Origin of the sequence: Anaeromassilibacillus sp. An250 (assembly GCF_002159845.1) — a bacterium.
GTDB classification, from domain to species: Bacteria; Bacillota; Clostridia; order Oscillospirales; family Acutalibacteraceae; genus Anaeromassilibacillus; species Anaeromassilibacillus stercoravium.
Map to the genome: position 1 here is coordinate 1 of NZ_NFJK01000002.1, position 57338 is coordinate 57338.

At 55.7% G+C, this 57338-nt stretch carries 53 protein-coding genes (1 of these 53 running past the window's edge); 35 read left to right on the forward strand and 18 right to left on the reverse strand.

What is annotated here, in order from left to right:
• Positions 1 to 203 (reverse strand): ATP-binding cassette domain-containing protein (locus B5F54_RS01665; protein ID WP_140400304.1); only part of this gene is annotated, 203 nt, incomplete at its 3' end.
• 372 nt (positions 204 to 575) lie between these two features.
• Here B5F54_RS01665 and B5F54_RS01670 point away from each other — a divergent pair.
• Positions 576 to 1007, forward strand: a complete 432-nt coding sequence (locus B5F54_RS01670; RefSeq protein WP_087229616.1) for a MarR family winged helix-turn-helix transcriptional regulator — start codon at positions 576 to 578, stop codon at positions 1005 to 1007.
• 133 nt (positions 1008 to 1140) lie between these two features.
• Here the strand turns inward: B5F54_RS01670 and B5F54_RS01675 are convergent, their stop codons facing one another.
• Positions 1141 to 1383, reverse strand: coding sequence for a helix-turn-helix domain-containing protein (locus tag B5F54_RS01675; protein ID WP_087229619.1), 243 nt, complete (start codon positions 1381 to 1383; stop codon positions 1141 to 1143).
• A 217-nt stretch (positions 1384 to 1600) separates the two neighbouring features.
• Here B5F54_RS01675 and B5F54_RS01680 point away from each other — a divergent pair, with 217 nt between their 5' ends.
• From B5F54_RS01680 to B5F54_RS01690, 3 genes are all read left to right on the forward strand, one after another.
• Positions 1601 to 5359, forward strand: a complete 3759-nt coding sequence (locus B5F54_RS01680; protein ID WP_087229622.1) for a phosphoribosylformylglycinamidine synthase — start codon at positions 1601 to 1603, stop codon at positions 5357 to 5359.
• Positions 5360 to 5420: 61 nt separating this feature from the next.
• Complete coding sequence (gene alr / locus B5F54_RS01685) at positions 5421 to 6620, forward strand: alanine racemase (protein WP_087229625.1); 1200 nt, start codon at positions 5421 to 5423, stop codon at positions 6618 to 6620.
• Between the two features lie 154 nt (positions 6621 to 6774).
• On the forward strand, positions 6775 to 7113 hold the full coding sequence (locus B5F54_RS01690; RefSeq protein WP_087229628.1) for a GIY-YIG nuclease family protein: 339 nt from the start codon (positions 6775 to 6777) through the stop codon (positions 7111 to 7113).
• A gap of 72 nt (positions 7114 to 7185) precedes the next feature.
• Here B5F54_RS01690 and B5F54_RS01695 read toward each other — a convergent pair whose 3' ends face one another.
• Positions 7186 to 7428 (reverse strand): helix-turn-helix domain-containing protein, encoded by a 243-nt coding sequence (locus B5F54_RS01695; protein ID WP_087229631.1) that lies wholly within the window; start codon positions 7426 to 7428, stop codon positions 7186 to 7188.
• A 127-nt stretch (positions 7429 to 7555) separates the two neighbouring features.
• Between B5F54_RS01695 and B5F54_RS17245 the strand changes: the two genes are divergently transcribed.
• Entirely contained in the window at positions 7556 to 8026 is a 471-nt protein-coding gene (locus tag B5F54_RS17245) for a hypothetical protein (protein ID WP_140400305.1), read from the forward strand.
• Between the two features lie 101 nt (positions 8027 to 8127).
• Here the strand turns inward: B5F54_RS17245 and rbr are convergent, their stop codons facing one another.
• From rbr to B5F54_RS17990, 3 genes are all read right to left on the reverse strand, one after another.
• Entirely contained in the window at positions 8128 to 8670 is a 543-nt protein-coding gene (gene rbr, locus B5F54_RS01705) for a rubrerythrin (RefSeq protein WP_087229637.1), read from the reverse strand.
• A 192-nt stretch (positions 8671 to 8862) separates the two neighbouring features.
• Positions 8863 to 9759: a PHP domain-containing protein gene (locus tag B5F54_RS01710; protein ID WP_087229640.1), complete on the reverse strand. Its 897-nt coding sequence runs from the start codon at positions 9757 to 9759 to the stop codon at positions 8863 to 8865.
• A gap of 183 nt (positions 9760 to 9942) precedes the next feature.
• Positions 9943 to 16065 (reverse strand): glycoside hydrolase family 97 catalytic domain-containing protein, encoded by a 6123-nt coding sequence (locus B5F54_RS17990; protein WP_172749502.1) that lies wholly within the window; start codon positions 16063 to 16065, stop codon positions 9943 to 9945.
• Positions 16066 to 16444: 379 nt separating this feature from the next.
• On the opposite strand from B5F54_RS17990, the gene B5F54_RS01720 reads away from it, so the two are divergent.
• The 20 genes from B5F54_RS01720 to B5F54_RS01815 all read left to right on the forward strand — a co-directional run bounded on the left by B5F54_RS01720 (position 16445) and on the right by B5F54_RS01815 (position 34085).
• Complete coding sequence (locus B5F54_RS01720; RefSeq protein WP_087229647.1) at positions 16445 to 17041, forward strand: hydrolase; 597 nt, start codon at positions 16445 to 16447, stop codon at positions 17039 to 17041.
• 16 nt (positions 17042 to 17057) lie between these two features.
• Positions 17058 to 17747 carry a VanR-ABDEGLN family response regulator transcription factor gene (vanR, locus tag B5F54_RS01725; RefSeq protein ID WP_087229650.1) on the forward strand — a complete coding sequence of 230 codons (690 nt, stop codon included), beginning with the start codon at positions 17058 to 17060 and terminating at the stop codon, positions 17745 to 17747.
• Complete coding sequence (locus tag B5F54_RS01730; RefSeq protein WP_087229653.1) at positions 17737 to 18909, forward strand: sensor histidine kinase; 1173 nt, start codon at positions 17737 to 17739, stop codon at positions 18907 to 18909. The genes vanR and B5F54_RS01730 overlap by 11 nt, the downstream gene beginning before the upstream one ends.
• Positions 18906 to 19958 (forward strand): ABC transporter substrate-binding protein, encoded by a 1053-nt coding sequence (locus B5F54_RS01735; RefSeq protein ID WP_087229656.1) that lies wholly within the window; start codon positions 18906 to 18908, stop codon positions 19956 to 19958. Before B5F54_RS01730 ends, B5F54_RS01735 begins: the two co-directional genes overlap by 4 nt.
• Positions 19927 to 21003, forward strand: a complete 1077-nt coding sequence (locus B5F54_RS01740) for a FecCD family ABC transporter permease (RefSeq protein ID WP_242969610.1) — start codon at positions 19927 to 19929, stop codon at positions 21001 to 21003. Before B5F54_RS01735 ends, B5F54_RS01740 begins: the two co-directional genes overlap by 32 nt.
• Entirely contained in the window at positions 20951 to 21727 is a 777-nt protein-coding gene (locus B5F54_RS01745) for an ABC transporter ATP-binding protein (RefSeq protein ID WP_087229662.1), read from the forward strand. The genes B5F54_RS01740 and B5F54_RS01745 overlap by 53 nt, the downstream gene beginning before the upstream one ends.
• Positions 21728 to 21951: 224 nt before the next feature.
• Entirely contained in the window at positions 21952 to 22329 is a 378-nt protein-coding gene (locus tag B5F54_RS01750) for a GntR family transcriptional regulator (protein WP_087229665.1), read from the forward strand.
• 26 nt (positions 22330 to 22355) lie between these two features.
• Complete coding sequence (locus B5F54_RS01755) at positions 22356 to 22808, forward strand: hypothetical protein (RefSeq protein WP_087229668.1); 453 nt, start codon at positions 22356 to 22358, stop codon at positions 22806 to 22808.
• Positions 22809 to 22877: 69 nt separating this feature from the next.
• A complete protein-coding gene (locus B5F54_RS01760) occupies positions 22878 to 23576 on the forward strand; it encodes an ABC transporter ATP-binding protein (protein WP_087229671.1) in 699 nt (232 codons plus the stop codon).
• Entirely contained in the window at positions 23570 to 24379 is an 810-nt protein-coding gene (locus B5F54_RS01765; RefSeq protein ID WP_087229674.1) for a hypothetical protein, read from the forward strand. The genes B5F54_RS01760 and B5F54_RS01765 overlap by 7 nt, the downstream gene beginning before the upstream one ends.
• Before the next feature lie 50 nt (positions 24380 to 24429).
• On the forward strand, positions 24430 to 25185 hold the full coding sequence (locus B5F54_RS01770; protein ID WP_087229678.1) for a CPBP family intramembrane glutamic endopeptidase: 756 nt from the start codon (positions 24430 to 24432) through the stop codon (positions 25183 to 25185).
• A 66-nt stretch (positions 25186 to 25251) separates the two neighbouring features.
• Entirely contained in the window at positions 25252 to 25752 is a 501-nt protein-coding gene (locus B5F54_RS17250) for a hypothetical protein (protein ID WP_140400306.1), read from the forward strand.
• 220 nt (positions 25753 to 25972) lie between these two features.
• Positions 25973 to 26221 (forward strand): (2Fe-2S) ferredoxin domain-containing protein, encoded by a 249-nt coding sequence (locus B5F54_RS01780; RefSeq protein ID WP_085531558.1) that lies wholly within the window; start codon positions 25973 to 25975, stop codon positions 26219 to 26221.
• A gap of 57 nt (positions 26222 to 26278) precedes the next feature.
• The gene (locus B5F54_RS01785) at positions 26279 to 27985 is read left to right on the forward strand and encodes a [Fe-Fe] hydrogenase large subunit C-terminal domain-containing protein (protein ID WP_087229686.1); all 1707 of its coding nucleotides are present in this window, start codon (positions 26279 to 26281) and stop codon (positions 27983 to 27985) included.
• A gap of 41 nt (positions 27986 to 28026) precedes the next feature.
• The gene (locus B5F54_RS01790; protein WP_087229689.1) at positions 28027 to 29205 is read left to right on the forward strand and encodes a SpoIIE family protein phosphatase; all 1179 of its coding nucleotides are present in this window, start codon (positions 28027 to 28029) and stop codon (positions 29203 to 29205) included.
• A gap of 284 nt (positions 29206 to 29489) precedes the next feature.
• The gene (locus tag B5F54_RS01795; RefSeq protein WP_087229692.1) at positions 29490 to 30941 is read left to right on the forward strand and encodes a 4Fe-4S dicluster domain-containing protein; all 1452 of its coding nucleotides are present in this window, start codon (positions 29490 to 29492) and stop codon (positions 30939 to 30941) included.
• Between the two features lie 169 nt (positions 30942 to 31110).
• On the forward strand, positions 31111 to 32070 hold the full coding sequence (locus tag B5F54_RS01800) for an ABC transporter ATP-binding protein (RefSeq protein ID WP_087229695.1): 960 nt from the start codon (positions 31111 to 31113) through the stop codon (positions 32068 to 32070).
• Positions 32054 to 32860, forward strand: a complete 807-nt coding sequence (locus tag B5F54_RS01805) for an ABC transporter permease (RefSeq protein WP_172749504.1) — start codon at positions 32054 to 32056, stop codon at positions 32858 to 32860. The genes B5F54_RS01800 and B5F54_RS01805 overlap by 17 nt, the downstream gene beginning before the upstream one ends.
• Positions 32861 to 32970: 110 nt before the next feature.
• Positions 32971 to 33801 carry a PHP domain-containing protein gene (locus tag B5F54_RS01810; RefSeq protein ID WP_087229701.1) on the forward strand — a complete coding sequence of 277 codons (831 nt, stop codon included), beginning with the start codon at positions 32971 to 32973 and terminating at the stop codon, positions 33799 to 33801.
• A 26-nt stretch (positions 33802 to 33827) separates the two neighbouring features.
• Entirely contained in the window at positions 33828 to 34085 is a 258-nt protein-coding gene (locus B5F54_RS01815; protein WP_087229703.1) for a TIGR03905 family TSCPD domain-containing protein, read from the forward strand.
• Between the two features lie 64 nt (positions 34086 to 34149).
• Here the strand turns inward: B5F54_RS01815 and B5F54_RS17475 are convergent, their stop codons facing one another.
• A complete protein-coding gene (locus tag B5F54_RS17475) occupies positions 34150 to 34308 on the reverse strand; it encodes a hypothetical protein (protein ID WP_172749505.1) in 159 nt (52 codons plus the stop codon).
• A gap of 197 nt (positions 34309 to 34505) precedes the next feature.
• Between B5F54_RS17475 and B5F54_RS01820 the strand changes: the two genes are divergently transcribed.
• The 3 genes from B5F54_RS01820 to B5F54_RS01830 all read left to right on the forward strand — a co-directional run bounded on the left by B5F54_RS01820 (position 34506) and on the right by B5F54_RS01830 (position 36618).
• On the forward strand, positions 34506 to 34874 hold the full coding sequence (locus B5F54_RS01820; protein ID WP_087229705.1) for a UvrB/UvrC motif-containing protein: 369 nt from the start codon (positions 34506 to 34508) through the stop codon (positions 34872 to 34874).
• Positions 34867 to 35889, forward strand: coding sequence for a hypothetical protein (locus B5F54_RS01825; protein WP_087229708.1), 1023 nt, complete (start codon positions 34867 to 34869; stop codon positions 35887 to 35889). Before B5F54_RS01820 ends, B5F54_RS01825 begins: the two co-directional genes overlap by 8 nt.
• 81 nt (positions 35890 to 35970) lie before the next feature.
• A complete protein-coding gene (locus tag B5F54_RS01830; RefSeq protein WP_087229711.1) occupies positions 35971 to 36618 on the forward strand; it encodes a hypothetical protein in 648 nt (215 codons plus the stop codon).
• A 153-nt stretch (positions 36619 to 36771) separates the two neighbouring features.
• On the opposite strand, the gene trpS is transcribed toward B5F54_RS01830, so the two are convergent.
• On the reverse strand, positions 36772 to 37779 hold the full coding sequence (gene trpS / locus B5F54_RS01835; RefSeq protein ID WP_087229714.1) for a tryptophan--tRNA ligase: 1008 nt from the start codon (positions 37777 to 37779) through the stop codon (positions 36772 to 36774).
• 14 nt (positions 37780 to 37793) lie between these two features.
• A complete protein-coding gene (locus B5F54_RS01840; protein ID WP_087229717.1) occupies positions 37794 to 38984 on the reverse strand; it encodes an aminotransferase-like domain-containing protein in 1191 nt (396 codons plus the stop codon).
• Between the two features lie 349 nt (positions 38985 to 39333).
• Between B5F54_RS01840 and B5F54_RS01845 the strand changes: the two genes are divergently transcribed.
• Positions 39334 to 41745, forward strand: coding sequence for a SpoIIE family protein phosphatase (locus B5F54_RS01845; RefSeq protein WP_242969611.1), 2412 nt, complete (start codon positions 39334 to 39336; stop codon positions 41743 to 41745).
• 75 nt (positions 41746 to 41820) lie between these two features.
• Here the strand turns inward: B5F54_RS01845 and B5F54_RS01850 are convergent, their stop codons facing one another.
• From B5F54_RS01850 to B5F54_RS01870, 5 genes are all read right to left on the reverse strand, one after another.
• Positions 41821 to 42156 carry an LPS biosynthesis protein gene (locus B5F54_RS01850; RefSeq protein ID WP_087229720.1) on the reverse strand — a complete coding sequence of 112 codons (336 nt, stop codon included), beginning with the start codon at positions 42154 to 42156 and terminating at the stop codon, positions 41821 to 41823.
• Between the two features lie 145 nt (positions 42157 to 42301).
• Positions 42302 to 42961 carry a TatD family nuclease-associated radical SAM protein gene (locus B5F54_RS01855; protein WP_087229722.1) on the reverse strand — a complete coding sequence of 220 codons (660 nt, stop codon included), beginning with the start codon at positions 42959 to 42961 and terminating at the stop codon, positions 42302 to 42304.
• Positions 42958 to 43746 (reverse strand): TatD family hydrolase, encoded by a 789-nt coding sequence (locus B5F54_RS01860; protein ID WP_087229725.1) that lies wholly within the window; start codon positions 43744 to 43746, stop codon positions 42958 to 42960. Before B5F54_RS01860 ends, B5F54_RS01855 begins: the two co-directional genes overlap by 4 nt.
• A gap of 15 nt (positions 43747 to 43761) precedes the next feature.
• Complete coding sequence (gene metG / locus B5F54_RS01865; RefSeq protein WP_087229728.1) at positions 43762 to 45693, reverse strand: methionine--tRNA ligase; 1932 nt, start codon at positions 45691 to 45693, stop codon at positions 43762 to 43764.
• Positions 45694 to 45953: 260 nt separating this feature from the next.
• A complete protein-coding gene (locus tag B5F54_RS01870; RefSeq protein WP_087229731.1) occupies positions 45954 to 47090 on the reverse strand; it encodes an LCP family protein in 1137 nt (378 codons plus the stop codon).
• 420 nt (positions 47091 to 47510) lie between these two features.
• Between B5F54_RS01870 and B5F54_RS01875 the strand changes: the two genes are divergently transcribed.
• Both B5F54_RS01875 and B5F54_RS01880 read left to right on the forward strand, forming a co-directional pair.
• Entirely contained in the window at positions 47511 to 47735 is a 225-nt protein-coding gene (locus B5F54_RS01875; protein ID WP_087229734.1) for a heavy-metal-associated domain-containing protein, read from the forward strand.
• Positions 47736 to 47992: 257 nt separating this feature from the next.
• Positions 47993 to 49006, forward strand: a complete 1014-nt coding sequence (locus tag B5F54_RS01880) for a hypothetical protein (protein WP_087229737.1) — start codon at positions 47993 to 47995, stop codon at positions 49004 to 49006.
• 230 nt (positions 49007 to 49236) lie between these two features.
• Here the strand turns inward: B5F54_RS01880 and eutH are convergent, their stop codons facing one another.
• The 3 genes from eutH to B5F54_RS01895 all read right to left on the reverse strand — a co-directional run bounded on the left by eutH (position 49237) and on the right by B5F54_RS01895 (position 52709).
• Positions 49237 to 50349, reverse strand: coding sequence for an ethanolamine utilization protein EutH (gene eutH, locus B5F54_RS01885; RefSeq protein WP_087229739.1), 1113 nt, complete (start codon positions 50347 to 50349; stop codon positions 49237 to 49239).
• 4 nt (positions 50350 to 50353) lie between these two features.
• Entirely contained in the window at positions 50354 to 52144 is a 1791-nt protein-coding gene (locus B5F54_RS01890; protein WP_087229742.1) for an aminopeptidase P family N-terminal domain-containing protein, read from the reverse strand.
• A gap of 226 nt (positions 52145 to 52370) precedes the next feature.
• The gene (locus B5F54_RS01895) at positions 52371 to 52709 is read right to left on the reverse strand and encodes a hypothetical protein (protein WP_087229745.1); all 339 of its coding nucleotides are present in this window, start codon (positions 52707 to 52709) and stop codon (positions 52371 to 52373) included.
• A gap of 153 nt (positions 52710 to 52862) precedes the next feature.
• Between B5F54_RS01895 and B5F54_RS01900 the strand changes: the two genes are divergently transcribed.
• The 3 genes from B5F54_RS01900 to B5F54_RS01910 all read left to right on the forward strand — a co-directional run bounded on the left by B5F54_RS01900 (position 52863) and on the right by B5F54_RS01910 (position 54490).
• Positions 52863 to 53066 (forward strand): YlcI/YnfO family protein, encoded by a 204-nt coding sequence (locus tag B5F54_RS01900; protein ID WP_087229748.1) that lies wholly within the window; start codon positions 52863 to 52865, stop codon positions 53064 to 53066.
• A gap of 87 nt (positions 53067 to 53153) precedes the next feature.
• Positions 53154 to 53339, forward strand: coding sequence for a YlcI/YnfO family protein (locus B5F54_RS01905; protein ID WP_087229750.1), 186 nt, complete (start codon positions 53154 to 53156; stop codon positions 53337 to 53339).
• Positions 53340 to 53605: 266 nt separating this feature from the next.
• Positions 53606 to 54490, forward strand: coding sequence for a hypothetical protein (locus tag B5F54_RS01910; protein WP_140400308.1), 885 nt, complete (start codon positions 53606 to 53608; stop codon positions 54488 to 54490).
• 91 nt (positions 54491 to 54581) lie between these two features.
• Here the strand turns inward: B5F54_RS01910 and B5F54_RS01915 are convergent, their stop codons facing one another.
• Positions 54582 to 55013 (reverse strand): hypothetical protein, encoded by a 432-nt coding sequence (locus B5F54_RS01915; RefSeq protein WP_087229756.1) that lies wholly within the window; start codon positions 55011 to 55013, stop codon positions 54582 to 54584.
• A 301-nt stretch (positions 55014 to 55314) separates the two neighbouring features.
• Between B5F54_RS01915 and secA the strand changes: the two genes are divergently transcribed.
• Positions 55315 to 57338, forward strand: partial view of a preprotein translocase subunit SecA gene (gene secA, locus B5F54_RS01920; protein ID WP_087229759.1) — the 5' portion only. Its footprint extends 730 nt past the window's final position; 2024 of the gene's 2754 nt are visible here — the first part of the coding sequence; its start codon is at positions 55315 to 55317; its stop codon lies off the right edge, out of view.

Sequence of the window (57338 nt, forward strand, 5' to 3'; positions counted from 1 at the left end):
TTCTTCCCATCCAGGATGATTTCGCCGCCATCCTCGTGGTAGATGCCGAACAAACACTTCATCAAAGTCGATTTTCCCGCGCCGTTTTCGCCCATCAGGGCATGTACGCTGCCGGGGCGCACTTTTAAGGTGACCCCATCCAGCGCTTTCACGCCAGGGAATACTTTGGTGATGTTGTTCATCTCCAGCACGTATTCACCCATTGCATCAGTCCTCCTCCCATTGCTTTCTTCTTCATGCTTTTGTAACTCCTCGCAGGATAAAATTAGCGGGTCATACAACTATAATATATAAGAAAACACCTAATATATAGCTATATTAACCTGTTTTGTATATAAATTAGTTGCATAACCAATCAATTAAATTATAGGAACAAAAAGCAGGGTTGTCAATATAAAATAAAAAGTTGTAGGAAGATCGAAGAAATTCGTAGACTTTTAGAGGATAAGTTTAAACCACTAAAACGATAAAAGTGATAGAGTCGAATTTTCATTGACATTCTTTTTCCGTTAAGCTAAAATTTAAAGGAAGAGTTTATAAAGGAGCAAATATCCTCGCTATTGGAGGGAAAATGGATGCATGGGCCGTATTGGGATTACATTAAAATTTTTTCCGTTATTTATTGGCAATCACAGAGTTTCTGTGCCAAAAGGCTGAAAGACTTGGGGGTCACCTGCGGGCAATTTATGTACATCCTTTGTATTTGTGATAATCCTGGGATCTCCCAGGAGAAGGTTGCGGAAAGCACTTGCATCGACAAGAGCACCGTGGCAAAGGCCGTACAGCAGCTTCTGCAAGGCGGGTTTATCACGCGGCAGATCAGCGCGGAGGACCGGAGAGTCAATGAATTGTATCCCACAGAAAAGGCGAAGGAGATCTATCCAAAGATTGTGGAGATCATCGATAGCTTTAATATGGGGCAGCTCGAAGGTTTAACCGATATCGAGCGGGATATCTTTATGCGCCTGCTGCAAAAAGTCTTTAATCATGTGAAACCAAAACCATAGGATATACATATATAGAATCATAGAAAAGGGAGGACGCACACTGGTGCGTCCTCCCTTTTTCAGCGAACCCGTTTAACGGCGAGAATCCCCGGTACCGCCATAGGCCGGTTTTCCAAAGAACCGGCGGGTTTGTTTATGGAAGCCACGGGCGGCGCTTCTTTTTGGGCGGATAGGGCGCCCGTTCGTCCGTCAGCTCCGCCAAGTAGTCCATGCTGGATTGGTAGAAGCTTGCCAGACGAACAAGAATCCCTAAAGGGACACGGGATGTTCCATCTTCGTATTGGGCGTACGTTTCCGACGATATATGTAAAATCTTTGCAACGCCCTTTTGCGAAAGGCCGCATTCTATCCGCAATGCACGCATACGAGAAAGCATTTCTTTCACCTCCTCAGCTATATTAATAAAGTTCTTCGGAATGTGGAAAGTTTTAAGGGGAATTCCCTTGCGTAAAGATTTTGCGATGGCTTTAAGAGGGAAAGAGACGAAATTCCGCGGTTCGTCCTCTTTATTAAGCGCTGCAAATATGCTATGATATGAATATCAATATCTGCCTGGCCGGTGGGACGGTGCAGGTGGGGAAACGGGGGAAACAATGTCTGACGTAATCAGAGTATTTGTCGAAAAGAAACCCGGCTTCGACGTGGAAGCACAGCACATGAAGGCGGACCTGGTGGAAAACCTGGGGATGCCGGTCGAAGATTTGAAACTGCTGAACCGGTACGACGTTTCCGGGTTGAGCCGTGAAGAGTTCGAGGCCGCACGCGGCACCATCTTTTCCGAGCCAAATGTCGATACCGTTTATGACGAGGAATATCCGCTGCCCGAGGGATATTCCGTTTTTGCCATGGAATACCTGCCCGGCCAGTACGACCAGCGGGCGGATTCCGCTGCACAGTGCGTGCAGCTGCTCACCCAGGGCGAGCGGCCGCAGGTGGTCACCGCCCGCGTGATTGCGCTCAAGGGAGACCTGGACAAGGAGAAGCTGGATAAGATCAAGAATTACCTGGTGAACCCGGTGGAGAGCCGCCTGGCCTCCCTGGACAAGCCCGAGTCCCTGGACATGCAGGCGGATGTGCCGCCGGATGTGGCGCGCGTGACGGGCTTTATCTCCTGGGATACGGACGAAATGGCTGCTTATTATGAAAAGATGGGCTTTGCCATGACGATGGAGGATTTGCTCTTCTGCCGCGACTACTTCAAAAACGAAGAGAAACGCGATCCCAGTGTGACGGAACTGCGCGTCATCGATACCTATTGGAGCGACCACTGCCGTCACACCACCTTCTCCACACGCCTGGAGCATATCAAAATTGCAGAGGGCGCGCTGAGTGAGGCAATCGAGGAAGCGTTGCAGGCATACTATGACGCCCGCAAGGAGGTTTATGGGGAAGATACCGACCGGCCGGTGTCCCTGATGGATATGGCAGTCATCGGCATGAAGCTGCTGCGCAAGCGCGGCCAGATCCCGGACCTCGACCTCAGCGACGAGATCAACGCCTGCTCCATCGAGGTGCCGGTCACAATCGACGGCAAAGAGGAGAAGTGGCTCGTCCAGTTTAAGAATGAGACGCACAACCATCCGACGGAAATCGAACCGTTTGGCGGCGCGGCGACCTGCTTGGGCGGCGCGATCCGCGACCCGCTGTCCGGGCGGGCGTATGTCTATCAGGCCATGCGCGTGACCGGTTCCGGGGACCCGCGCGTCCCGTTTGAAGAGACACTGCACGGGAAACTCCCAACCCGCAAGATCACTACCGGCGCGGCCAGCGGCTACAGCTCCTACGGCAACCAGATCGGCCTGGCGACCGGCCAGGTCACCGAGCTGTACGACCCCGGTTATGTGGCGAAGCGCATGGAGATCGGCGCGGTGATCGGCGCCTCCCCGAAGGAGAATGTGGTGCGCGAGCAGCCGCAGCCGGGCGACATCATCGTCCTGCTGGGCGGCAGCACGGGCCGTGACGGAATCGGCGGTGCGACCGGTTCCAGCAAGGCGCACACGGAGAAATCGGTCGAGGTGTGCGGCGCCGAGGTGCAGAAGGGCAACCCGCCCACCGAGCGCAAAATCCAGCGCCTGTTCCGCGACCCGAAGGTCTCCCGCCTGATTAAACGCTGCAACGACTTCGGCGCAGGCGGCGTCTGCGTGGCCATCGGCGAGCTGGCGGATGGCCTGGAAATCGATCTGAACAAAGTCCCGAAGAAATATGAAGGCTTGGACGGCACGGAACTGGCGATCTCTGAATCCCAGGAGCGTATGGCGGTCGTGCTGGCCCCGCAGGATGTGGAGGCCTTCTGCGCCGCCGCTGCGGAGGAGAACCTCAACGCGCAGGTGGTGGCCGTGGTCACCGAATCGCCGCGCCTCAAGATGGAATGGCGCGGGGATACGATCGTCAATATTGCGCGCGCCTTCTTGAATACAAACGGTGTGACGCAGCGCACGGATGTGGAAATCGAAGCGCCGGACCCGGATGCGTACTACCGTAAGCAGGTTCCGGAGTGCCTCAAGGGGAAGCGGCTGGCCGAAGCCTTCCAGGAGAACTTGGCGCGGCTGGAAGTTTGCTGCCAGAAGGGGCTTGCCGAGCGCTTTGACGCGAGCATCGGCGCGGCCACGGTTTTGATGCCGTTCGCAGGGAAATACCAGTTGACGCCGGAAGAGGCGATGGTTGCGAAGCTGCCGGTGATCCATGGGGAGACGGACGACGCCACAGCGATGAGCTATGGCTACATCCCCGGGATTGCGCGCTTCTCACCGTTCCACGGGGCTGCCTACGCCGTCGTGGAGAGCCTTTCCAAGCTCTGTGCAGTGGGTGCAGACCCGCTCAGCTGCCGCCTGACCTTCCAGGAATATTTTGAGCGGCTCCGCACGGACCCGAAGCGCTGGGGCAAGCCGGCGGCGGCGCTGTTGGGCGCGTTGTCCGCCCAGCTCGGCATGGGCCTGCCTTCGATCGGCGGCAAGGACAGCATGTCCGGTTCGTTCGAGCAGATGGACGTGCCGCCCACGCTGGTCAGCTTTGCCGTCGCAATGACGAAGGCGAGCAAGACGATTTCGGCGGCGTTCCAGCATGCGGGGTCCCGCGTCGTGCTGCTCCCGCTGCCGGAGGACGCCAAGACCATGCTGCCAAACTGGGAGCGTTTGAAGAACTACTATAAGAGAATTGGAGAAAAAATCGCGGATGGGTCCATCCTTTCCGCATCGGTCGTCAAAGAGGGCGGCGCGGCCGCAGCGGTGGCAAAGATGTGCTTCGGCAACGGCATCGGCTTTGACTTCGATACGATGGACGAGGGAATCCTCTTTGCGCCCCTGTCCGGCAGCATCATCGTAGAGCTTGCGCCGGATGTGCCGTTTGAAAATTCGGCCGCGGTACTCTTGGGCAAAACCGTAGAACCGCAGGCCATTCAAATTGGCGGCGAGGTTCTCCCGCTGCAAAAGCTGGTGGAGAGCTGGACCGGTACGTTGGAGAAGATTTTCCCGAATCAGGCCCCGGCGGTCGCTTTGACAAAGGACGTGCCGCTCTATACGGCGCGCAATACGCAGGCCCCGGCGATCAAGGCTGCCAAACCCCGTGTCTTTATCCCGGTATTCCCCGGGACGAACTGCGAGTACGACACCGTCCGCGCGTTCGAAAAGGCGGGTGCGGAGACCGACGTCCTGGTGGTGCGCAACCTGTGCTCCGCGGACATTGAAACGACAATTGAACGCATGGAGAAGGCGATCCGCAACGCGCAGATCATCATGCTGCCCGGCGGGTTCTCCGGCGGCGACGAGCCGGACGGCTCCGGCAAGTTCATCGCAACCACCTTCCGCAACCCGAAAATCGCGGAGGCGGTCATGGACCTGCTCAAAAACCGCGACGGCCTGATGCTCGGCATCTGCAATGGCTTCCAGGCGCTCATCAAATTGGGCCTTGTCCCCTACGGCGAGATCCGCGAGACGAGCGAAACCGCGCCGACCCTGACCTTCAATACGCTGGGCCGCCACGTGTCCCGCATGGTGTATACGCGCATCACGTCGGTGAAATCCCCGTGGTTTGCCGGCTTACAGGCCGGGGATGTGGTGACGGTGCCGGTATCCCATGGCGAGGGCCGCTTTGTGGCGGACGACGAAACGCTGGCCCAGTTGGCCGCCAATGGCCAGGTTGCCACGCAGTACGTGGACCTGGAGGGCAACCCGAGCGGCGACATCGCCTGGAACCCCAACGGTTCGGTTTGCGCGATCGAAGGCATCACCAGTCCGGACGGGCGCGTCCTGGGCAAGATGGGCCATTCTGAGCGCAAGGGCGAAAACCTGTACCGCAATGTGCCGGGCGAGAAAGATGCACGTATTTTTGAATCCGGCGTGGCATACTTTAAATAAATATAGAAGCGGATGGGGCGGTATCCGCCAGAATCGAAAACAGTAGGAGCGAATTAGAAGGATGAATGACTTTTTCAGGCGCACATGGGCGGAGATCGACCTGGACGCCGTCGCACATAACTATCATCAGATCAAAGACCGGCTAAACCCAGGCACAAAGGTATGCTGTGTTATCAAGGCGGACGCCTATGGGCACGGAGCGGAACTTTTGGCGCGCGAATATGAGGAGCTCGGCGCGGACTGGTTTGCCGTGTCCAATTTGGAAGAGGCGATCCAGCTGCGCAACGCGCAGATCAGCCTGCCAATCCTGATTTTGGGGTATACGCCGCCGGAGTCGGCAGCGGAACTGGCCCATATGGATGTGGCGCAGGCGGTGCTTTCTCGTGAATACGGGGAGCGCCTTGCCGCCTGCGCGCGTGAGGCTGGCGTCACCGTGCGCGCGCATATCGTGGTGGACACCGGCATGAGCCGGATTGGTTTTCTATATCAGAACCCGGAGCGGGACGCGGATGCGATTGAAGACATTGCGGAGGTATGCGGGCTGGAGGGCTTGGATCCGGAAGGAATCTTCACCCACTTTGCCGTGGCAGATGAGGGAAACGACGGCCGTGGCTACACCCTTATGCAGCTCGACCTTTTTTTAAAGCTAATCGATCTTTTGGCCCAGCGGGGCATCACATTCCGCCTGCGCCATTGCGCCAATTCCGCAGCGGTTCTGGACTATGCGGATGCACAGCTCGATATGGTCCGTCCGGGCATTATCCTCTATGGCTTAAATCCGTCCCGTTCGATCAAAGAACCGCTTGATCTGCGCCCGGTGATGCAGCTCAAGTCCATTGTCTCGATGCTTAAAACCGTGGAGCCGCAGACCAGCATCAGCTATGGGCGGCGCTTCACAACGAAACAACGAACCGTGGTTGCGACCGTGCCGGTCGGCTATGCGGATGGGTATCCGCGCCACCTCTACCACCGCGCCAGCGTGCTGGTGAACGGCCAGCGCGCCAAGATCATCGGCCGCGTCTGCATGGATCAGCTGATGGTGAACGTCACCGATATTCCCGGCGTGAAAGAGGGGGATACGGTTACGCTCTTTGGGCACGACGGGGATGCGTTCCTCTCAGTGGATGAACTGGCTGGTTACAACCATACCATCAGCTATGAGCTGGTCTGCTTGCTGAGCAAGCGCGTGCCGCGCATCTACTATCGCGGTGGGGAAGCGGTTGCAGAGCTGGACTATCTCTGCTCCGGAAATGGCAGATAAGAATTTCAAAATGGAGAAGCAAAGGGAAAACGGGGTTCTGTCCGGTTTTCCCTTTTACTTTGGGATGTGCGGGCAGTGTGCCCTGGAACGCAGGCTGAGGCATCTGAAAGCGATGCAATATCAGAAAGAAATCTTAGATAGGTGTGGTTGATTCATGGACAAAAACGACCGGCGCGCCATTTGTACGGCGTATAAAGAGCGAAAAGGCCTTGGCGGGGTCTACAGCATCACCAACCGCGTGACGGGAGAAAAGCATCTGTTTTCAACGCCCAATCTACAGGGGGCGGAAAACCGTTTCGAATTTATGGTGCAAACGAATGGATGCACGGTTCTGTCCATTCAAAAGGAGTGGGCGTCCTATGGGCCGGATGCATTTTTCTTTGAAGTGTTGGAATCGATGGAACAGGGCGAAACGCAGGGTGCGCGCGAGTTCCGCGAGGACGTGAAAGCGCTGGAAGAGCTTTGGAAGGAGAAACTGGCCGCCGCAAAATGAGCCCAAATAGAAAGAGACCGCTGGAGAGCATTCTCCAGCGGTCTTTTGTGTTTCAAATGGTAGTTTTGTCCTTTATTGCACTTCTGGTTCTATATGTTCGAACAGATCGTCGTCAAAAAATTCCCGAAGGGTGATTCCGATTCCATCGCATAGCTTCTGTAGGGTGACAACGCCAGGATTTTGGCTTTTGGTATTTAGAATGCTGTAAACGGTTGAAGGGGAAATACCAGCTTGATTGGCCAGTGCGTTGATTGCAAGATCGTGTTCTGCACAGAGTCCCTGAATTCGTTTGGCAACTGCCTCTTTTGCATTCATACAAATCCTCCATCTTCGATATATCGCATATTTAGTGTATGAATGCTTGCGATATTATGTGTGGGATATATCCCAAATCATAAAATTGTGCTATGATATGGGATATATCGCACACAAGGAGGGAAATATGTCTGTTTGTTGCTTTGCCGGACATCGAGATGCAGAAGAAACCATACGCCCTATATTAGACGAGTCTATAAAATGGCATATACTTACAAAGGGAGTAACTGAATTTTTGGTTGGAACCTATGGGAACTTTGATCGGATGGCTTCAGCGTCTGTTTTAGAGAGGAAGAAAGAATATCCTTATCTTCGATTAACGCTCCTAGTCGCTTATCCACCTGCTAGGAAAAGAAGCTTTTTGTCTGGATATGACCAAGTGATCTATCCCGAAGGGTTGGAACTGGTGCCGCCCAGGTTTGCTATTCCGGCGCTAAATCGCTATATGCTTGAAAAATCCGATTATTTGATTGCGTTTGTGAAGCGAAATTGGGGAGGCGCGGCACAGACACTCAAAAACGCAAGACGGCTGGAAAGACAAGGGAATTTGGTTGTTACCAATCTGGGAGAAAAATTGGAACGCAATATATCCGGGTAATGGATTGAATGATAAAGCATATAACATGCAAGAAGCCGCCAGAGAAAGCTCCGGCGGCTTCTTACTATGTAGACATAAGGGGATATAAAAACCTGATTTTATCAATAATTCTTAGCCAAGAGCTGGAAATAGGCCTTCGGATGCGCACAAACCGGGCAGATTTCCGGCGCTTTCTTACCGATGACAATATGGCCGCAGTTGGAGCACTGCCAGATCATATCGCCGTCTCTGGAAAAGACCAATCCCTCTTCCACGTTCTTGAGCAAAGCGAGGTAGCGGGCCTCATGCTCCTTCTCGATCTTGCCGACCATCTCAAACAGGGCGGCGATGCGGGGGAAGCCCTCTGCGCGTGCATCCTCTGCAAAGCTGGCATACATATCGGTCCACTCGTAGTTTTCGCCTGCGGCAGCATCCTTCAGGTTCGTGGCGGTATCCGCGATTTCCCCATCGTGCAGGAGTTTAAACCAGATCTTTGCGTGTTCCTTTTCGTTGTTGGCGGTCTCTTCGAAAAGATTGGCGATCTGCACATAGCCTTCTTTGCGCGCCTTAGAAGCGTAAAACGTATACTTATTGCGCGCCTGGGACTCGCCTGCAAATGCAGCCATCAAATTTGCTTCCGTTTTGGTACCCTTGATGTTTTCCATAACAAATCCTCCTTGAAATATTTATTAATAATAGGAGTTAATATTATTTTTATGCCTATATTTTACCTGCAAAGGGAGGTTTTGTCAAGGGGGATTTTTTAAAAAATGAGAATAATTCTTGATTTTAGGTAAAAGACTACTCTGCTTAGCGGGGAAAGGGATGCGGCATCCATATAGATGGCGTCAACTTTCTCATAGCTTTGTAGGTGGAAGCTTTTGCAGTGCCTCCTGCAATCCACGCAGTAGCTCTGCCTCCTGTCCGCCACAGTTAAAACCGCCCAGAGTGATGCCCGGCTTGATCTTTCCGTGAAAATCGCTACCACAGCTGACAGCTACGGAAAGCATCTCCGCCTGTTGTACATAGAAAGTAACCTGTTCGGGGGAGTGGTAACTGCTGTACGCTTCGATCCCGCGCACCCCTTGCTCCACAATGCCGTGCAACAAGGCAGTGTCCTCGTGGATGTTGTTTCCCGGATGCGCCAGCACGGGCAACCCGCCCGCGGAACGGACTAGGGCCACGGCTCCCTCTAAGCTTTGAAAGGCGACCGGCACATAGCCGGGCTTCCCCTGTGAGAAGAAGTCCCAATAGATGTTGACATAGGGGTTATCGCTGCGCGCGCCGCCCGGCCGGTAGGGGAGAAGGGCGGGGTTTTCCGGGTCCTGGACCAGGGCTGCCTCGGCGATCATTTCCCCTGTGACAATGCCGCCCTTTTCCCTGCGGAGGGGCTCTGCATCAAACTGAAAGCCCATCGAGTAGGCAAGTTGGATGCGCTGTTCCCCGGCAAGTTGTTCCTGCTTCTGAATCGCCTGTTCCGTTTGGGAAAAGCCGGGGTGATCCGGGTCGATCCAATAGCCCAGCAGGTGCAGGTCGATCCCTTGGTAGGTACAGTCCAATTCCACGGCGGGGATGCATTCGATTCCCAAGGAGGACGCATGGCGCACAGCGCGTGCGATGCCGCGGGTGCAGTTGTGATCCGATACAGCGGCAACGCGCACGCCGTTTTGGGCGCAAAGCTCCATCAATTCTTCCGGGGAATAGGTGCCGTCGTCGCTAAAATGGGTATGCATATGAAGGTCTAACCAGCTCATAATGGTCTCCTTTCCAGATAAGGAAATTTCCAATGGGTTCTTATCTCAGTATAGAGGAAATACAGAGAAAAACCAAGCGCGCTTTTCTCGCGAGGCCCAAACAGGCCGTCCATACAAAAACCTCCCGGCACGTCGAAAAACGTACCGGGAGGCAAAGAATCCGTGGCTTATACGAAGAAACGATTATTCAACAATCGTTGCAACGCAGTGACGGACTGCGTTCTGGTTCGGCATGGTGGTGTAGATACCGGAGGAATCGCCCACTTTGCCGGTGGCCCAGATGCGGAAGTAGTAGTCGTTGCCGTCCTGCCGTACGAACTGGGTCTTGAATACGCCGTCCGTACCGCTGACGAAGAGCGGCGTTGCGCTGCTGCCGTCAATAACGGTCATCTTGAAGGTGTATGCCTGCCCCTTCTTGATGGAGAGGGCGCCAGTCGTGTCGCTGCGGACAGAGCCCTCCTGGACGTTTGCCGTAAAGGTGGAGGATGCGCCGTTCAACGTGACGGTGATGGTGGATTCGCCCATGGCAGCGCCGTTCAGCTGGAAGCTGTAACCGTCCGCTGTCTTGGTGAGGTACTGTACCGTGACATTGGCATTGTTCGCCGTAACCGTCGGAGCAGTTGCGGAGGTTGTTTGGACGTTAAAGACAAAGCGCTCCCCGACGCGGAACAAGCAGCTCTTGGTTGTGTCGTCCAAAGTGAAGTCCGGCGTTGTAACGGTTGTGGTCGAGGAGGTTGTGCTGCCGGAAGAGCTGCTGGAACCACTGCCAGAGCCGCTGCCGGAATTGCCGGAGTCCTCAACCAGGCTGTTGATTGCAGCGGACAGTTTGGTCTCCATATTGCGGATCGTTGCCTCCGCTGCGGGGTCGTCCTCTGCCAAGGTATTGTCGTCCAGGACCTTCTGCGCCTCTGCCATCACGTTCGCAAGGTTCTGATAGCTGGCAGCGGTATAGTCGCTGGCATCGATGGACTGTGCAGTCTCCATCAGTTCCTTCAGATGGTCCTTGTTGGCGATCTTGCGCAGGGCGGTGATGGCTGCATTCAAAGCATCGGCTGCTGCGTCCACCTCTTCCTGCGTGGCACTCGGATCGTCATAGACTTTCTTCGCATTCTCCAGGGCCGCCGTGAATGCATCCTGGCCTTCCTCGATGTATTCGCTCAGGTCGATGGACTCAGCCTTTGCGATGACGGTTGCAAGCGTCGATTTATCTGCCTGATGGCGGACGTTGTCGATCGCTTCCTTCAGGTTCTCAACCGCTTCAGTGATTTCCGGTTCCATGGCGTCGCGGTTGTCATAGACCTTTTGCGCTTCTTCCATGACCGCCTTCAGCTCTTCGATGCTGGAAGGATCAAGGCCCTCGGAAGCTTCGATGATTTGGGCTGCAATGTCGAGCTGGATTTTCAGTTCGGTCTTATCGCCGGCCTGGAAGTCGAGGTAGTGGATTGCATCGAGCAATTCGCCCCAAGCGTCGTTGATCTGCTGCTGGGTGACTGCAACGGTCTCGGAAACCGTCTTTGCCTCAGCAAGCGCTTTTTCGAATTTCTCTTGGACACTCGGTACAGCGCCCGCAACTTCCTCGTCCAAGGTCTCTGCATAGTCGATCAGCGTGTTCAGAACGCCCTTGCTCACGACCGTGAAGGAGAAGTCCAGGGATTCCGCGTCCGCCCCCTTGACCGTGTCATAGGTGAACTCGGCCGTGTCCGTGATCTCCTGCGGCTCGCCGTTCAGGAGCACTTCGCTGAACTCGCGTCCATCCATAGAAGGTTTAAAGGAGAGGTTCAATTCCGTTCCCTCTTCGAAATCGCCGGCGTACTTGCCGAGCAGGTTGGCGATGGTCTGCTCTTCGCCGTTGAGCGTGAGCTCTGCGTTTGTGCCATAGTTGACCGTGAAGCTGGTGCTCTCTTCTTTCTCGGGAGCCTCTGCAAAGGCAATCACTTCGCCGTTTACCGTAAAGTCCTCAAAGGTTGCCGGAAGAGAACCGGTCTTCCGATTGCCATCGACGGCATACAGGCCGATCTTGAGGTCGCCGCTCAAGCCCGACATCTCGACCGGGTCTGCGATCGGCGTCCAAGTCTCGTTGTCATAGCTGTAGAAGGAGGAGAACGTGGTGCCTTCCTTCACAACCTTGAGATAGACGGTGGCATCCTTATTGGCATCCGGGGTGGTATGCTCAGAGAAGCTGCCATTGTTCATGACAAAGTCCGTGAAGATATTGCCGCCAAAGCCGCTGTGATACCGCTTGTATGCGCCATAGATATTGTCCGTATCCTGGTAAACAATGATGCCCGCGGTCTGGTAGTCGCCATTGGGAATGAAGTCGAGCTTCGTGGTGACGGTAAAGTCGCCCTCGGCCGGGGTCAGCATGACGTTCTGTGCATTGTCGGTGCCGGTGTAGAATTCGCCGGGCTGCGTGGTGATCGTGATGGAATGCTCGTCATTGATCGTCCAATATTCCGGATCGTTGCGGATAATGCTCCAATCGTCCGTCAAGACCAGATCCGCCGGTTCGATCGTGACTTCGCAGGAGGCGGTCACTTCGTTGTTGAAGCCGGTCATGGCGGTGATGGTCACGGTGCCAGCCTCATATGCGGTAATCTTGCCGTTCTCGTCGACGGTTGCGATGTCCGGATCACTGGACACCCAGGTAATCGGATCTTGGGCCCCTTCCGGTGTGACAGTGGCCGTCAGCGTAGCCGTCTCGTACTGCTTCATGGTCAGTTCGGTCTGGTCGAGCGTGATGCCGGTGGCTTCGATGTATCTATTGGCAAACGGGACGGCTTCGCCGTTGATGGTGAAGTCCTCAAAGGTAGCCGGCAGGGAACCGCTCTTGCCGTTGCCATCGACCGCATACAGGCCGACTTTGAGGTCGCCGGTCAATCCGGAGACGTTCAGCGGATCGGCAATCTGCACCCACTCGGAATTGTCATAGCTGTAATATGCGGTAAAGGTGGTGCCCTCTTTGACGACCTTCAGATAAACAGCCGCATCCTTATTCGGGTCCGCCTTGGTGTGCTCCGAAGCACTGCCGTTATTCAAAGCAAAGTCGGTGAAGATATTGCCGTTAAAGTGGGAGTGATAGCGCTTGTAAGCACCATAGAGATTTTTGTCATCCTGATAGACGATGATACCTGCCGTCTGGTAGTCCGCGCCCGGTACAAACGTGAGCTTTGTTGTGGCGGTGAAGTCGCCCTCCACCGGCGTCAGGAAGACGTTTTCGGCATTGGCGGTATTGCTGTAATACTCGCCCGGCTTAGTGGTGATGGTGATGGAGTTTTCTCCGTTGAGTTTCCAGTTCTCCGGATCGCTGCGGATGATGGACCAATCGCCGGTCAGGGAGAATTCCGGACGGCGCACGGTGACGTCGCAGGTCGCGGTGACGTCGCCGTTGATGCCGGTGGCAGCCGTGATGGTGGTGACGCCCGGCTTCAGAGCAGTGATTTTGCCGTTTAAGACCGTGGCAACCTCTGGATTGCTGGAGGTCCAAGTGACGGTATCATATTCCACGTCCTCCGGGGTGAAGGTAACGGTCAGGTTAGCTGTCTCGTTCGGCTCCATCGTGACCTCGCTTTCGCTCAGCGTGATGGATTCTGCCTGGCTGGGCATGTTCCGGAGGATCTTGATCATCGCGCCGCCGTGCTCGGCCATCGGGATGGTCAAAACCGTATCCTTGTTGACGGTTTCCACGCGGGCCGTGATGTCGTCCACGGTCTCGCCGTCTTCATAGATAAAGGCATAGTAATCGCCCTCGCCGAGGAAGTCCAGCTTAAACTCCGCCGTGCGCTGCTCGTTGCAGATCAGGCCGAGGTACCAGTTTTCGCCGCTTCTGCGCGCGGTGTTGACATATTCGCCCGGCTCGCCGGCCAGCAGCTTGGTCTCATCCCACTGGGTCGGGAAATTCTTGAAGAAGTCGCAGGCGGGGCTGTTGAGATAAGCCTCCGGACGGTCAGCAAAGCACTGGATGCCGCTCTCATAGGTGACCGTCAAAGCGCCCATCTGTGCGATGGTCATCTGTTTGCGCGTGTTGGTGCGGTGCGAGAACATCGGCGTATAGTCCGCCGGCCCAACTGCACAGCGCATGAACGGCAGCATGCAGTTGTGGTAAGCGCTCACATCGGCGGGACGGAAAAGGTCCTGCTCTGCGCCAAAGATTCCTTCGCGGCTGAGGGCGTTCGGATACGTCCTGCGCTCGCCGGTGGTCTTATTTGCGCCGTGGATGTTGATAAACATATGGTTTTCCGCTGTGAGCTGCATCAGGCGGATATAGAACTGGATATAATCCTGGGACTGGGAATTGAAGAAGTCCGGTTTAATGCCCTTGAAGCCCATGTCCGCCAGCTCTTTGATGCGGCGCTCCGCTTCGTCGCCCTTCTTCAAATCGTTGTGGTTCTGCCAGGCGATCAGGCCGATGCCCTTTTCATTGGCGTAGCTGATCAGATCCTCGGTCCAATCGTAATAGCCATAGTAGGCGAATTCGCTGTGGCCCTGGCTGCTGCCTCTTGGCTGCCAGCCTTCGTCCAGGAGCAGGTATTCCCAGCCCATTTCGGCGGCAAAATCGATGTATTTCTTATAAACGTCCGGGTCGCTGGTGGATTCGCGGTTCAGCCAGGTCCAGGCAGTGACGCCGGGCTGGATCCAGGAGGTGTCCTCCAGCACATTGGCCGGGCTCAGGTTCTCCGCCATTGTATTTTCAGCAATGTCTGCACTGGTGCCGATGACGGCGAAACGCCACGGGGTCGCAAACGGGGCGGTGGTGTTGATAGCAGATCTCTGCTCGTTGGAGAATACAATGTCGAGGCGGCCGTTCGGGTTGCCGATGATGTCCGCGCCGCAATATTCGCCGTGCAGGCCCGCTTCGGAAATCAAAGCATATTCACCAGTGGGCGTCTTGTACAGCAGCGGCATGCAGTACCGCTCATTGAGCTCGGAAAGCTGTTTTTCTTCTTCCACTTGCTCGTTGTGGTTGATATACGGCATGACATATGCCGTGGAACCCTGCGGGATCTGCAGGGAGGTATTTTCAGAGGAAATCGTGATGGGCGTGCTTTCATCTTCCGCTGTGATCTGATACTTAAAGGCAATGCCGTCGTCATAGGCGCGCACGATAACGCTGAAAGTGACGCCCTCGACGCCTTCCTTCGTAAAGTTGAGCGTGGTCTGGTTCGCATGGTTTTCCACCTGCGTCACCTTGGCGCCGATCAGCTCATACGGATCGTTGATCTCCTCGTCGACGCGGTCGACAAAGCTCAGCTCAGAGAAATCGCCCAGGCTGGTGGTCAGCCCCACATAGGAGTTGTCCACAACCAGGTTGTTGTCCTTAAAGGAAGCATAGGAGATCTTCCCATCATGCAGGGCAAAGAGAGCCGTAATACTGCCGTCCGGCGATGCGATCTGCCAGGAAGAGGCCGGGTCGCCCTTGCCGATGATGAGATCCACGGTGGCCTCGCGGACAATATCCCCCTGCGTCAAAGTGCAGGTGATGGTCACAACGCCGTCGGAAACGCCTGTCACAACGCCTTCCGGGGATACGGTCGCAATGCCGTCATCGGAGCTCGCGTAAGCAGCGCTGAGCGTATCCGAGGGGATCACGGCGCCGCCGATGGAATATCCCACCGGGGTCAGCTGCGTGGTCTTTCCGATTGGCAAAACAGACTGCTGTGCCGTGACTGCTGCGGAATCCAAGGTGGTCTGGATCTCACGGTCGCAGAGGATCTTGGCGTCGCACCAGAGGCTGTGGTCGCAGATGGTGGAGCCGTTTGTGCCATTGTCGGTCTTCAGGGTCAAGGTCTGGGCGCCTTCGGGGATCTCGACATCCACGAACTGCTGCGCTTCGAGCCCAGAAAGATCATCGATGTGGTATTTTTCTACACCGTCAACTTCCACGGTGAACCCACACTCGCCATATTCGCCGTCATATGAGGAGTCCGCCTGAACGCCTATGTACGCTTGGAACGATTTGGCGCCCTGGTTGGAAATGTCATAGACGATTTCGGAAGCAGCATGTGCGCAAATACCTTTCTCATATTCGATGATGTCCAAGTTTTCATTGCGCAAACGCAAGGGCTTGCTGTCGATGTCTTCGTCGATGCCTAAGCTGCTGCCGAAGCCGACTTCGAAGCTTGTCGGGTCCATATCGCTCAGATAGAGCGCAATGTCGCCTTCTTCATCTTCCATGACAGCAGTGACCGCATGGTTGGCAGCGGGTACAACTTGGGCCGCTTGTGCAGCGAATACCGGCGTTGCTCCGGCAGCAACCATTTGTAGGGCAAGTGCTACTGCGATAAAAGATCGCACCGTCTTTCTTTTCATGGTTTCCTTCATTTCCTTTCTTTCAAATTGGTTTTCTCCTTCTCTAAAAAGGATGGGACCCCCTTTCCAATGTCTGTCCTTCCCGAAAAAATTAATAGCCGATTCGATGGAATGCAAAGTTGATGAATCCTTCTGATTTTTGAGATATTGTATAATTTTATATAAAAAACACTCTTTATTCCATCGATTCTTGTGGTTATAATAGCACGGACATTGTGTAAAATCAACAGATGCAATTATAAATGAGATAAAAATACATAAAATTGAAACAAATTTCCATATGCGATTTCGCTGCCTCCGATCGCCTTTACAGGCACGTGGCTTTCCAGTATAATGGGAAAAGATTGACGGAAAACCCTAAAAGGAAGGCGGGGCATATATGGGATCGAGCTATCAAGAAGAATTCGAAGAAATTTTCCGCAGCAAGGTCACGCGGGAAGGGAGCGCGGCGTTTTTGGAGTGGCTTTCCAAGACGGACTTTTTTACCGCGCCGGCCAGCACCAAATTCCACTGCGCTTGTCCCTGCGGCCTGGTGCAGCACAGCGTCAGCGTATACCGCACCATGATGGAGCGGTACTTTGACCCGGAGACGGACAGCGAGGAGAGTTTTGCGATCTGCGGCCTGCTGCACGATGTATGCAAGGCGCAGTTCTATAAGGAGGGCACGCGCAACGTCAAAAACGAACAGACCGGCGCGTGGGAGAAAAAGCCCTATTATATGATCGAAGACAGCTTCCCCTATGGGCACGGGGAAAAGTCCGTATTCCTGATTGAGCGCTTCCTGCGGCTCAAGACCAGCGAGGCAATCGCCATCCGTTGGCATATGGGCGGATTTGACGATGCAGCGCGCGGCGGCAGCTTCGCCATCAGCCAGGCATACGACCGCTATCCGTTGGCCGTGAAGCTCCATCTGGCCGATCTGGAAAGCACCTATCTGCGTGAAAAAGGCACTTCCGTAGTGCGTGCACAGCGGTAATTCGGAGGCGAAACACATGCCGGATATTTTGGTGGTCGACGACGAACAGGAGATCGCGGACCTGGTGGAACTCTATTTAAAGAACGAGGGCTATACCCTATATAAATGTTACGACGGCGCACAGGCGTTGGAGCAGATTGCGGCGCGGCCGTTTGACCTGGCGATTTTGGACGTGATGCTGCCGGAGACCAGCGGGTTTGATCTTTGCCGCAAGATCCGGGAGGCCTATACCTATCCGGTCATCATGCTGACCGCGCGCACCGAGGACATGGACAAGATCACAGGGTTGACCATCGGCGCGGACGACTATGTGACAAAGCCGTTCAATCCGTTGGAGTTGGTGGCGCGCGTCAAGGCGCAGCTCCGCCGTTCCACGCGCTATAATGCGGGAGCCGCGCCGGAATCCCATGTGATCGACTTTTCCGGATTAGAGATCAACAAGGATACGCACGAGTGCAGGCTCTACGACCAGCCGGTTGACCTCACCCCGACGGAGTTTTCCCTGCTGTGGATGCTGTGCCAGAACCGGGGGAAGGTGCTATCCGCGGAGGAGCTCTTTGAAGGCGTCTGGGGGGAGAAGTACCTGGACTCCAACAACACCGTGATGGTGCACATCCGCCGGTTGCGCGAAAAGCTGCACGAACCTGCGAGAAATCCAAAGTTCATCAAGACGGTCTGGGGGGTGGGGTACAAAATTGAGGGATAAATACACGCGCCTGAAGATCAAAATGGTGCTGGAATTGGCCGGGGTCACCCTTCTGACGGCTGTCCTGGGGGTCCTTCTGGTGCATATCGTGGTGGACGGGATTTTCCAAGCGCCATTTGCCGATATTTTTGTCGGGTTTTGCCGGAATATCTTGGGGATCAGTGAAGAATTCGCCATTTCCCTCTATCGGAATATTTTCCAGCAAAATAAATCGTTCTTTTTGGTCTTGGGGTTCTTATTCCTGCTGGCCATCGCGGTCTACCTCGCCATGTCGCGCATCAGCCGGTATATGAACCTCATCAGCGAAGGGTTGGACGAGGTGCTGGACGACGGGGGCAAGCCGATTTCCCTGCCGCAGGAGCTCAAGCCGATGGAAAACCGGCTGAACATGCTCCGGGACCGGCTTCGCAGGCGGGAATATGAGGCGAAGGAGGCGGAGCAGCGCAAGAACGACCTGGTGGTCTACCTGGCGCACGATCTCAAAACGCCCCTCACGTCGGTGATCGGCTATTTGAGCCTTTTGAACGACGAAAAAGAGATTTCCCCCGCCCTCCGTGAAAAATATACGGGCATCGCCCTGGACAAGGCCGAGCGGCTCGAAGGGCTGATCGACGAATTCTTTGAAATTACGCGGTTCAATTTGCAGGGGATTGAGCTGGAGCGGTCGCGCGTCAATTTGACGCGCCTGCTGAACCAGCTTGCGGATGAGTTCTATCCGGTGTTTGCCGAAAGCAGACTCACCTGTGAATTGGAAATCCCGCAGGGCCTGGAGGTGTTGGGCGATGCGGACAAGCTTGCCCGCGTGTTTGACAACCTTCTGCGCAACGCCGTCCACTACAGCCCAGAGGGGGCGAAGCTGGCGGTTTCTGCCCGGCGGGACGGCGCGCAGGTGGATGTGTTTTTCCGCAACACCGGGGCGCGCATCCCACAACAGCAATTGGAGCGGATCTTTGAGAAATTTTACCGCCTGGATTCCGCGCGTTCCAGCCGGACGGGGGGCGCGGGGCTTGGCTTGGCGATCGCCAAGGAGATTGTGGAGCTGCACGGCGGCACGATCGCCGCATCCAGCAGAGACGCTTATACCGAGTTCCGCGTTACCCTTCCGGCCGCGCCGGATGCAACCCATACAACGACATTGAAAAAGGAGCAGTTCAACCAATGAAATACCGAACGATTGGAAAAGCCGCTGTAGCGCTTTTGCTCGCCGCAGCGCTTCTTTTTTCCGCTGTGGGCTGCGGCCCGCAGGCGCAGACCGTCCCCGAAACATCTTCCAGCTCTGCCGCGGCGCCGGAACCGGCGGACAGCCCGGAGGAATCCGCTCCGGAACAAGAGGACCTGCCGGTGGGCGTTATCGCGGAGACCGCAGACACCCTCACCTATGACGACATGCTGGCCGGGGAAGTCACCATTCAAAAGCGCCCCCAGCGCGTGGTGGTCATGCTCAATGCCGTGATGGAGCTGTGGTACATGGCGGGCGGCACCGCTGTGGCGCGCATTGAAGGGGAGGACAACATCCCCGAGGAGGCGAAGGGTCTCCCGACCATCGGCACCATGAGCACGCCGAGCGTGGAGAAGATCGTCAGCTATGAACCCGACCTGGTGATTCTGGTGAACACGCTGACGAAAAACCGCGAGATCCAGCCCGCCTTGCAGGAGGCCGGTATCCCCAATATTTCGGTGCGCTATAAAGATTACCAGGATTTCTGCGATTTGTTTGAGCTGTTTACCCACATTACCGACCAGCCGGAGCGCCTGGAGGCGCTGGACGACATCCAGGCCCAGGTGGACGCGGAGATCGAACAGGTGCAGGGCAAGCCGGAGCAAAAAGTGATGATCCTCTATGCAACGGCCAAATACGTCAAGGCAGGCGTTCAGGACAGCGTGATCGGCGACATGCTCAACCGCCTCGGCGCGGTGAACATCATCGACGCAGAGGCGGCAAACGGGCAGTCCATGGTGGACTACAGCATGGAGAAGGTGCTGGAGAGCAACCCGGACGTCCTCTTCATCCAGATGGCAAACGGAGGGGAGAAGGCGGAGCAGAACGCCCTGGACGAGATCCAGAACAATCCCGCATGGCAGGAGGTGCGGGCTGTCCAGGAGGGCCGCGTCTACACCGTGCCGCGCGAATACTCCACGCTCAAGCCAAACGCCCGCTACCCGGAGGCGTTTGCCTACTTTGCGGAAAAGCTCTATGGCGATGCATCTTGATGGCGGCCATCGGATCGCTGCGCGCCTGACCGCGCTGACCCTGCTGGCCGGTCTTTGCGCATTGGCATTTCTTCTCAGCATCGGTGCGGGCGCGGTCAACCTGTCTTTGGGCGAGGTTTGGCGGGCCCTGTTCGTGGAGACCAGCGGCGTACGCCGGCAGATTGTCTTTAACCTCCGCCTGCCGCGCGCGCTGGCCGGGGCGATGGTCGGCGCGTGCCTGGCGGTATCCGGCGTGCTTTTGCAGGCGGTGATGCGCAACCCGCTCGCCTCTCCGAGCGTGATCGGCGTCTCCTCCGGCGCGGGCTTTTTTGGAATGCTGGCCATGGTGCTGGTTCCCGGGAACCTGTATGCGGTGCTGCCGCCTGCGGCCTTCTTCGGGGGGCTGGTCACCACCCTGGCGATTTATCTCTTGGCTTGGCGCAACGGCATCAACCCCACCCGCATGATCCTGGCGGGCGTGGCCACATCCACTTTCCTGCGCGCGGGCGTGGACGCCCTGATGGTGTTTTTTCCGGATCAGTTGGCCGGATTTGTCAGCTTTTCCGTGGGGGGGCTTTCCGGTGTGACGTGGCGGTATGTCTGGATGCTGCTTCCCTATGCGGCGGCGGGCCTTGCGTTTGCCGTCCTGCTGTCCCAACGGCTGAACATCCTGCTGCTGGGGGATGAAGCGGCGACCGGACTGGGCCTGCATGTGGAGCGGACGCGGCTGCTGGCGATCGCCGTCTCCGCCCTGCTCGCCGCCGCCGCTGTGAGCGTCGCCGGGCTGCTCAGCTTTGTGGGGTTGATCGCCCCGCACCTCATCCGGATGCTGGTGGGCACGGACGAACGCTACCTCGTGCCTGGGGCGGCGCTGGGCGGCGCAGCGCTGGTCATGCTGTGCGATACGCTGGGGCGCGTGGTTGCCCCGCCGATCGAGGTGCCGGTGGGGATTATCCTGGCGATCCTGGGCGCGCCGTTTTTCCTGTATGTCTTGAGGGGGAGGTCGAAACGCGATGTTGCAGGCAAAACATATTACCATCAGCTACGGCGCAAAAACCGTCCTTAAAGACGTCTCCCTCGACTTTGCGGCGGGCTCCCTCACGGCAATCATCGGGCGGAACGGGTGCGGGAAATCGACCTTGCTCAAGGCGATGTCGCGCAGCCTGATCCCGCAGGAGGGCGATGTCCTGTTGGATGGGACATCCATTTTCCATCAGAACACGAAAAAGCTGGCCCAGCGGCTGGCCATCCTCTCGCAAGGGGTGCGCTCCCCGGAGGATTATACGGTGCGGCGGCTGGTCTGCTGCGGGCGGTATCCCTATGCGGGCTTTGGCGGCCGCCTTTCCCAGAAGGATTTTGACGCCGTGGACCGCGCCCTTGCAGATGTAAACATCGCGCACCTCTGCGACCGCCCGGTGGAGACGCTCTCCGGCGGGGAGCGGCAGCGCGCGTGGATTGCCATGCTGCTGGCCCAGGAACCGGAGGTCATGCTGCTGGACGAGCCCACCACCTTTTTGGACATCGGCTGCCAATATGAGATTCTACGCCTGGTGCGGCGGCTCAACCGGGAAAAGGGCATCACCACCGTCATGGTGCTGCACGACCTCAATCAGGCTGCGCGCTATGCCGGCCGCATCGTGGTGCTGCGCGACCACGGCGTCTTTGCGGACGGTCCGCCGGCCTCCATCCTGACCTCGGACCTGCTCGCTTCGGTGTTCGGCGTCCAGGCACGCGTGCTGCTGGACGAGGCGGCGGGCGTACCGTATTACATCCCCCAGGAAATGGAATGAGGGAAAGGCTGCTGGGCAGTTTAATTTGCCTGTGCCGGCTTTTTTCGTTTGCTGTGCTGGGACGGCCAGGCCCATTTTAAAATAAGATATGCGATCCCCAAGGGGCTGTTGAAAAGCTCTTTGGGGATTTTTTGATTTTTTTGTTGGGAAGCCTTGACAATTCCCAAAAATAGCTGTACTATTGTATTAGATCGTTAGTACAATAGTACAATGGAGGTGAAGATATGGGATGGAACTTAAAATCGGACCGGCCAATCTATGCGCAGTTGATCGAGCAAATTGAGCTGATGATCGTGTCCGGCATGTATCCGCCGGGCGCAAAGCTGCCCTCCGTGCGGGATCTGGCGGCGGACGCCGCCGTGAACCCGAATACGATGCAGCGGGCGCTTTCCCAGCTCGAAACGGACGGACTTTTGTACACCCAACGGACCAGTGGACGATATGTGACGGAGGATGTGGATAAAATTATGCAAACGAAACGGAGCCTCGCCGCGGGGCTGGTAAAAGAATTTTTAGAGAGTATGGGACGCCTTGGCTTCGACCGGCAGCAGGCCATTGAGCTGCTGCAGGCGGGCGAGGACGCAAAGCGCGACAGCGCTTGATGCGGTATGGAAGGGAGGAACGCCGTATGAAAAGGATGGCAATGATGGTCCTGCCAGTCCTGGCCGCCTGCACCCTGTTGGGAGGGTGCTCCTTGGCCGGGGAGGAAAACGCCGGGCAGGGCGGCGATTTAGAGAAAGCGCAGGAGATCCGGGCTGTCCGGGCGGGGGAAGAGGAAACCGCCTACGACACAACCGATCGGGATGCGATCGAAGCGTTTGTGGAAAAACTGCAAATCGGCGAATGGAAGTTGGGAGAACTCCCGGAGGACGCGCAGGAGAGCGTCGTCTATACCTTCCAACAGGAGGCCACCGTCCTGTTTGGCGAAACAAGCACGGACGGTTCGATGGATAAAATGGTGGAGCTGACTACTTATGATGGAAGCCCCTATGTTACGCTGCATGTCCTCGGGCAGTCGCTCGATTTTGAGATCCCGCAGGATGCAGCGGAGTATTTGAACCACCCGGAAGACATCGGCTAGGCCGGTTCCGGCGTGCTGCGATCAAAAGAACCGCCCCGGCATTTGACCGGAGGCAAGGAGGAATGATTCATGGAAAACATTTTGGAGTGCCGCGGCTTAGTCAAATTCTTCCCGAACTGCTTGGCGCTCAACAACGTGGACCTGACCGTGCCAAAGGGCCGGATCGTTGGCCTGTTGGGGCCGAACGGCAGCGGGAAGAGCACCTTGATTAAGCTGGCGAACGGCCTGCTGACCCCCACGCAGGGCACCATTTTGGTGGATGGCAAGGAGCCGGGCATTGAGACGAAGAAGATCGTCTCCTATCTGCCGGAGCGCACCTACCTGACGGAGTGGATGACAGTGCAGGATATGCTGGATCTGTTCAACGATTTTTATGCGGATTTCAATATTGCAAAGGCGCGCGACATGCTGGCGCGGCTGAATATCCAGACCAAGGCGCGGATCAAGACGATGAGCAAGGGCACCAAGGAGAAGGTGCAGCTGATCCTGGTGATGAGCCGGGAGGCCCAGCTGTATTTGCTCGACGAGCCGATCGGCGGCGTGGACCCCGCGGCGCGCGATTACATTTTGAATACGATCATCGCCAATTACAATGAAAATGCCACGGTCCTAATCTCCACCCACCTGATTTCGGATGTGGAGCAGATTTTGGACGACGTGATCTTTATCAACCAAGGGAGCGTCGTTTTGACCTCTTCGGTGGACGATATCCGTGAGAAGCAGGACAAGAGCGTGGACGCACTGTTCCGGGAGGTGTTCAGATGTTAGGCAAATTGATTAAATATGAATTCAAGGGCACGGCGCGCCTGTATCTGCCCTTCTTTGCCCTTCTGGTCCTCTTGACGGTGGTCAACCGGTTTTCTCTGCAGTTCAGTGTGAGCCATTCTGAGATCATGGAGATTCCGTCGGTACTCGCCATGATGCTCTATATCGTGGCTGTGATTGCAATCTTTGTAATTGCAATGGTGGCGACTGTCCAGCGGTTTTATAAGAACTTTATGACGGACGAAGGCTATTTGATGTTCACCCTGCCGGTATCGCAGGACGGACTCATCCTCAGCAAGCTGATTGTCGCAACCATTTGGAACATCTTCAGCGTCCTGATTGCCATGCTGTCCTTGTTTTTCCTGATGGTCGATGAAGATATCTGGAGCGCCCTGGTCACTGGCGTGGGAGAGCTACAGGAGCTTGCCGCGACGTATGGGATCAACCTATTTTCTGTTTGCGCCATAACGCTTCTGACCATGTTGATCGGCCTGGTCGCCGGGATCTTGCAGATTTACGCGGCGGTTGTGATCGGCTGCACCAGTTCCCGCCACAAGCTGATTTTGGGCCTCGGCGTCTATCTGGGCTTTAACGTGGTCATGCAGACGGCGTCCCTGGTGATGCTGCCCCTGATTATGAATTGGCTAACGACAATCAACGAGTTGGGCGACTCATTCACCCCGCAGCAGGCTATGGGCTTCTTCCAGGGGGTCATGCTCTTGGGGTTGGTTTTCTCGCTGGTGTTCGGTGTAATCTACTATATCATTACCCGCCTGATGCTGAAAAAGAAGCTCAATTTGGAGTAACTTCGGGTTGATTGGCAGCAACCTGCCCGCAAAACGATAGGAGGAACGACATGCACGGCCCCATATATGTCCGGCGCTATTTGCTGAACCTGGCGCGGCTGGCGGTCACGACCGGCCTGGCCGTCGGGCTGTTTGGGACGGCAGCCCTCCTCCTGGCGGGCAGGTTTTTTGCTGCCTATGGCGATCTGTTGTTTTTGGCGGCCGTGCTGCTGCCGGTTTTGGTCTGCCTGCTGGGTTTTGAAAAGAAGCCTCTCCGGGCGGTGGGGCTCACTGTCCGGCGATGCGACCCCGGCTATTTCTTTTTCGGGATGCTCTGGGCGGCGATCGGGTTCCTTGGAATTCTGTGGGTTGCATCCCTGCTCACTGGGCAAAATGACGCTTGGATCGCCCTGCTCCAGGGCGCCAGCATCCCCCGCCTGGCCCACTATCTCATCGTTGGCTTTTGTGAGGAGCTGCTCTTCCGCGGATACCTGTTTCAGAACTTGTTCTGCGAGTGGCCCTTTTGGAGGAGGAGCCTGCTCTCCGCGGCGGTCTATCTGTTGCCTCACAGCTTGTGTGCAGGCGGGAACGATTTCCCGGCGCTCCTGTTTGTGTGTTTGTTTGGGCTCCTGGCGAATTATCTGACATATTGCACGGGAAGCATTTGGATGGGTGTCGGGTTTCACGGGATGTGGGACCTGTTGGCTGCAACCTGTTTTTGTGGCCCAGAGACCCTAGAAATTGCCGCGCCGCTGTTCCTCCTGTTGTCCTTTCCGCTGTTCCGCGTCTTGTTTCACCAGCGGGGGCGGCGCGCCCAAGCCAGCTGATCCAGCCCCTTGTATTTTTCCACAGAAAGGGATATACTGGAAGCGGTACATGGGGGACGGCACCCATTGCAAAAAACAGGGCATGTACATTTCCCACACGGAGAGGGGACGATACCCATCGAACGGACCATTGTTGTGGAGGACGGATGGGGGAATCGCTGTGAATCCACCTATCCGCGCCGGGCGAAACAATTGGTAAAAAAGGGTAGGGCACGCTTTGTCGGCCCGGACCGGATCCGCCTTGCGTGTCCGCCAGTCGAAACATTGGAGGATATAGCGATGAGCGATATGCAGATTTCCGCACAGGATATTTTGGCACGGATCGACCGCATCTTAGACGATACGGCGTATTTGAAAGACGCCTTTACCACGATTGAAAAGATCCCGCAGGGGGACAATGCCACGGAGACCGCCCGGCTGAAGGCCGAAGCGGTGGAGCGCATGGTCCAATCCCGGGAGAAGACCCATCGCCAGGCGCTTCGCCTGTTGGAATCCCTCGCCTGGGAGTCCGATGAGGAAGCCGGGGAGGACGAAGAAAGCAGCGGCGAGGACGAGACAGAAGAATAAAATCCCAGAGGGCGCGCCCGCGAAAAGCGGGCGCGCCTTTTCCATGCATTTCCTTTGCAGATTCCAGGGGAAATGATGAAATTTCGCATAAATTCTCTTGTCAGAAAACCACCCAAATGTTATAATATAGACAAAATTACGCGGCGGAACTTTTTCGCCTTTTTGAAAGATTGCCGCGTGAAACAAGCAGCAGGGGAGCACCCCAGGAGGAAATGAGAGTATGGAAATAACAGTTTGTATCGGCAGTTCCTGCCACCTGAAAGGATCCCGCGATGTCATCAGCATCTTTCAACGCCTGGTTTCGATGAACCATCTGGAAGATAAGATCGACCTGAAGGGCTCCTTCTGTATGGGGGAGTGCACCAACAACGGCGTCTGCGTCTGTTTGGACGGGGAACGCTTTAAGGTCACCCCGCTGGAAACAGAGGCCTTTTTTAACCGCGAAGTCATGAAACGGCTGGAGAAGTAACGCTCCAAGGAGTATCAACGGGGAGTCCCCCTAAGTATGTAGGATAGGTGATGACAAATGAGTATTATTGGCTTGCAGAAAGCAAATTGCAAAAACTGCTATAAATGTGTGAAGGTTTGCCCGGTCAAATCCATCAAGGTAGAAAATGAACAGGCGAAAATCATCGACCGCGACTGCATCCTCTGCGGCACCTGCCTGGAGCAGTGCCCGCAGAACGCTAAGACGGTGGCGAGCGATGTCGCCCTGGTCAAGCAGATGATGAAGAGCGGCGAGCGGGTCATCCTTTCGATTGCCCCGTCGTACTATGGATGCTTTGATTTTGAAGATGTCCATCAGTTTGCGGGTGCGATGAAGGCGCTCGGTTTCTATGGCGTTTCGGAGACCGCGGAGGGCGCGGCGTATGTGACGGCGGAGTACCACCGCATCATGCAGGAGAACAGCATGAAGAATATCATTTCGACCTGCTGCCCGTCCGTCAACCGTTTGATTGAATTGTACTATCCGTCCCTGGTGGACCAAATGGCGCCGGTCGTTTCCCCGATGATCGCGCACGGCCGCCTGCTCAAGCAGAGCTACGGCCCCGGGACGCGCGTCGTGTTTGCAGGCCCCTGCATTGCGAAGAAGGACGAGGCCGCCGACATCCGCCACAACAACGAGATCGACGCGGTGCTGACCTTTGAGGAGCTCGGCGCCTGGCTGAAGGAGGAGCACATTTCCTTTGCCAACGCCGAATCTGCGACGTTCCTCAACCCGAGCTCGAAGATCCTGCGCATGTACCCGATCGAGGAGGGTATCCTCGCATCCTTGCGCTCCAGGGGCGACATCGGCGATTGGAAGCTCCTGTCCGTTTCCGGCTCCGGCGCCTGCATCGACCTGTGCCGCGCCATGGAACGCGGCGAGCTCGACCACTGCTTCATTGAAATCAACATGTGCCGCGACGGCTGCGTCAACGGCCCCGGTTCCGGCACGGATACCGTTTCCCGCTTTGCCTCCCGCGTCCGGATCCGCGATTATGCATATGAGGATGCGGAGTCCTATCCGAACCTGCCGGAGACCATCCCGATGCAGATGCAGTTCGTGGACCGCTCCAGCAAAGAGGACATCCCGGACGAGGAGACGATCCGCGCGATCCTGGCAAAGATCGGCAAGAACGGTCCGGAGGACGAACTCAACTGCGGCTCCTGCGGCTACCCGACCTGCCGCGCAAAGGCCATCGCCGTTTACCAGGGCAAGGCCGAGCTACATATGTGCATGCCATACATGAAGGAGCGTGCGGAGTCCCTGAGCAACTGCGTGCTTTCGGAGACGCCGAACGTCACCATCATTGTGGACAGCGATTTGAATATCATCGAATTTAACGCCGCGGCGGAGCGCACGTTCCGCATCAGCCGCCATGAGGCGCTGCAAAAGTGCATCTACGAGCTGATCGACAGCTCGGACTTCCAGTTCGTGTTCGACAGCAAGCAGTCGATCACCGACAAGAAGGTGCACTATAAGGAATACGGTGTTACGATGGAACAGACCATCGTATATATTGCGAAGGAAAACATCGCAATGGGCATCTTTAAGGACATCACAAAAGAAGAAGCCAACATAGAGAACCAGTATAAACTGCGTGCGGAGACAATGGAGATGGCGCAGAAGGTCATCGACAAGCAGATGGTTGCAGCGCAGCAGATCGCAAGCCTGTTGGGTGAAACCACGGCGGAGACCAAGGCCACGCTGACCAAGCTGAAAAATATGATCGTGTTCGACGAGGACTGAGCGCCTCCGATGCGGAATTTATGCTGTAAAGGAATGATTGGATGAAAATGCATGTGGATGCCGCATATCGGAGCCTCAACAAATATGGGGAAGAACTTTGCGGCGATAAAGTGAAAATCATACGCGCCCCCGATTCCACCATCGCGGTGCTGGCGGACGGCCTCGGCAGCGGCGTCAAGGCCAATATTCTTTCCACGCTCACCAGCACCATTGTATCGACGATGCTGAACGAAGGGGCCAGCATTGCCGAGGTGGTGGAGACCATCGCAAAGACGCTGCCGGTGTGCAGCGTCCGGAAGCTGGCGTATTCCACCTTTAGCGTGCTGCAAATTTTTGACGACGGCACGGCCCATCTGGTGGAGTTTGACAACCCGCCCTGCATCTTTGTGCGGAACGGCAAAGTGGTCGATCTGGAGTCGCGCAGCGAACTGAAGGAGTACGGCGGCAAGCAGATCTCCGAGTGTACGTTTTCGGTGCGGCCGGGCGACGTGCTTGCGCTCGTCAGCGACGGCGTCATCTATGCCGGCGTGGGCCAGGCGCTGAACTTCGGCTGGAACTGGGATAACGTATCGTCCTGGCTGGCAAAAACGTCCACCAAGGAAAACTCCGCGCCGCGCCTGGCGGTTTCTCTTTCCGAGGCGGTGCGCGAGCTCTATCTCGACAAGCCCGGCGATGATTCGACGGATCTGGTGATCCGTATCGCCCCGAAGAGCGTGGTCAATATGCTCTCCGGCCCGCCGGTCAACAAAGAGGACGACAACCGCATGGTGCACGATTTTATCACCTCCTACGGGAAAAAGGTGGTCTGCGGCGGCACCAGCGCGAACATTGTGGCGCGCGTCCTCAACCGGAAAATTGAAACCTCAATCAATTATGTCGACCCGACGATCCCGCCCACGGGCAAGATCGAAGGCGTGGACCTGGTGACCGAAGGCGTGCTTACCCTGAGCCGCACGGTCGATATTTTGCGCGACTATCTGAATAAGGAGGCCGATTCCTTCTACTTCCACCGGTTGGATGAAGAGAACGGCGCTGCCATGATTGCGAAGATGCTCCTGGAAGAATGCACGGACCTGCACGTCTTCATCGGAAAGGCGATCAATCCAGCGCACCAGAACCCGGGGCTGCCTTCGGATTTGAGTATTAAAATGAAACTGATCGACGAACTGTGCGAACTCGTCAAGAAATTGGGAAAGAACGTCGAAAAAGTTTATTATTAATCACGAAATTAAGGATACCCCTTGCCAGGACAAGAGAAATGATTTAAGATGATAGAAAAGGATTGTTAAAAAAAAGGCAAAGTACCCGAAAGCATGGGCTTGTAAGCCCTTTTTGGCGCCTTTTGTCACAGCCCTTTTAGACGAAGGAAGAATGGAGCCTCTTGGCCTGCGGAGGGACCAGGACGTAGGATGAATGCCGTCAGCTTGTCCCCTATGTCTGATCTGCGTTTTCCAAAACGCCAATTGAGGGAGCAGGTGTAATTTCGAAAAGCGAGGATAGAAGCATGCAATACGATAATGACGCGAAACAACTAAAATATCAAGTGCTCACCCAGGTAGCGAAGTATACCTTTGAGGGAACATTGGATAAGCATATCCAGGAGATTCCGTATGACATTATCCCTGGCCCCGTGCCTACTTTCCGCTGCTGTATCTACCGCGAGCGGGAGATTATCCGCGAGCGTATCACCTCTGCACAGGGGGTCAGTCTTCCGGGCCAGGATGAACGGGGCATTGTCGGCGTTTTGCCGGCTGCCTGCGAGGGCTGTCCGATCAGCCGCTTTACGGTTACAGATAACTGCCAGAAATGTCTGGCGAAAAAATGCCAGGCGGCCTGTCCGTTTGGCGCGATTTCCATCACCGGCAAGGGCGCATACATCGACCCGGCCAAGTGCAAAGAGTGCGGACGCTGTGCGGCGGCCTGCCCGTACAATGCGATTTCCGATACCATGCGTCCCTGCATCCGCGCGTGCCCGGTCAATGCGATCAGCAAGGACGACTACAACCGCGCTTCTATCGATTACAGCCGCTGCATCAGCTGTGGCGCCTGCGTGGTCGGCTGCCCGTTCGGCGCGATCACGGACCGTTCGAACATTGTCGCGGTGATTGAGGCCCTCAAGAGCGGCGAGCCGGTCGTTGCCACCTTTGCCCCGGCAATCGAGGGCCACTTTGGCGACGCAAATGTCGGCCAGCTCAAGGCGGCCATCCGCAAGCTGGGCTTTACGGATGTCGTCGAGGTTTCCCTCGGCGCAGACGCCACGGCATGGCATGAAGCACAGGAGCTCAAGGAAGCGGTGGAATCCAACCGCAAGATGACCACCTCCTGCTGCCCGGCCTTTGTGGAGATGATTGAAAAGCATTTCCCGAAGCTGATTCCCAATATTTCCACGACCGGTTCCCCGATGACCCTGGTTTCGCGCTATATCAAAGCGAACAATCCGGGCGCCACGGTGGTCTTCATCGGGCCGTGCATTGCAAAGAAGCTGGAAGCCAAAAAGGTGGAGGACACGGCGGATTATGTCATCACCTTTGAGGAGTTGGCAGCGCTCTTTGAGGCCAAGGGGATCGACGTACACGAGGCTGCGGAAAACGAGCAGGACGGCAGCCGTCTGGGCAAGGGCTTTGCACAGAGCGGCGGCGTAGCTGCATCCGTCGCAGCGGTTCTGGACGATGAAAACTTCGAGATGCCGTTCTCCTGCATCAAGTGCAACGGCGCGAAGGAATGCAAGAAGACCTTGATGATTATGAATGCCAACCGCCTCCAGGAGGACATCGTGGAGGGCATGGCGTGCGAAGGCGGCTGCGTAGCGGGTCCCGGCGGCGTGGAATCCATGCAGAAGCTTTTGAAGAATCGCGCCAAGCTGTTGGCAACCGCCGATAAGCGCGGCATCAAGGAGAACATTGAAGAGATTCACGACTTCTCCAAGATCAATATGGTGGTTCCACACAATGTGTGATCCTCTACCAGGGAAAAGATTTTGGAAGGGCAGCGGCGTCTGCATGGGCAGATGCAAATTGGGGTAAATTGAGGATAGGGGCGCTTGCGCCCATCAAGAAGGGGCGTGGTTCACGCCCCTTATCTTTTATACGGATGTTCAAGATGGATTGGAGAAAGGGGGCTGCGGCTTGGAAGCAGTCACAGCAGTACAGCTCACAAAGACATATGGCGAAGTCCAAGCAGTGCGGGATTTGACCCTCCATGTCCCACAGGGGGGCGTGTTTGGGCTTTTGGGGGCGCAGGGAGCAGGGAAGACAACGGTGATCCGCATGCTCTGCGGGCTTACAAAGCCGACCAGCGGCGAATGCAGCGTGCTGGGGTGTTCCCCGGCAAAGGACCCGGCGGCCGTCCATGCCGTGTGCGGTGTGATGCTTGCAAGCGCCCGGCCATACGCCCATATGACGGGCCAGCAGAATTTGCTGTTTTTCGCACAGGCGGCGGGCATGGCGGAAAAAGCCGCCGAGCGCCGGGTATCGGAATTGATGAAGGATCTGGAGCTTTGGGACGAACGGGAGAGGCCCGTATCGGAATACTCCACCGGAATGCTGCAAAAGCTCTCCCTGGCGCGCGCTTTGGTCAACTATCCCAGCGTCCTGCTGCTGGATGAACCCACGAGCGGCCTGGACTACGAATCGGCGCATGCATTGCATGCCCTGGTGAGCCAATTCGCCGCGCGCGAAGACACGACGGTCCTGCTCGGTACCTCCATGATGCACTATGCGCAGAGCATTTGCACCGCGTATGGTATTTTGGAGGGCGGGGAGCTGGTTGCCTCCGGCGATTTCCAGTCCCTTCGGGAAGCGGCCGGATGCCGGGCGCATGCGGAATTCCGGCTGAGCGGAGGGGAAAGCCTGGAAGGGTTCCGGCCGGATGAGACCCTGGCCACCGGTCTGTTGGAACACAACGGCTGGTGGCGCGCGGAATTGCGCGATGAGGAGGAGATGCCCCGCCTGTTGCGGAGCATTGTGGAACACGGCTATGACGTTTTGGAGGCCCGGCTGGTTGAGCCGACCTTGGAGGACGTTTATAAACGGACGTTGGAACAGCACCCGGGAAAGGAGGGAACGGCCGATGCTCACGCTGGCTGAACATGCACTGATCCGCAAGGACTTTCTGGAAATTTGGAGTTCCAAGATGGCGCGCGCCACCTTGATTGCCGTCCCCATTGGGCTGGTGGTTGTGGTGCCAGCGCTTTTCCTCGCGGCGGTCTGCCTGGTGCCGTTGGAACAAGCCGCTGGAATCCAGGAGATGCTTTCGCTCCTGCCTCCCCATTTACAGCATTATAACGCGCAGCAGGGATTGTTCTATCTCCTAACCAATACGCTGTTTCCTTTGTTTTTCCTGATGGTCCCGTTGATGGCGTCCGCGGTCTCTGCATCCTGCATTTTTGCAGGGGAAAAAGAGCGCAGGACCATTGAAACGCTGTTGCTCACGCCGCTGCGGGTGCGCCAGATCTTCCGCGCGAAACTGGCGTGCTGCCTGTCTTTATCGTTCGTAACCACCGCCATCTCCTTTGGCGCGTTTACAATCGTTGCCTCCGTCGGGGATATTATGCTGGGGATGTCCTTCTTTTTGAATTGGTCCTGGCTGGTGATCATTTTGTTGCTTTCTCCGGGCTTGATGGTGTTTGGGGCGGTGTTTATGGTGTTTGCGTTCAACCGGACCAGCAGCCGTATCGAGTCCTTCCAGACCGTCGCCTATGTTGCGCTGCCCTTTCTTCTGTTGTACATCGCCCCGTTTACCGGGTTGTTCCGCGTAAATGCTACGGTCTTATTGCTGGCAGCAGCGGTTGTGTGGCTGTGCGACCTTTTCCTCTGGATCTACGACCGGCGCACCTTCCTGCCCGAAAAATTTTTAAACGCGCCCTTGGAAGATTGAAAAAGTGTGCTGCTTGTTTTATCGGACGGAATCGCTTATAATAAGAATGGAACGATTTACAAAGATTTTATGGGGTTAAGAACCGCTGGCTGAATGGATGGGGTGATTGTGTGCCAGCAGATTTGCATTGTCATACAAAGATGTCCGACGGTTCCGTGGGGATTGACGAGCTGGTGCAGTTGGCAAAGCGATCCGGGCTTTCTGCGATCGCCGTGACGGACCACGATACCTTTTCAGGGGCGCTGCGCGCCAAGAGTTATGGGGACCGGATCGGGATGGAGGTGCTGCCGGGGGCGGAGTTTTCCTGCATGGACCCGGCGACCGGCCGGAAAGCGCATGTGTTATGTTATGGGAATGTCCGCGTGCACCGGTTAGAGGGACTTTGTAAAAAAATTGGGGACAACCGCCGGAGATCCGTGAGCGTGTCCCTGCAAAAGGTGATGCGGCTGTATCCCATTACCATGGATATGGTGGTACAGCGTGCCCATGGGAGCAGCAATATTTTTAAGCAACATATTATGCACGCATTGATTGACGCGGGCTATGCGGATTCCTTTTATGGGGCCGTCTATGAAAAATTATTCCGCCCGCGGACCGGCTTTGCCTATTGTAAGACGGAGTACCCGGATGTACATGACGTCATCGCCCAGATTCACGATGCGGGCGGGATCGCGGTGTTGGCGCACCCGGGGATTTACGACAGCTACGACCTATTGGAGCAGCTGGCGCGCGACCATGAAATCGAGGGCGTGGAGGTCTGGCATACACGCAACCGCGAGGGCGATGCGGAGCGGTTTATGCAGATTGCCACGCAATACCATCTGATTATGACCGGGGGAACGGACTTCCATGGGATGTACAGCAAAGTGACGCATCCCTTGGGAACCTGCACCACACCGGACGATCAGCTTACCCTGCTGAAAAAATTGCGGGTGGAATAGAAGACCCATATAGGAGGAAATACAGGATGGAATATCGTTATAAGACGCGCGGCGTCTGTTCGTCGGAGATTTTGCTCGAGCTGGATGGAGACGTTGTAAAATCGGCCAAATTTACCGGCGGCTGCAATGGGAATTTGAAGGGGATTTGTTCCTTGATCGCAGGAATGAAGGTGGACGATGTCATCGCACGGTGCAAGGGCATCCGGTGCGGCTTTAAGCCGACCTCGTGCCCGGATCAATTGGCTAATGCCCTGATGCAGGCGAAAGAGCAGCAAAAAAAATGAGGGCCTGTCCCATTGGGACAGGGGGAAAAGGGGCTGCAGGTTGCAGCCCCTTTTCGCGCGGAAATTAGCAGCAGCTGTTGCCACAGCCGTTGTCGCAGCCGCAGCCACAACCGTTGTTGTTGGAGTAGCCATAGCCGTTACCGCCGCAGCAGCACAGGAGAATGATGATGAGGATGATGATCCAAGAGCATCCGCAGCCACCTAAGAAGTTGTTGTTACACATAATTGTTTGCCTCCTTTCGAATTACAGTATAGTATATTGCGGGAGGCCAAAAGGTGTTACAACCAAAATCGGCGCGGGAGGATTCTCCGATAAATATTCCTGTGTACAGATGTATATAGATGAAGAACGGGCGTGCGGAACCAGGGGGTACAACTGCACGCAAGGGATATAGACCCTGTTGATTGGAGGAATGTTTTATGACGCCACATCGTCAGGAAGAAGCAAAAAAAAGGGTACCGGCCCATGTGCGGGTTGTGGTAGACGTCCACTGCCCTGTGTGCGGCGCCTCTTTTGACGACATTGTCCGCAGCGGCCGGGCCGGCTGTGCGGAGTGTTACCACACCTTCTCCGACCGGTTAAAGCCGGTGATCGAGCGCATCCACGGGGAAGCAGTGCATCGCGGGAAGGTGCCGGGGGCAAACCTGCCGCAGCCGCGTCAAAGCAGCCAGTTGGTTGTGAAGAGGCGCGCGCTGCGGGAGGCAATCGACACACAGAATTTTGAGTACGCAGCCGCATTGCGCGATCAGATCAAGGCGTTGGAAGAAGGAGGCGGCCGCCATGCATAAGTGGTATCAGGAGGCGGGAGAGCAAAACGACGTTGTCATCAGCACGCGCGTCCGCCTGGCGCGCAGTTTGCCGGGGTATCCGTATCCGAAGCGGATGAATGCCGCCGGACGGCAGCAGGTGGAGCAGATGATCTATGAGGCGGCGACCAACGAAAACGCTGCGGTGGGGCATCAGTTCGCCTATTGGCGCATGGAGGACATCGGCCGGACCGACGGCCTTTCCTTGGCGGAACGACGCCTTGTCCAGCCGGACTTTCCTGCGGATCGCATGGGCGGGCTCCTGGTCACCCAAGACGAGAGCCTTTCCTTGTTGGTTAACGGCGAGGACCATCTGCGCATCCAGGTGTTCCGGGCCGGGATGGAGCTGGAAAGCGCCTATGCAGAGGCAGACCATTTGGACACCATCTTGGATAAAGAGTTGCACTTTGCCTTTGACCCGAAGCTCGGCTATTTGACGCAAGACCCCGCGAACTTAGGCACAGGAATGCGGGCCTCCGTATTGCTGCACCTCCCGGCGCTGCATGAAAGCGGTTCGATCGGTCGGATTGCGGCGGGATTGGCGAAGCTGGGCCTTGTGTTGGAGGAGGAACCCTTCGACCCATCCAACGAAGAGGAACAGACCTCGCGGTACCTGCTCTCCAACCGGTTGACCTTGGGGCTGAACGAGGAAGAGGCCCTGCGCAACCTCAAGAGTATTGCGCAGCAGCTTTTGGTGCAGGAGCGCACAGCGCGCCTTTCCCTGGCGGAAAAGCTGGAGATGCAGGACGCCGTAAGCCGGGCGCTTGGGGTCCTGCAAAGTGCGAAGATGTTGGGGGAACAGGAGCTTCCAGACCTGCTGTACCGTGTACGTTTGGGAATTGCAGCTGGGCTGATTTCCGGCGTTGGTGTGGAAAAGATCGACGCCCTGCTGATGGAATTGCAGCCTGCAACCCTGACGTTGGCCTGCGGCCGGCGGTTGAGCCAATCCCAGCGGGACGGCCTGCGCGCAGAAGTGGTGCAGCGTGTCCTTGGATAAAGAGAGGACGGAATGGTTCTGCGAAGGATACCGCGTAAATGATAGAACTAGGATGTCCAGTTTTGGAAAGAAGGGGACGTTATGACACATCCATCCATTCATCAAACAGAGTTGGCCGCTGCACTGTTCGACCTAGTGGGAGGGCCTGTCCCGCACCCATATGAACAAGAGGAGGAAGCCAGGGCGCTGGCCAAACAGTTGGGAGACCGGTCCAAGGTGCTATTAAAAGTAATCGAGCTTTGCAAAACCCCCACTACACCAGAACAGCTTTATTTGACAGCGCGTGCCTATAGTTTCCTAGGGGGCCCGTATGCAGGAGAGACGGAGCGCTATGCAACTGCCTATCTGTCCACAGACGGTTGGAAGGGGCTACCGCAGCGAACTGTTGAGGAAGAAGGAATTTTGATTAATCAAGCAGCGGCAAACCGGGCCTGCATTGTGTCCGATCTTGCGGCTGCGGAGGAACATCTCGGCAAATTGGAGGCTGCAATTTCGCACTATTTGGAGGCATACCGTTTGGAACCATCTCAGGCTATGTATGCAATCAAGGCGGCAGATGGGATGGCCCAGCGGGGACGGAAAGAGGAGGCGTTGGCGTTCCTGCGGCAACAAAAGAAAAGCCGCTATTATACGCCGGTGGACCGTCCCGGCAGATGGGGCGCGGCGGGCCGCAATGCTACGTTCCAAGAATTGTTAAACGCGCATATTTTGAAATTAGAAGCCAAGTGATCTTGAGCAGTTCAAATGTAAAAAAGCGTTGGTACTACGGAGAAATCCATAGTACCAACGCTTTTTTGTTGAAAGAAACAGAGACCTCTTTTTAGCGGGGACGAGTTCCTTGCCGCCGCCCACAGTGGCTGTGGGCAGGGGGATCCATCCTTCTTAAAGGATATAACCGATCTTTTTCATCACTTTGCGCAGGGTGCGGAGGGAGATGGCCAACGCCTTTTCCGCGCTCGCGCGATAACACTGTTCCAGATAATCCTTGTTTTTGCTGTAGTCGGCATAACGCTCCTGGATGGGGCGCAGATGCTCCACAACGGCTTCTCCGACAGCGGTCTTGAAATCGCCGTAGCCCTTGCCTTCGAATTCGCGTTCGATCTCGTCGAAGGAACGGCCGGTGACTGCGGAATAAATCCCCATCAGGTTGTTTACACCGTCCTTGCCCTCGGCATAGCGCACGCAGGCGTCGCTGTCCGTCACCGCGCGCTTGAATTTGCGCATGATGTCCTCCGGCTTATCCAACAGCGCGATGCAGCCGTTGGCGTTTTCGTCGGACTTGCTCATCTTCTTGGTCGGATCCTGCAGGGACATAATCCGCGCGCCGTTCTTCGGAATGTACGCATCCGGCACCACGAAGGTGGGGCTGTACAGGCCGTTGAAGCGCTCCGCAATGTTGCGGGTCAGCTCCAAATGCTGCTTCTGATCCGCACCGACCGGGACCAGGTCCGCTTGATAAAGGAGGATATCCGCAGCCATCAGCGCCGGATAGGTGAACAGGCCCGCATTGATGTTGTCCGCGTGTTTGGCGGATTTATCCTTAAACTGCGTCATGCGGGAGAGCTCGCCAAACTGGGTGTAACAGTTCAGAATCCACGCCAATTCCGCATGCGTATGGACATGGCTCTGCATGAAGAACAGGCTCTTGTTTACGTCGATCCCGCAGGCCAGTAACAGGGCGTAGGCCTCCAGGATGTTGCGGCGGAATTTTGCCGGCTCCTGCCGCACGGTGATGGTGTGCAGGTCCGCCAGGGCAAAGATACAGTCGAAGTCGTCCTGCAAAGCGACCCAGTTTTTCAGCGCGCCGAGGTAGTTGCCCAGGGTGATGGTGCCGCTGGGCTGGATCGCGCTGAATATGACCTTTTTGCGTTCGGCCGTTTGATTTTCCATGGGAAGCACCCTCCTTACAGGACATCCTTGGCCAGCTGGCCGAGGAGTTCAATGCCTCGGACAAGCTGCTCGTCGGTCGGCGTGGAATAGTTGATGCGGAAGCTCTGGCAGGGTTCGCTCTCGTCGGTCAGGAACGCATTGCCCGGGACGACGCAGACCTTGCGCAAAACCGCTTCCTTGCAGAACGCGGGCATATCGACCCCGTCCGGCAGCGTGCACCACATGAAGAGGCCGCCCTCAAACGGGTTGTAGGTGATTTTATTCGGGACGAGGCACTCGTCCAGCTTGCGCAGCGCCAGTGCAGATTTCACACGGTAAAGCTCGCGCAGGTGGGCAAGGTGCGCCTCATAGTCGTATTTGGTCATGAATTCATGGCAGATGATCTGGCTCCACATATTGGTGTGGACGTCCGCACCCTGCTTGCAGACCACCAGCTTTTGCAGGAGCGGTTTCGGCGCAATGGCGTATCCGACACGCATGCCGGGGGAGATCACCTTGCTGAAGGTACCCACATAGATCACAATGCCGTCCTCGTCCATGGACTTGATGCACGGGATGTACTCGCCCTTGATGCGGATGTCGCCATAGGGGTTGTCCTCCAGGATCATCACGCCGTACTGCTTTGCCAATGCATAGAGCTGTTTGCGCTTCTCCAGGCTCATGGTGATACCCGAGGGGTTCTGGAAGTTCGGGATGGTATAGATGAATTTGGCGCGGGGCTCCTCTTTGAGGGCGCGTTCCAGCTCGTTCATATCCATGCCGTCGCTCTCCATGGGAACGCCGCGCAAACGGGCGTTGTAGGAGCGGAAGGTATTCAGGGAGCCGATGAAGCTCGGGGCCTCGCAGATCACCACATCCCCCTCGTTGCACAGGGATTTTGTGGTGAGGTCCATCACCTGCTGCGCGCCGGAGGTGATGAGGATGTCGTCAAAGTCGCGGCCAACCTGGTGCTTTTCTTTCATATAAGCGGTCAGGTGTTGGCGCAACGGGAGGTATCCCTCGGTCAATCCATACTGCAACACGTCCACCGGGCGCTCCGCCATGATGCGGGCGGAGATTTCAGCAACCTCTTTGACGGGGAACGCTTCCGGGGCGGGGTTGCCGGCAGAGAGGGAAACCACGGTCGGGTCCGCCGCATACTTAAAGATTTCGCGAATCGCAGACGGCTTGAGGGTCTGCACGCGGTCGGAAATTTTGTATTCCATGACGCAAGTTCCTTTCGTTTAATAAATTCATATTCAGTTTACCACATTTTGCGCATAACGTCCAGCGTGGGCGGGGCATAGGCGTTGAAAGATGCTCGAAAGGGGGCCGAAACGTGCGAAAAGAGGGGAAGATTTGGAAATGGTTTTGTTTCTGGAGGATAGCTTGCAGGAGGAAGGCGGCTTGCATCAGGGAAACTGCGACCGGAGCTTCCAAAATATTACACGAAGTTATGACAAAACTTTCCATATACTTATTGTATAATGTTCCCGTAAACCCTTTTCGATGCCTGGATGCATGTTCGCTCTAAAAGGTGGACAAGCACGAAATCATAGAAGGAGAGCGATGGGAATGGCAAAGGAAAAAGTAGCAGCGCAGGTCCCGGAGGGACAGGCCCCGCCAATCTCCAACCGGCGTGTGGACTTGGAAAACTGGCTGGCGGCCCTTTTGCCGGGGATGCGGGCCGTTGTACGGCAGGCGGTGTTCTTTGTTGTAGGGTTGCTGTGCGCGCGCGATGTGGTGTTTGGAAAATATGCCCCCTTTGGCGTGGCAGCGGTGGCCGCCATGCCGTACCATTCCATGTGGAGCACCGTGTTGGGATGCGCGGTTGGGTATCTTTTGCCGTCGCAGGTATCGGTGCCCGTCCATTACATCGCGGCCATTCTCGCCGCCGCCGCGATCCGTTGGACGATGAATGATTTGGTGCGCGTGCGCCAGCATCCTGCCTTTGCCCCCATGACAGCCTTTTTGCCCATGCTCTGCACCGGGATGGCGTTGGCGTTTGTAAATGGATCCACGCCCTCGGGGACGGCGATGTATGTGGCGGAATCGCTTCTGGCGGGCGGCGCAGCCTACTTTTTTGCGCATGCGGGCACAGCGCTTGGTTCCCGCCGGAGTGCCTCGGGGCTGAGTGGGCAGGAGATTGCATGCACGCTCCTATCCCTGGGAATCCTGCTGCTGGCCTTTGCCGATCTGACCATCGGCAGCATCTCACTGGGGCATATTGCGGCCGTATTGGGGATTTTGTTCGCCGCACGCTATGGGGGCGTAGCGGGCGGGGGCATCGCCGGAATCGCAGCGGGGACCCTGTTCAGCCTGGGGACGACGGGGCTGAATTATGTCTCCGGCGCATATGCGCTGGGAGGGCTGATGGCGGGCGTGTTTTCCCCCGTCGGGCGGCTGGCCTCGGCTGCGGCATTTGTTGTGGCGAACGGCGTCGCGTCACTCCAGGTGGGAAACCAGGCTGCCGTGATCAGCGGGCTATATGAAGTCATGGCGGCGTCTGTCCTCTATATCGCGCTCCCCAAGGGAATGGGAAGCAAACTGGTGGGGCTGTTCTCCAGCGGGGACGACCATTCCCGGTCGGACGGCCTGCGCCGTTCCGTCATCATGAAGCTGGACTATGCGGCAAAGGCATTGGGCGGCGTGTCCGAGTCGGTGGAGGAGGTCAGCCGGAAGCTTGGCGCAGCGTGTGCACCGGACATCAACGGCGTGTATAAAAAGGCGATCGACGAAGTGTGCATGGGATGTGGGCTCAAGATTTACTGCTGGGAGCGCAATTATGGCGACAGCATGAACGCCTTTAACGACTTGACGGCCCGCCTGCGCACGCGCGGGCGGATCGACCGCACAGATTTCAGCCCGCATTTTGCAACGCATTGCAGCCGTTTAAACGATATGGTGGAATGCGTGAACCGGAATTACGAGGCGTTTACTGTGCGCCAGGCGGCGGAGGGCCGCATCGCGCAGGTGCGCAATATGGTGGCCAATCAGTTTACAACCACCAGCCGGATGCTGGAGGACATGGCCAGCGAAATGGAGCTCTTTGAACGCTTTGATTTCGCCGCTGCGCAACAGGTTTCAGAGGTCCTGCGGGCCGCCGGTGTGACACCCATCGAGGTGAGCTGCCGGGTGGATCAATTCAACCGCATGTCGATTGAGATTGAGGCCATGCAGGTGGAGCGGATGCGTCTGAACCGCGGCGCGGTGGTGAAGGAGATTTCCCGCGCGTGTGGCCGGCTGTTTGAGACGCCCTGTATCAGCACGGCGCAGGGGAAATGCCGGGTGCAGATGAGCGAGCGTCCGGTGTACCGTGTACAGACCGGATGTTACCAGCATGTGTGCGGGGACGGTCAGCTCTGCGGGGATAGTTACGCATGCTTCAACGACGGCAGCGGCCGTCAAGTGGCGATTATCAGCGATGGGATGGGATCGGGCGGACGGGCTGCGGTGGATGGCGCGATGGCGAGCGGCATCTTCTCGCAGCTCGTAAAGGCCGGCATCGGATTTGATACCGCATTAAAAATCGTCAATTCCGCTTTGGTGGTTAAAAGCGGGGACGAGTCCCTTGCGACGATCGATGTGGCGGTCTTGGATCTGTTCAGCGGATGCGTCGAGCTGCGCAAGGCGGGCGCGCCGGTTACGATCCTGCGGCAGGATGGGCAAGCCAAACGCATCGACGCCCCTTCGCTGCCGGTCGGCATTTTAAACGACGCCCATTTTGCAAAGGCGGACGCGGTGCTCAGGGACGGCGACCTGGTGGTCCTGCTGAGCGACGGCGCGCTCGCCGCCGGGGACGATTGGCTGTGCGAGACGGTGGAACAGTGGCAGGGCCTTTCGCCGCAGGATCTCGCGGAGGAACTGGTGGCGGAAGCGGTGGCAAGGCGTTCGGACGGCCACGACGACGATGTGACAGTCCTGGTGCTGCGCATGACCACACCCCAGCCAATCCCCAAGGACGAGGACGAAGAAAAGGCCGGGTAAAAAAGATTTAAATAGAGAAAAAGAGCTGTAGGGAACCTTTCCTACAGCTCTTTTTAAACCCCATCCGTATGGATTCTATTCTTGAAATTCTTTGCGCAAAACCTCATGGGGCGGCTCGATTTCCTTTGCAATCGTGTGTTCCGTCAATTCGGACAGCAGTTTGATCTTCTGGTTGAGAATCGGCCGCATACAATTGGGGACATGCTCCTGGTGTGCCCGGTGGATGGCCACACATTCTTTGCAATTCCCATGGTAGCGGCAGGCCTTCTGGCAAGGACAATGGTCTTTGTCTTTGTATTCCTCCCGGAATTCCGCCGCAAATTCTTCCTGCAATTTTAAGCCCTCTTGCCGGTTGCCCTTGTGAAATTCAGCCATAGCGTCCAATTCTTTTTGATTTCCCTCGATTTTCATCTTGTCATCCCCTTTTGCAAATATAAATCGGCGCCCTAAGATCAAACTTGTTTCAGAACCGCAGGACGGTTGTCCCTTGAAAAGAGGCGCTCTCTTTTGGAAAGGACACGCGCATCTTGAGGAAAAGGAGTTCCAGAGAAGCATTTTAAGAAATCTGTGGATCGGGCTTCTTTGCTTCCTCCTCATAGGTGGTGATAAAGCGCCGCACACGGAAATGCGCCCCTGTCTGCTTGCAGAGCGCTTCACAGGCGGCAAGTTCCTCCTTGGGGGTTCCATTGTCCACCACCGTCATATCGACCTCCGGCACATATTGTACCACGTCTTTTGTGAAGGTTAAGATGGCGGGCAAGGCGTCCAGACCGTATTTGGGATGGCAAAGCTCTACGTATTTCTCCGGGGTGGAAGCATTCAGGCTGACCGAAACGGCGTCCACCAAGCCTTGGAAGGACTTTGCCGTACTCCGGCCGTTGATGAGGTCGGACAGGCCGTTGGTATTGACCCGGATGGGGATGTCCCGGATGCCGCGGACTTTATTGCAAACCCAAAGAAGGTCGTCGAGGCGGCAGGTCGGTTCGCCGTAGCCGCAAAAGACCAGTTCGCGGTATTGGCTGAGATCGTGCTGGGCAAGAGCGGCCATGATCTCCGTCTGTGTCGGTTCGCGCTCCAGCCATAAGTTGTCCCCGGTTCCGACGCTTTTGCTGTGGGTGCGGATGCAGAAGTCGCAGGCGCACGGGCAGCGGTTTGTGATGTTTAAATATAGGGTGTGCCCCAATACATAGGCGATATTGTCATAGAAATCGCTCATACGGAAGCCTCCTCCAAAGGAATTCCAAACAGGCGTGACGCATTCTGCTGCGTTGCTTTGAGCAGCTCTTCCACGGGCATCTGGCGGATCTCCGCAATGCGTTCCGCAGTTTTGGCGATCATGGAGGAGTCGCAGCGCTTTCCGCGGTAGGGGACGGGCGCCATATAGGGCGCGTCGGTCTCCAGCAGAAGGTGGTCCAGCGGGACCGCCGCGGCGACCTCCACCGGCACGCGCGCGTTTTTGAACGTGACCGCGCCGCCCAGCCCGATGTACATCCCCAGGCGGACCACTTCGCGCATCATCTCCACGCTGCCGGAAAAGCAATGGACAACCCCCTTGGGACGGTATTTGCACAGCAATTCCATCGTGTCCCCGTGTGCGTCGCGGTCGTGGACAATGACGGGAAACCCTCTGCGGTTGGCGAGTGCGAGCTGCTTGGCAAACCATTCCCGCTGGACCTCGCGGGGCGCGTTGTCTTCAAAGTGATAATCCAAGCCGATCTCACCGACTGCGACGACCTTGGGCGCGTCCAAAAGGGTTTCCACCTCGTTCAATGCCTCGTCTGGGGTGTCGTTTACACATTCAGGGTGGATTCCCACCCCTGCATAGATATAGGGATATGCTGCCGCCAACGCCACGGCGTCGCGGCAGCCCTGCAAATCCGCGCCCACGTTGACAATCCGGCATATACCCTGCGCGGGGAGATTCCGAAGAATCTCCCCGCGGTCTTGGTCAAATGCCTCGTCGTCGTAATGTGCGTGTGAATCAAAAATCAGACGTTCCATACATAGAATCCCTCATCAATGGATGCGGGAGCCGGCCGGGACGCCATCCACAAAGATCACCCGGACGCTGTCCTCGCTCTCGTCCGCGGCCAAGATCATGCCCTGGCTTTCCACGCCGCAGAGCGTAGCCGGCTTGAGGTTTGCCACCAAAATCACGCTGCGGCCGATCAGATCCTCCGGCTTGTACCAGGCGGCAATGCCGGAAGCGACCACGCGCTCCCCTTCGCCGTCGTCCAGTGTGAGCTTCAGGAGCTTCTTTGCGCGTTTGATCGGCTCGCAAGCCTTGACCTTTGCCACGCGCAGCTCCACTTTCTCGAATGTGTCGATCCCAATTTGTGCTAAGCCCTCAATGTGCTTTTTCTCGGGCTCTGCGCGATTGGGGAGTAGTTTGTTCAACTCTTCGATTTCCTTCTCCACGTCGATGCGCGGGAACAGGGTCTCCCCTTTGGTGACCACGGCGGTCGGCGGGAGCAAGCCCCACTTGGAGGAGGACTCGTAGGTGAGAACTTCCGGAATAGCGCCGATCTGCTGCTGAATCTTCGGAGCGGTTTCCGGCATGAACGGAGCGATCAAAATCGAAATGATACGCAGCGTTTCACAGAGGTTGTACAAGACGGTCGCCAGGCGCGCGCGCTTCGTAGCGTCCTTGCCCAAAGCCCACGGCATGGTTTCGTCGATGTATTTATTGGCGCGGGCGATCAGCTTCCAGATCTCACCCAGCGCGTTGGAGAATTGATACTTGTCGATCGCGGCGTCGCATTTGCCGCGCAGCATGGAAGCCAGCGTGATCAGCTCGCCGTCCGGCGCCGCAGCGCAGCGCTCGCGGGGAAGCGCGCCGCCGAAGTATTTTTCCACCATCGCCGTGGTGCGGGAGAGCAGGTTGCCCAGGTCGTTCGCCAAGTCGGAATTGATGCGGTTGATGAGCGCCTCATTGGTAAAGACGCCGTCCGCGCCAAAGGGAATTTCACGCAAGAGGAAGTACCGGATGGCGTCAACGCCATAGCGCTCGCAAAGGATGAGCGGGTCCACCACATTGCCCTTGGACTTGCTCATCTTGGTGCCGTCGCCAAACAGCAGCCAGCCGTGGCCGTAAACCTGCTTTGGCAGGGGTAGATCCAAGGCCATCAGCATGGCGGGCCAAATGATGGTGTGGAAACGCACGATTTCCTTGCCGACAAAATGGACGTCGGCCGGCCAGAACTTGCGGTACATCAAGTCATTGCCGGAGCTATAGCCTAATGCCGTGATATAGTTGGTCAGCGCGTCCAACCAGACATAGATCACATGATCCGGGTCAAAGTCCACGGGGATACCCCAGGAAAAGCTGGTGCGCGTGACGCACAGGTCATCCAAGCCTTGTTTGATGAAATTGATCATCTCATTCTTGCGGCTTTCCGGCTGGATGAATTCCGGGCGTTCCTCATAGAGCTTCAGGAGACGGTCGCCGTATTTGGAAAGACGGAAGAAATAGGCCTCTTCCTCCGCCCATTTGACCTCGCGGCCGCAGTCCGGGCACTTGCCATCCTTGAGCTGAGTCTCCGTCCAGAAGGATTCGCAGGGGGTGCAATACCAGCCTTCGTATTTGCCCTTATAAATTTCCCCTTTTTCATAGAGGGCACGGAAAATTTTCTGGACCGCGCGCATATGATATTCATCCGTCGTGCGGATGAAGCGGTCGTTGCTGATGTTGAGAAGTTTCCAGAGGCTCTGGAAGCCTGCGACGATCTTATCCACATATTCTTTTGGGGTAACGCCTGCTTCCGCAGCCTTTAATTCGATCTTCTGGCCATGCTCGTCCGTTCCGGTCAAAAACATCACGTCATATCCCTGAAGACGCTTATAGCGGGCAATGGCGTCGCTCGCCACGGTGCAATAGCTGTGGCCGATATGCGCCTTACCGGATGGATAGTAAATTGGCGTGGTGATATAAAACGTTTTTCTCTCCATGTCATTTCGCTCCTACTGTTCAGTCTACACATTTCCCGCGCGATGACTATATCGGCCGGGAAAATATGCAAAAACATTCTCCATATAGAGGTTGCCTTGCATGATATAACATCCATATTATACTCATTTTAACGAGGGTTTTCAATCGCATAAAGAAATACAGGTCGAATGTGAAAGATTTTAACGGCAATTCACAAAAAAAATACGCTTCGAGGGGACTTGCCTTTCTCGAAGCGTATTTTCGATAAGCGGAGGAAAGATTACAATCCGGCATTATCCGTGCCACTAGTACCATAGAGGAATTCCCGCAGCAGGCGGCAGTTTTCCGGAAGGTCGGGCACAAGCACCATGCCGCTGCCCTGGATTGTCTGATCCTCATAGGCGTTTGGATTGGGGACGGCCATGGTTTCCATCTCATAATTCATAATGGATGGGGCCATCGCAGCCAAGGCGAGCAGATCTCCGTCGCTGAGGTTGGTTTCTACATAGGGCAGGTAGTCATACATCAATTTGCTGAATTCCACAGGGTTGAGTTCCTTCATGCGGGCAATCATCGCTTCAACAACCTGGCGTTGGCGGCCAGTGCGCCCAAAATCGCTGTCGGTTGCACGGATGCGGGCGTAGTACAGGGCGAGGCGGCCATCCAGGTGGTTGACGCCTTCGTGCAAATTGCTGCCCATATTCCGGTTTTCCTCGGCTGCGACTTCGGCCGACATATCGATATCGATGCCGCCCATCTTATCGATAATCGCTTCGAAATTTTCAAAATTTACCGAGACATACTTGTCGATATTCACACGGAAGTTGTTTTCAATGGTCTGCATGGTTAAAGCTGGGCCGCCGTTGGCATAGGCGGCGTTCAGTTTGGTCTTTCCGACGGTTGGGATTTCGAGATAGAGGTCGCGCAGGAAGGAGACCAGACGGAGCTTTTTGGTCCCGTTGTCGATGGAAACCAACATCGTGGTGTCGGAACGGTGGCTGTTCCCATCGTCCCCATTGTCCGCGCCGATCAATAGAATATTGGTGACCCCATCTTTGGAAATCACATCCCATGTGGGGGCGGCTTCGGGCTGTTCCACATATTGGGATGTGTCCACCCCTGGACGGTTGAGACGGCTCACCATCACGCCGGCATACGCGACGACCCCCAGCACAAGCACAAGCGCTACAGAAAAAACTGTGGCAAGGACCCGGTGCCCTCCACGCTTCTTTTTGCGCCGGCGGTCCGCTTTCCGGCTTTTGGCGCTCTTGACAGCGGCCCGCTTATTGCTGCTGGAATAAATATCGCGGTCAACGTAATTGTACCGGTCGATTTCTCCTCGATACTGCCGGGGCCCTTTGCTGCTGGAATAAATATCGCGTGAACCGGATCGCGTATACGTATTTCGTTTGTCCATTTTGTCACTCCTCATCCAATTAACACGGCTTGTCCTTATCAATAAGAATACAAATCAAAAGGGCCCAATTTGGCATCCTCGCTCTATTCTATTGCATTCGGCATGGCATGTCAATCATTTCTGGGCGGGTGGAATTTCTTTCCTTGGACAGGTCTTGCTTTTTTACAGGCATTTTAACTTAGAATTCAGAATATCGTAACAAATTTTGAAAGAACAACGGGTATAATAAAATGCTATAGCAACTCATTATCATGGAACAGGAGGAAAACGCCATGCGGACAACGGGGAAGAAAAAAAGCCGCGCAGATACGCGGAAGCTTTTCATTCGGATTGTGGCATTGGGATGCGCACTGTTGATTGCAGGTTCCGCCTTATTGATGGCGTTCCTGTGAGATTGCAGAAGGAAAAGGAGGGTTTGTAATGGTAGGAAAAGCGACAAAGGAAGCCACGCTGTCGGTCCTTGGGATGAAGTGTGAGCATTGCGCGGCCAACTTGGAGAATGCGCTTTTGAAGGCGGATGGGATCGAAAAGGCAAAGGTGAGTTTTGCAACAAAAACCGCCCAGGTTGCCTATGACGAGTCGAAAATCGACCTGTCCGGCATTTCCAACGTGGTCAGCGACGCCGGTTATCAGGTCGGCGATTGATAGAGGCAAACAGATTCGAATTTGAAAGATCCCGCTGGAAGGAATGTCCGGCGGGATCTTTTTTCGTTTATCGTTTTCTCTTTTTATCCGACTATACTCCGGTAGATTTCGAAAATTCCTTTGGCTTTTACACTGGCGCTTAAAAGCAGTCTTCGAAGCCGGACGGTTTCCGCTTGAAAGGCGCCATGTGGACAGGTGTCAACGGCTATGCTACAATGAACGCACAGACCAATTGAATTCTGTTGGGAGATAGGAGAATGGATTTTCGAACCTTAGAAGAAGCCCATCAAACATGGCAAGAGATTCGGGTGATTGGAAGAACCATCGAACGCAAGGACAAAAAATATCACATCGTTGGCATGACCCTGGCGGACGAAGCAAAGCTCTATATCCTGGAGCCATATGAGGAATCCGAAGATGGGCGGCGTCGGAGAAAGGGAATCCGGAATCATAGAAGAATCCTCAAGGAGCAGGGGAACCCGGATGTTTGCTATTTGCACTGTAGCGACATCTATTTGGGAAAGGAACGGTTACAGGTGCAAGGGGGCTCGAGCGGCCCTTTGATGGATTCTTTCCTGGATTACGGCAATGTCCAACTCTTCCTTGCTATGATGAGCGCCGGCTGGGTGGTCCCCGAATGGCTCAAGCACATGGCATGGGAGCGTTTGCAGCTGGTCACCCTGGAGATTGCGGATCGAAAGACGTTGCCAAACGTTTCCGAGAAAACGCCGGTCACCATCCGGCACAGGCCGGACCCCATCCAGCATATCCTGGAAAAAACCGTCACGTTAACGGTGGGGAAAAGCCGCTCGTTCCGTTTCTTGGACCATTCCGGAGATTCAGTAGCGTGTTATATCAATCGTGTTACGTTGATCGATGTATGGAACGAGTTGGAAGAACAATTCAACCATCCGCGATATACGGAGGGCCTCTCACCGGAACAATTGCGGCAGGTCAAACGCAATTGCTTTGAAGCCTTGGAACAAAGCTGTCCAAAGGGAATGTGTTATGTCGGGATTGAATACGAATGCAGCAAGGATATGAGTCTGCAATTCTATTCCAAGGAATATTTGAGATCCCGCCCGGAAGAACACAGGGGGAGTTCTGCTTTGCTGGGGATGAGATTAAAACCGGATCGGGCAACGGGAACGCACGGCCTTCCGCTCCGGGGGAGTGTGATCGAGACAGCGGTCCCGCCGGACACCGTAAAGGTTCCTGCGGAGTTGTTTTTTGCCTTTGAAAAAGTCGAAGAATGGGAGGAACAGGTATAGGGATGTTCCATTCCTGGCCACTATAAAAATAGGCATCCCGTTCTCTTTTGGTAAGACCAGGCAATGGAGTTATATCCGGGAAAAGGAAACAGATAAAAACCGGCGGCCAGCCCCAAACGGGACTGGCCGCTGTCTTTATGCTTAAACTTGTATGCAAGGAACCTCCTGCCAGAAACGATCAAAACCTGGAGGGTTGCCCATAGGATGGCTGATGAGCCGCCAATGGAACGTCATTTGCAAACCGGCGTCGCTTCCGTGGCTCTTTCTGCTGGAAGCTCGTCCCCTTTTGTAAAATGCATGGCCAACCATACCGCCAATATGCCGCCCACCAGCTTACAGGCCACATAAGCGGCCACCACGTTTCCCGTGGATACGCTGGAGACAAACGCCAATTGCCCGCCGAAGACAAACGCGCCCGTTGCGGCGAATGCAGCGTTTGCGGCTTTCCCGCGTGGGTCCATCCGGCTGTACAGCGGCAGCATGGAGAGGCTGGACGCAACGCTGACAAACAAGCCGGCGACCGCGTACCGGTTCATCCCCAAGCGGCCCGCCAGCTTGTCCACGATCCCGCCGCAGTGGGCCAGAAGCAGCCCGCAGGCGACGGTCGATCCGCAAACCACGACCGTGCATTTCAAGGCGATGGTCAGCGCTTCAAAGACGAGCGTGTCCGGGACCATCGACCATTCGGGCACGAATACGCCCGCCACCACAATGCAGAAGAGCACGATGCCCGCAGCGCGGACGAACAGTCCAAGCCCAGAGAGGACCCGGATACAGGCGCGCGGGGCAAACCGCAGCGCCAGGCAGAGGATCGCGCAGAGAAGCAGCACCGGCCATAGGTTGGCGAGCAGCGAGGGGACTGGCAATCCGGCCAGCAGCCCGCCCACTGCAAGGGCGGCGGGCATGGCCACAATCCCCCAGAGGATGCCCCGCATAAAGCCTCCCACTTCGTGGCTTTCCAAGCTTCCCAGGGAGGTGGGCAGGACAAAGCTGATGAGGCAGCCGAGCAGGGAGGAGAGCATCGCACCGGAATAGGCAGCTAACGCGGGGGTGGCCGCAAGCTGGCTGGCGATCGGATAGCCGCCCAGGTCCGGCGCGAGCAGCGCGCCCGCCAGGATCGAGGGGTCGAACGGGAGGACGCTTCCCCAGGCGGAGAGGACCTCCGGATGGGACCCCAGCGCGGCCACCGCCACGCAGTACACGCCGGACATGGAAAGGCAGAGCGGGCCCATGGCGGCCAGACCGCGGTCAAACTCTTCGGCAACCCCCAGTTTGCCGCCGATGATCTTATCGACTGCGCCCAGAAGGGCAAAAAGGAGCAGGATTGCAATCAGTGCATTCATGTGCTTACCGGGTGAGCGGCGCGCAGGCGGCCTTTAGCCATTCCCGCTCCCGGTCGTTCAGGGAATTTTCCAGGGTCCGGTATACGGTCTGATGGAAATTGTTCAGCCATGTCAGTTCTGCATCGTCCAGCAGTTCCACCTTGACCGGGCGGGTATCGATCGGGCAATACGTGATCGGCTCAAAGCAAAGGAACCGGCCGTACTCCGTGGTGTCCCACTCCTTGCAGACCAGCTCATTCTCAATGCGGATGCCGATTTTCCCTTCCTCATAAACGCCGGGCTCGTCCGTGATGGTCATGCCGGGCTGGAAAACAGCGTGGTTGTTTGTGCGCAGGTTTTGCGGGCCCTCATGTACGCCGCCGACAAAGCCAACGCCGTGGCCGGTGCCGCAGCGGTAGTCGATCCCGTGCTGCCACAGGGGGCTGCGCGCGATAATATCCAGGTTGCCGCCGGTGCAGCCCTCCAGGAAGATCACCTTGGCGATGTCAATGTGGCATTTGAGCACCCAGGTGTAGTAGGTCTTTTCCTCGTCGGTCAGCTCTCCCAACGAATAGGTGCGCGTGATGTCCGTCGTGCCGTCCAGATATTGGCCGCCGGAATCCACCAGCAGGAACCCGTGAGGCTCCAGCGTGGCGCAGGTCTCCGGGACAGCGTGGTAATGCATCATCGCGGCATTGGCGCCATAGGCGGGGATGGTGTCAAAGCTTTCTCCCAGGCAGAGCGGCTGCTCCCGGCGCAGGGTGGCAAGCATCTCCGTTACGTCGCATTCGGTTACGGCTTCCCCGCGCGCCATCTTGTCCTCCAAGGCCATCTGGAAGCGCACCATGGCAACGCCGTCTTTCACATGGGCGTTCTTGATGTTTTCAATCTCGACCTCATTCTTAACGCCCTTGAGCTGCTGAACCGGTTCCTCACCCGCCAGAAGGGTGACGTTCGGGTTCGCTTTCCAGGCGTTGTACAGGGTATAGTTCAACCCGTCGGGCTCATAGAGCGCGGTCACTGGTTGGTCAATCGCGGCGATGGCGTTTGCAACGTCCTCATACGCGGCAGTTTGCACTCCTTCTTTGGCCAGCGCATCCTGGGCCTCCTGCGGCAGGCGGCTCCGGTTGATAAACAGCGTGGCGCTGTCCGGCAGGACCAGGCAGTAGGCCATGGCGACCGGCGTGCAGGCGATGTCGTCCGCGCGCAGGTTCAGAAGCCAGGCGACGCTGTCCAGGCGGGAAACCAGCATGGCATTTGCGCCCTTTTCCTGGAGTTTTTCGCGGAGCTGGGCCAGCTTTTCCGCCGCGGTTTTGCCCGCGTATTTCACATCGAGCAGCCACGCGGGGGTTGCAGGCGCGGCCGGACGGCCCTCCCACAGCGGCGTGACGAAGTCGATATCGCGGATCGAAATATGCTTCTTTTCAAAGGCTTTGTTCAGTTTTTCGACGGTCGATGTGGCGGTCACCATGCCGTCCACACCCATCACGCCGTTTTCCGGAAGCGTGTCTGCTAGCCATGCGGGGATTTCCGGCGTGCCTTTCTGCGCGATGCGCATCAGTTCGATGCCGCTGCCCGCAATCTGGCGCTCCGCCTGGATGAAATAGCGGCCATCCACCCAAAGCGCGGCGGCGTCCGCTGTGACGGCCAACGTGCCGACCGAGCCGTTAAAGCCGGAGAACCAGCTTCGCGCTTGGTAAGAATCGGGCAAATATTCGCTCATATGGGGATCGGAGGACGGGATTAAAAAGCCGTCGACCCCTGCTTCCTTCATTGCAGCGCGCAGGGCCGCAATGCGTTCTGGGACTGTTTTCATGGGAACTCCCTCTTTCCATATAAAATAAAGTGTAATTTGGTTTTATCCATTTTCCCTTCCCCATTCTATCCTCTCATCGTGCATTATGCAAGAGGGGAAACTACTTGTGGAAGAAAACGCCCATACCGGCGCAGGCATGGGCGTTCGAAAGAGCCGTTTCTGTGGGATGGAAAACGGGCAAAAGAAAAGCCGCCCGAAGGCGGCTAAGGAGGAATAAACAAATGAATTAGGAGGCTGTGCGCTTTTTGCGCTTCCGGCCCCGGCGCGGTTTTGGCGGGGCGTCCTCCTGGGATTCCACTTCGGCGGTCGTTTCCGAGGGTTGCACGCAGGCGGGGAGGTAGTCCGGCGGGGCTTTGGCAAGGTCCGTCAGGACGAGGCCGTCCAGGGAGACCTCGAAGAACCACGCGAGCTTGAGCAATATAAGAAGAGGCGGCAGGGTACGGCCGGCCTCATAATAGGTATAGGAAGAGCGCTCCACGTTTAACCAGAGTGCAACCTGCCATTGGGGGAAATGAAAGGCCTTGCGCAGGAAGCGGAGGTTTTGCGAAAGGTAAATAGGGGACATCGTGAAGCGCCTCCAAAGAAATATTCATGTCGTTTATATTATAGCACAGTACAATTTTAATTGCAATACAGTTGTAATGCTTTTTGTAATGCATACTTTACATAAATAACGATACATAATATCTGTATTACAATTGTATTGTGAGGTAATCGCATGAGAAATAAATTCAAAATTCCTCATATTCCAGCAACTCCGCCAACAACAACAAAATCCATTCGGTTTCCGAATGAGATGATTGAAGAAGTTGAAGAAGCTATTCGGGGAAAAGATAGTAATTTTTCTGCTTTTGTGGTGGAGGCAGTGCGTGTGGCTTTATTAGATTTGAAAGAAGAAGAAAACTTCACAGATAGTATATAATCAATCTGGTAATACAAATGTAGTACATACATTTTTCAAAGCTTTCTTCATAATGATTGTGTTACATTTGTATTGCGCGGTGATAAAATGGAGAAATTTAAGATTCCACGTATTCCTCAAACGACGTTAAAGTCGATACGTTTTCCAAACGATATGATTGAGGAAGTTGAAGACGCTATTCGGGGAAAAGAATGCACTTTCTCTGCATTTGTCATTGAAGCGGTTCGAATCGCTTTGCTAAATTTGAATGAAGAAGATTCTTCACAATCTTGATGAATAAAATTCCACGGGCTTTTATAACGCCCGTGGAATTTTTTATAGCCTAACCGTATGTTGTGAAAATTATTTACATAGAGTTGACATTTCTTTAATTCTAATTTATAATTAGAATTAAAGAAAATTGATAAAAATAGATGACAAATTTATAAAATTATAGCGTTATTTTATAAAGAAGGGAGCGGGACTTCATGAAAGGAAAACGGGTTGGTATTGTTTTGGCCGTCTTACTTCTTTTGGGGAGTGTGGTTTCACTTTCTTTCATGTCTAACATACCGAGAGAGAAGCCTGATAAAGAAGAAATCAACGATAGGACAATCGACCAGCAATCGGACGAAGCGCCCAGCGCCCTTTTGAAAATCACGCAAACATTGGAGCCGGTGCTTCTGGGCAAAACCGGACAAGCCGCTGGCGAGGTGGCATACTCCTTTTCTGTAAAGCCCTTGACGAGTGGGATCAAACATATTTCTTTTCTTTCCGGAAATCCGGATGTCAAATTTGTGGAGTATGTTCTCCTGCCGGAGGACGATTCGGACAATGTAGAAGAGGGCTTTGCAGAAAACCGCGTGCTCCGGCAGAGTACATCCCAGCAGCTTTCCCCGGATGGGACCATTCCCTGCAATGCAACAAAATGGTTGGAAACCCCGGTGGAAAGAGAGGTTGCCGGCGGGGAGGAAGTGGAAATCCATTTGGAGTTCCCAGTGAAACTGTTGCCGGAAGAAGGCGTCCGGCCGGAAGGGTCAAATGCATGGGGAATGGACGGCTTTTCCCTTTATGCGTTGCTGACGGACGGGCAGGGGCAACAGGCGTTGCAGGAGATTCGTTTTGAAAAGCAGGACGGCATGTCCATGGAGGCATCCGTTTTCAGCCGGGATTTGGAAGATGTGGCGGAAATCGAAACACCTTCGAAGGTCATCACGAAGGAGCTGCACGGCTATCGGTATATCTATTCTTCCCCGGAAAAGGTGGAACCGGTCTATCATTGCACCCACATGGATTCCGCAACGGGAACCGTTTTGGAAGGCGATTTGACGCTATCGCATATCACGCAAATGGGGGATGCGGTTTACGCATATTACGACGGGACGGTCACGGGCGTCAAAGAAGGGAATGCGTTTTCGGAGCTTCCATATGGACAAAGCGTATAATTTTTACTCGATGAAGGCCGCTTCCTAAAGAATTGTATCATTGTGGATGGGAAAGCCTGTCCTGCAAAAGAGCAGGGCAGGCTTTTTGACCTTACGTATTTGGAAAACTATTTTCATAGAAGTCCAAAAAAATGGATACTTTCATACATTCCTCCCGCAGGGTTTCATCCTCTGTGGGAATCTGCGCGCCATAGGTTTTGCATGGTTCCCAATTTGAAGGGGTGAAGGGTTCCAAATCGAATTGTTCCTGAATGGCGGCGATGCCCGTCTGAAAATCCATGGTGGCTTCCGCAAAGGCGGCGTCCGGGTCTTCAAAGACCGGCATACCTTTGGAATTGACCCCCATTGCATAGGCAGGATTTCCCGCGAGAAAATCGGGAACCTGTTCTTCAGAAATCGGACTTATCCCATTTCCATAGAGATCCTCCATCCGGTTTTGATGAAAAACCAAGGCGAGCGCAGCAGCAGATACGATCAAGATGCTCAGGATAAAACAAACCCATCGATTTCGGTGCTTTTTCATAGTCGCATCACATTCTCCAGTAATTGTTTCATCATACGATGTTGTTAACAAGAAACATAGGATTCACGATCATAATAGAATAAAAGGAAGATAAAAGCAATATCAAGAAACGCTTTCAAGCAAGCGCAGACGCCTGGAATCTTTTCTTATAAACGTGTTTCCGCAAAATCCCTGTCAATTCTTTGGTCACAATTCACGATTTGTTCTTTCCTTTTCCCCGTACCTATGGTATAATAACACCCGTATGCTCAATACTGAGATGAATAATCGGTTTTTTACAACCATTTTGAGGTGAACGTTCATGGGTAATATTCTCAAAGCCTTCTTTGGCAACTACAGCAAGCGCGAGTTAAAGCGCATCCAGCCCCTTTGCGACAAAGTGCTCGCACTTGAAGAAAAATACAAAGCGCTGAGCGACGAGGATTTGCAGGCGCAGACCCCTGCTTTAAAGGAACGCTTGGCCAACGGCGAAACGTTGGACGACATCCTGCCCGACGCATTTGCCGTCTGCCGCGAGGCTTCTGCCCGCGTGCTGCAGATGCGCCACTTCCCGGTGCAGATCATCGGCGGCATCGTGCTCCATCAGGGCCGCATCGCCGAGATGAAGACCGGTGAAGGTAAAACGCTTGTGGCGACGCTCCCCGCGTATTTGAACGGCTTGGCAGGCAAGGGCGTCCACGTGGTTACCGTCAACGACTATTTGGCCCGCCGCGACTCCGAATGGATGGGCAAGCTGTACCGCTTCCTTGGACTGTCGGTCGGCCTGATTGCCCACGATATGGACAATGCTTCCCGCCAGAAGGCTTACAATGCCGACATTACCTATGGTACGAACAACGAGTTCGGCTTCGACTATCTGCGCGACAACATGGTCATCTATAAGGAAAACAAAGTGCAGCGCGGGCACAATTTCGCCATCGTCGACGAGGTTGACTCCATCCTCATCGACGAAGCGCGTACCCCGTTGATTATTTCCGGCCAGGGGGACAAGTCCACCGAGCTGTATAACATTGCGGATGCATTTGCGCAGACGCTCCATATGGTCAAGGTCGCCGACCTGGATACCAAAGAGGACAACGACGAGCTCTATAAAGACGCAGACTATATTGTCAACGAAAAGGCCAAGACCGCAACGTTGACCCCGTCCGGCGTAAAGAAGGCAGAAGCGTATTTTAATGTAGAAAACTTGACCGACGCAGACAACATCACCCTCCAGCACCACATCAACCAGGCGATCAAAGCGCGCGGCGTGATGACGCGCGACATCGACTATGTGGTCAAAGACGGGGAAGTCATCATCGTCGATGAATTTACGGGCCGTTTGATGTATGGCCGCCGCTACAACGAGGGCCTGCACCAGGCGATCGAGGCCAAGGAAGGCGTCAAGGTTGCGCGCGAGAGCAAGACGCTCGCCACCATCACCTTCCAGAACTTCTTCCGCCTCTATACAAAGCTCTCCGGTATGACCGGTACGGCAATGACGGAAGAGGACGAATTCCGTGAGATCTATAAGCTCGACGTCATTGAGATCCCCACCAACCGCCCGATGATCCGCCAGGATCTGCCGGACGTCGTCTATAAGACGGAGCAGGGCAAGTTCAATGCGGTCATCGATGACATCGTCGAGCACCACGAAAAGGGCCAGCCGGTGCTGGTCGGCACAATCTCCATCGAAAAGTCCGAGCGGCTGAGCCAATTGCTCAAACGCCGCGGCGTCAAGCACGTGGTCTTGAACGCAAAGTACCACGATAAGGAAGCGGAGATCGTCGCACAGGCCGGTAAAAAGGGCGCGGTGACCATCGCCACCAACATGGCCGGCCGTGGTACGGACATCATGCTGGGCGGCAACGCCGAGTATATGGCGAAAGCGGAAATGCGCCGTATGCAGTACCCGGAGGAGCTCATCAGCGAGGCGGATGCGCATTCGGATACCGATAATGAAGAGATTTTGGAGGCGCGCAAGACCTTCCAGGAGCTCAACAACAAATATAAAGAAGAGACGAAAGGCGAGGCCGACGAGGTCCGCGAGGCGGGCGGCCTGTATATCATCGGTACGGAGCGCCATGAATCCCGCCGTATCGACAACCAGCTGCGCGGCCGTGCCGGCCGTCAGGGCGACCCGGGCATGAGCCGGTTCTATATCTCCCTGGAGGACGACCTGATGCGTCTGTTCGGCGGCGAGCGCATTACGCAGATGATGAATACGCTCAAAGTCGATGAAAATACGCCGATTGAGGCGGGCATGCTGACCAAGACCATCGAGGGCGCCCAGAAGAAGATCGAGGGCCGCAACTTTGGCATCCGTAAGAACGTCTTGCAGTACGA

What these genes read in the sequence shown, in the direction of transcription:
- B5F54_RS01815 (WP_087229703.1), top strand. Translation starts at nt 33,828, where the DNA reads ATGGAATATCGTTATAAGACGCGCGGCGTCTGTTCGTCGGAGATTTTG.
- B5F54_RS01720 (WP_087229647.1), top strand. Translation starts at nt 16,445, where the DNA reads ATGGGATCGAGCTATCAAGAAGAATTCGAAGAAATTTTCCGCAGCAAG.
- B5F54_RS01755 (WP_087229668.1), top strand. Translation starts at nt 22,356, where the DNA reads ATGAAAAGGATGGCAATGATGGTCCTGCCAGTCCTGGCCGCCTGCACC.
- B5F54_RS01840 (WP_087229717.1), bottom strand. Translation starts at nt 38,984, where the DNA reads ATGGAATACAAAATTTCCGACCGCGTGCAGACCCTCAAGCCGTCTGCG.
- B5F54_RS01820 (WP_087229705.1), top strand. Translation starts at nt 34,506, where the DNA reads ATGACGCCACATCGTCAGGAAGAAGCAAAAAAAAGGGTACCGGCCCAT.
- metG (WP_087229728.1), bottom strand. Translation starts at nt 45,693, where the DNA reads ATGGAGAGAAAAACGTTTTATATCACCACGCCAATTTACTATCCATCC.
- B5F54_RS01860 (WP_087229725.1), bottom strand. Translation starts at nt 43,746, where the DNA reads ATGGAACGTCTGATTTTTGATTCACACGCACATTACGACGACGAGGCA.
- B5F54_RS01830 (WP_087229711.1), top strand. Translation starts at nt 35,971, where the DNA reads ATGACACATCCATCCATTCATCAAACAGAGTTGGCCGCTGCACTGTTC.
- B5F54_RS01870 (WP_087229731.1), bottom strand. Translation starts at nt 47,090, where the DNA reads ATGGACAAACGAAATACGTATACGCGATCCGGTTCACGCGATATTTAT.
- B5F54_RS17990 (WP_172749502.1), bottom strand. Translation starts at nt 16,065, where the DNA reads ATGAAAAGAAAGACGGTGCGATCTTTTATCGCAGTAGCACTTGCCCTA.
- B5F54_RS01765 (WP_087229674.1), top strand. Translation starts at nt 23,570, where the DNA reads ATGTTAGGCAAATTGATTAAATATGAATTCAAGGGCACGGCGCGCCTG.
- B5F54_RS01905 (WP_087229750.1), top strand. Translation starts at nt 53,154, where the DNA reads ATGGAGAAATTTAAGATTCCACGTATTCCTCAAACGACGTTAAAGTCG.
- B5F54_RS01850 (WP_087229720.1), bottom strand. Translation starts at nt 42,156, where the DNA reads ATGAAAATCGAGGGAAATCAAAAAGAATTGGACGCTATGGCTGAATTT.
- B5F54_RS01845 (WP_242969611.1), top strand. Translation starts at nt 39,334, where the DNA reads ATGGCAAAGGAAAAAGTAGCAGCGCAGGTCCCGGAGGGACAGGCCCCG.
- trpS (WP_087229714.1), bottom strand. Translation starts at nt 37,779, where the DNA reads ATGGAAAATCAAACGGCCGAACGCAAAAAGGTCATATTCAGCGCGATC.
- B5F54_RS01745 (WP_087229662.1), top strand. Translation starts at nt 20,951, where the DNA reads ATGTTGCAGGCAAAACATATTACCATCAGCTACGGCGCAAAAACCGTC.
- B5F54_RS01855 (WP_087229722.1), bottom strand. Translation starts at nt 42,961, where the DNA reads ATGAGCGATTTCTATGACAATATCGCCTATGTATTGGGGCACACCCTA.
- eutH (WP_087229739.1), bottom strand. Translation starts at nt 50,349, where the DNA reads ATGAATGCACTGATTGCAATCCTGCTCCTTTTTGCCCTTCTGGGCGCA.
- B5F54_RS01915 (WP_087229756.1), bottom strand. Translation starts at nt 55,013, where the DNA reads ATGAAAAAGCACCGAAATCGATGGGTTTGTTTTATCCTGAGCATCTTG.
- B5F54_RS01670 (WP_087229616.1), top strand. Translation starts at nt 576, where the DNA reads ATGCATGGGCCGTATTGGGATTACATTAAAATTTTTTCCGTTATTTAT.
- B5F54_RS17475 (WP_172749505.1), bottom strand. Translation starts at nt 34,308, where the DNA reads ATGTGTAACAACAACTTCTTAGGTGGCTGCGGATGCTCTTGGATCATC.
- B5F54_RS01750 (WP_087229665.1), top strand. Translation starts at nt 21,952, where the DNA reads ATGGGATGGAACTTAAAATCGGACCGGCCAATCTATGCGCAGTTGATC.
- B5F54_RS01910 (WP_140400308.1), top strand. Translation starts at nt 53,606, where the DNA reads ATGTCTAACATACCGAGAGAGAAGCCTGATAAAGAAGAAATCAACGAT.
- B5F54_RS01875 (WP_087229734.1), top strand. Translation starts at nt 47,511, where the DNA reads ATGGTAGGAAAAGCGACAAAGGAAGCCACGCTGTCGGTCCTTGGGATG.
- B5F54_RS01890 (WP_087229742.1), bottom strand. Translation starts at nt 52,144, where the DNA reads ATGAAAACAGTCCCAGAACGCATTGCGGCCCTGCGCGCTGCAATGAAG.
- B5F54_RS01735 (WP_087229656.1), top strand. Translation starts at nt 18,906, where the DNA reads ATGAAATACCGAACGATTGGAAAAGCCGCTGTAGCGCTTTTGCTCGCC.
- B5F54_RS01895 (WP_087229745.1), bottom strand. Translation starts at nt 52,709, where the DNA reads ATGTCCCCTATTTACCTTTCGCAAAACCTCCGCTTCCTGCGCAAGGCC.
- vanR (WP_087229650.1), top strand. Translation starts at nt 17,058, where the DNA reads ATGCCGGATATTTTGGTGGTCGACGACGAACAGGAGATCGCGGACCTG.
- B5F54_RS01760 (WP_087229671.1), top strand. Translation starts at nt 22,878, where the DNA reads ATGGAAAACATTTTGGAGTGCCGCGGCTTAGTCAAATTCTTCCCGAAC.
- alr (WP_087229625.1), top strand. Translation starts at nt 5,421, where the DNA reads ATGAATGACTTTTTCAGGCGCACATGGGCGGAGATCGACCTGGACGCC.
- B5F54_RS01825 (WP_087229708.1), top strand. Translation starts at nt 34,867, where the DNA reads ATGCATAAGTGGTATCAGGAGGCGGGAGAGCAAAACGACGTTGTCATC.
- B5F54_RS01675 (WP_087229619.1), bottom strand. Translation starts at nt 1,383, where the DNA reads ATGCTTTCTCGTATGCGTGCATTGCGGATAGAATGCGGCCTTTCGCAA.
- B5F54_RS01780 (WP_085531558.1), top strand. Translation starts at nt 25,973, where the DNA reads ATGGAAATAACAGTTTGTATCGGCAGTTCCTGCCACCTGAAAGGATCC.
- B5F54_RS01710 (WP_087229640.1), bottom strand. Translation starts at nt 9,759, where the DNA reads ATGAGCTGGTTAGACCTTCATATGCATACCCATTTTAGCGACGACGGC.
- B5F54_RS01695 (WP_087229631.1), bottom strand. Translation starts at nt 7,428, where the DNA reads ATGAATGCAAAAGAGGCAGTTGCCAAACGAATTCAGGGACTCTGTGCA.
- B5F54_RS01770 (WP_087229678.1), top strand. Translation starts at nt 24,430, where the DNA reads ATGCACGGCCCCATATATGTCCGGCGCTATTTGCTGAACCTGGCGCGG.
- B5F54_RS01900 (WP_087229748.1), top strand. Translation starts at nt 52,863, where the DNA reads ATGAGAAATAAATTCAAAATTCCTCATATTCCAGCAACTCCGCCAACA.
- B5F54_RS01880 (WP_087229737.1), top strand. Translation starts at nt 47,993, where the DNA reads ATGGATTTTCGAACCTTAGAAGAAGCCCATCAAACATGGCAAGAGATT.
- B5F54_RS01805 (WP_172749504.1), top strand. Translation starts at nt 32,054, where the DNA reads ATGCTCACGCTGGCTGAACATGCACTGATCCGCAAGGACTTTCTGGAA.
- B5F54_RS17245 (WP_140400305.1), top strand. Translation starts at nt 7,556, where the DNA reads ATGTCTGTTTGTTGCTTTGCCGGACATCGAGATGCAGAAGAAACCATA.
- B5F54_RS01680 (WP_087229622.1), top strand. Translation starts at nt 1,601, where the DNA reads ATGTCTGACGTAATCAGAGTATTTGTCGAAAAGAAACCCGGCTTCGAC.
- B5F54_RS01690 (WP_087229628.1), top strand. Translation starts at nt 6,775, where the DNA reads ATGGACAAAAACGACCGGCGCGCCATTTGTACGGCGTATAAAGAGCGA.
- B5F54_RS01795 (WP_087229692.1), top strand. Translation starts at nt 29,490, where the DNA reads ATGCAATACGATAATGACGCGAAACAACTAAAATATCAAGTGCTCACC.
- B5F54_RS01785 (WP_087229686.1), top strand. Translation starts at nt 26,279, where the DNA reads ATGAGTATTATTGGCTTGCAGAAAGCAAATTGCAAAAACTGCTATAAA.
- rbr (WP_087229637.1), bottom strand. Translation starts at nt 8,670, where the DNA reads ATGGAAAACATCAAGGGTACCAAAACGGAAGCAAATTTGATGGCTGCA.
- B5F54_RS01790 (WP_087229689.1), top strand. Translation starts at nt 28,027, where the DNA reads ATGAAAATGCATGTGGATGCCGCATATCGGAGCCTCAACAAATATGGG.